At 32.3% G+C, this 57,671-nt stretch carries 46 protein-coding genes (2 of these 46 cut by a window edge); 23 read left to right on the top strand and 23 right to left on the bottom strand.

Features of this window, described 5'->3' with window-relative positions; translation table 11 throughout:
• Together OIU83_RS16180 and OIU83_RS16175 are read left to right on the top strand one after the other, a co-directional pair.
• Positions 1-625: the end of an alpha-glucosidase gene (locus OIU83_RS16180; protein ID WP_264207299.1), read on the top strand. It extends 980 nt beyond the left edge of the window; only the last 625 of its 1,605 coding nucleotides appear in the window; its start codon lies off the left edge, out of view; it ends in the stop codon at positions 623-625.
• A 12-nt stretch (positions 626-637) separates the two neighbouring features.
• On the top strand, positions 638-1,153 hold the full coding sequence (locus tag OIU83_RS16175; RefSeq protein WP_264207298.1) for a cupin domain-containing protein: 516 nt from the start codon (positions 638-640) through the stop codon (positions 1,151-1,153).
• A gap of 113 nt (positions 1,154-1,266) precedes the next feature.
• Here OIU83_RS16175 and OIU83_RS16170 read toward each other — a convergent pair whose 3' ends face one another.
• A complete protein-coding gene (locus tag OIU83_RS16170) occupies positions 1,267-3,138 on the bottom strand; it encodes an alpha-amylase family glycosyl hydrolase (protein WP_264207297.1) in 1,872 nt (623 codons plus the stop codon).
• Positions 3,139-3,750: 612 nt separating this feature from the next.
• On the opposite strand from OIU83_RS16170, the gene OIU83_RS16165 reads away from it, so the two are divergent.
• The 5 genes from OIU83_RS16165 (at position 3,751) to OIU83_RS16145 (ending at position 11,738) form a co-directional block, all read left to right on the top strand.
• Entirely contained in the window at positions 3,751-5,352 is a 1,602-nt protein-coding gene (locus OIU83_RS16165; protein WP_264207322.1) for an OstA-like protein, read from the top strand.
• A 149-nt stretch (positions 5,353-5,501) separates the two neighbouring features.
• Positions 5,502-6,695 carry an aspartate aminotransferase family protein gene (locus OIU83_RS16160; RefSeq protein WP_264207296.1) on the top strand — a complete coding sequence of 398 codons (1,194 nt, stop codon included), beginning with the start codon at positions 5,502-5,504 and terminating at the stop codon, positions 6,693-6,695.
• A gap of 279 nt (positions 6,696-6,974) precedes the next feature.
• Entirely contained in the window at positions 6,975-8,378 is a 1,404-nt protein-coding gene (locus OIU83_RS16155; protein WP_264207295.1) for a tetratricopeptide repeat protein, read from the top strand.
• Positions 8,371-9,120 (top strand): shikimate dehydrogenase family protein, encoded by a 750-nt coding sequence (locus OIU83_RS16150; protein ID WP_264207294.1) that lies wholly within the window; start codon positions 8,371-8,373, stop codon positions 9,118-9,120. The genes OIU83_RS16155 and OIU83_RS16150 overlap by 8 nt, the downstream gene beginning before the upstream one ends.
• Positions 9,121-9,722: 602 nt before the next feature.
• Positions 9,723-11,738, top strand: a complete 2,016-nt coding sequence (locus OIU83_RS16145; protein ID WP_264207293.1) for a DUF349 domain-containing protein — start codon at positions 9,723-9,725, stop codon at positions 11,736-11,738.
• A gap of 253 nt (positions 11,739-11,991) precedes the next feature.
• Here OIU83_RS16145 and OIU83_RS16140 read toward each other — a convergent pair whose 3' ends face one another.
• Both OIU83_RS16140 and OIU83_RS16135 read right to left on the bottom strand, forming a co-directional pair.
• Positions 11,992-14,334 carry a hypothetical protein gene (locus OIU83_RS16140; RefSeq protein WP_264207292.1) on the bottom strand — a complete coding sequence of 781 codons (2,343 nt, stop codon included), beginning with the start codon at positions 14,332-14,334 and terminating at the stop codon, positions 11,992-11,994.
• Complete coding sequence (locus OIU83_RS16135) at positions 14,291-15,400, bottom strand: hypothetical protein (RefSeq protein WP_264207291.1); 1,110 nt, start codon at positions 15,398-15,400, stop codon at positions 14,291-14,293. The genes OIU83_RS16140 and OIU83_RS16135 overlap by 44 nt, the downstream gene beginning before the upstream one ends.
• A gap of 145 nt (positions 15,401-15,545) precedes the next feature.
• Between OIU83_RS16135 and prmA the strand changes: the two genes are divergently transcribed.
• From prmA to creD, 14 genes are all read left to right on the top strand, one after another.
• Positions 15,546-16,379: a 50S ribosomal protein L11 methyltransferase gene (gene prmA, locus OIU83_RS16130; protein ID WP_264207290.1), complete on the top strand. Its 834-nt coding sequence runs from the start codon at positions 15,546-15,548 to the stop codon at positions 16,377-16,379.
• Between the two features lie 135 nt (positions 16,380-16,514).
• A complete protein-coding gene (locus OIU83_RS16125) occupies positions 16,515-16,790 on the top strand; it encodes an ATP-dependent Clp protease adaptor ClpS (RefSeq protein WP_264207289.1) in 276 nt (91 codons plus the stop codon).
• Between the two features lie 69 nt (positions 16,791-16,859).
• Positions 16,860-18,131 carry a sterol desaturase family protein gene (locus OIU83_RS16120; RefSeq protein ID WP_264207288.1) on the top strand — a complete coding sequence of 424 codons (1,272 nt, stop codon included), beginning with the start codon at positions 16,860-16,862 and terminating at the stop codon, positions 18,129-18,131.
• A gap of 9 nt (positions 18,132-18,140) precedes the next feature.
• The gene (locus OIU83_RS16115; RefSeq protein WP_264207287.1) at positions 18,141-18,818 is read left to right on the top strand and encodes a lysoplasmalogenase; all 678 of its coding nucleotides are present in this window, start codon (positions 18,141-18,143) and stop codon (positions 18,816-18,818) included.
• 146 nt (positions 18,819-18,964) lie between these two features.
• A complete protein-coding gene (locus OIU83_RS16110; protein ID WP_264207286.1) occupies positions 18,965-19,414 on the top strand; it encodes a 2-dehydro-3-deoxyphosphooctonate aldolase in 450 nt (149 codons plus the stop codon).
• A 462-nt stretch (positions 19,415-19,876) separates the two neighbouring features.
• Positions 19,877-20,347 carry a hypothetical protein gene (locus OIU83_RS16105; protein ID WP_264207285.1) on the top strand — a complete coding sequence of 157 codons (471 nt, stop codon included), beginning with the start codon at positions 19,877-19,879 and terminating at the stop codon, positions 20,345-20,347.
• Between the two features lie 362 nt (positions 20,348-20,709).
• Entirely contained in the window at positions 20,710-21,528 is an 819-nt protein-coding gene (gene kdsA / locus OIU83_RS16100) for a 3-deoxy-8-phosphooctulonate synthase (protein WP_264207284.1), read from the top strand.
• 17 nt (positions 21,529-21,545) lie between these two features.
• Positions 21,546-22,454 carry a hypothetical protein gene (locus tag OIU83_RS16095; protein WP_264207283.1) on the top strand — a complete coding sequence of 303 codons (909 nt, stop codon included), beginning with the start codon at positions 21,546-21,548 and terminating at the stop codon, positions 22,452-22,454.
• 83 nt (positions 22,455-22,537) lie between these two features.
• Complete coding sequence (locus OIU83_RS16090; protein ID WP_264207282.1) at positions 22,538-23,143, top strand: hypothetical protein; 606 nt, start codon at positions 22,538-22,540, stop codon at positions 23,141-23,143.
• 31 nt (positions 23,144-23,174) lie between these two features.
• Entirely contained in the window at positions 23,175-23,864 is a 690-nt protein-coding gene (locus OIU83_RS16085) for a YiiX family permuted papain-like enzyme (RefSeq protein ID WP_264207281.1), read from the top strand.
• A 3-nt stretch (positions 23,865-23,867) separates the two neighbouring features.
• Positions 23,868-24,164, top strand: a complete 297-nt coding sequence (locus tag OIU83_RS16080; protein WP_264207280.1) for a winged helix-turn-helix domain-containing protein — start codon at positions 23,868-23,870, stop codon at positions 24,162-24,164.
• Positions 24,165-24,227: 63 nt separating this feature from the next.
• Positions 24,228-24,680, top strand: coding sequence for a hypothetical protein (locus tag OIU83_RS16075; protein WP_264207279.1), 453 nt, complete (start codon positions 24,228-24,230; stop codon positions 24,678-24,680).
• A 4-nt stretch (positions 24,681-24,684) separates the two neighbouring features.
• Positions 24,685-25,002 carry a hypothetical protein gene (locus OIU83_RS16070; protein WP_264207278.1) on the top strand — a complete coding sequence of 106 codons (318 nt, stop codon included), beginning with the start codon at positions 24,685-24,687 and terminating at the stop codon, positions 25,000-25,002.
• Positions 25,003-25,023: 21 nt separating this feature from the next.
• Positions 25,024-26,376, top strand: coding sequence for a cell envelope integrity protein CreD (gene creD / locus OIU83_RS16065; protein WP_264207277.1), 1,353 nt, complete (start codon positions 25,024-25,026; stop codon positions 26,374-26,376).
• Between the two features lie 246 nt (positions 26,377-26,622).
• On the opposite strand, the gene OIU83_RS16060 is transcribed toward creD, so the two are convergent.
• The 15 genes from OIU83_RS16060 to glyA all read right to left on the bottom strand — a co-directional run bounded on the left by OIU83_RS16060 (position 26,623) and on the right by glyA (position 50,798).
• Entirely contained in the window at positions 26,623-28,005 is a 1,383-nt protein-coding gene (locus OIU83_RS16060) for a M20/M25/M40 family metallo-hydrolase (RefSeq protein WP_264207276.1), read from the bottom strand.
• Between the two features lie 150 nt (positions 28,006-28,155).
• Positions 28,156-30,090, bottom strand: a complete 1,935-nt coding sequence (locus tag OIU83_RS16055) for a discoidin domain-containing protein (RefSeq protein WP_264207275.1) — start codon at positions 30,088-30,090, stop codon at positions 28,156-28,158.
• 87 nt (positions 30,091-30,177) lie between these two features.
• Positions 30,178-30,963, bottom strand: a complete 786-nt coding sequence (locus OIU83_RS16050) for a glycerophosphodiester phosphodiesterase family protein (protein ID WP_264207274.1) — start codon at positions 30,961-30,963, stop codon at positions 30,178-30,180.
• An 89-nt stretch (positions 30,964-31,052) separates the two neighbouring features.
• A complete protein-coding gene (bglX, locus tag OIU83_RS16045) occupies positions 31,053-33,353 on the bottom strand; it encodes a beta-glucosidase BglX (RefSeq protein ID WP_264207273.1) in 2,301 nt (766 codons plus the stop codon).
• 10 nt (positions 33,354-33,363) lie between these two features.
• The gene (locus OIU83_RS16040) at positions 33,364-34,065 is read right to left on the bottom strand and encodes a carboxylesterase family protein (RefSeq protein WP_264207272.1); all 702 of its coding nucleotides are present in this window, start codon (positions 34,063-34,065) and stop codon (positions 33,364-33,366) included.
• 15 nt (positions 34,066-34,080) lie between these two features.
• Positions 34,081-35,454 carry a glucoamylase family protein gene (locus OIU83_RS16035; protein WP_264207271.1) on the bottom strand — a complete coding sequence of 458 codons (1,374 nt, stop codon included), beginning with the start codon at positions 35,452-35,454 and terminating at the stop codon, positions 34,081-34,083.
• Between the two features lie 72 nt (positions 35,455-35,526).
• On the bottom strand, positions 35,527-37,041 hold the full coding sequence (locus OIU83_RS16030; protein WP_264207270.1) for a RagB/SusD family nutrient uptake outer membrane protein: 1,515 nt from the start codon (positions 37,039-37,041) through the stop codon (positions 35,527-35,529).
• A gap of 4 nt (positions 37,042-37,045) precedes the next feature.
• Positions 37,046-40,069: a SusC/RagA family TonB-linked outer membrane protein gene (locus OIU83_RS16025; RefSeq protein WP_264207269.1), complete on the bottom strand. Its 3,024-nt coding sequence runs from the start codon at positions 40,067-40,069 to the stop codon at positions 37,046-37,048.
• A gap of 242 nt (positions 40,070-40,311) precedes the next feature.
• On the bottom strand, positions 40,312-43,056 hold the full coding sequence (locus tag OIU83_RS16020) for a helix-turn-helix and ligand-binding sensor domain-containing protein (RefSeq protein ID WP_264207268.1): 2,745 nt from the start codon (positions 43,054-43,056) through the stop codon (positions 40,312-40,314).
• Positions 43,057-43,159: 103 nt separating this feature from the next.
• Positions 43,160-44,359, bottom strand: a complete 1,200-nt coding sequence (locus OIU83_RS16015; RefSeq protein WP_264207267.1) for an acetate/propionate family kinase — start codon at positions 44,357-44,359, stop codon at positions 43,160-43,162.
• A 100-nt stretch (positions 44,360-44,459) separates the two neighbouring features.
• Entirely contained in the window at positions 44,460-46,553 is a 2,094-nt protein-coding gene (gene pta / locus OIU83_RS16010) for a phosphate acetyltransferase (RefSeq protein ID WP_264207266.1), read from the bottom strand.
• A 267-nt stretch (positions 46,554-46,820) separates the two neighbouring features.
• A complete protein-coding gene (corA, locus tag OIU83_RS16005; protein WP_264207265.1) occupies positions 46,821-47,891 on the bottom strand; it encodes a magnesium/cobalt transporter CorA in 1,071 nt (356 codons plus the stop codon).
• Positions 47,892-48,011: 120 nt separating this feature from the next.
• The gene (locus OIU83_RS16000) at positions 48,012-48,509 is read right to left on the bottom strand and encodes a GNAT family N-acetyltransferase (protein ID WP_264207264.1); all 498 of its coding nucleotides are present in this window, start codon (positions 48,507-48,509) and stop codon (positions 48,012-48,014) included.
• 265 nt (positions 48,510-48,774) lie between these two features.
• Positions 48,775-49,368 (bottom strand): tRNA-(ms[2]io[6]A)-hydroxylase, encoded by a 594-nt coding sequence (gene miaE, locus OIU83_RS15995; protein WP_264207263.1) that lies wholly within the window; start codon positions 49,366-49,368, stop codon positions 48,775-48,777.
• 155 nt (positions 49,369-49,523) lie between these two features.
• Positions 49,524-50,798, bottom strand: a complete 1,275-nt coding sequence (glyA, locus tag OIU83_RS15990; protein WP_264207262.1) for a serine hydroxymethyltransferase — start codon at positions 50,796-50,798, stop codon at positions 49,524-49,526.
• A 108-nt stretch (positions 50,799-50,906) separates the two neighbouring features.
• Here glyA and fahA point away from each other — a divergent pair, with 108 nt between their 5' ends.
• On the top strand, positions 50,907-52,190 hold the full coding sequence (fahA, locus tag OIU83_RS15985; protein WP_264207261.1) for a fumarylacetoacetase: 1,284 nt from the start codon (positions 50,907-50,909) through the stop codon (positions 52,188-52,190).
• A 226-nt stretch (positions 52,191-52,416) separates the two neighbouring features.
• On the opposite strand, the gene OIU83_RS15980 is transcribed toward fahA, so the two are convergent.
• Positions 52,417-53,457 (bottom strand): agmatine deiminase family protein, encoded by a 1,041-nt coding sequence (locus OIU83_RS15980; RefSeq protein WP_264207260.1) that lies wholly within the window; start codon positions 53,455-53,457, stop codon positions 52,417-52,419.
• A 247-nt stretch (positions 53,458-53,704) separates the two neighbouring features.
• Here OIU83_RS15980 and OIU83_RS15975 point away from each other — a divergent pair, with 247 nt between their 5' ends.
• Complete coding sequence (locus OIU83_RS15975) at positions 53,705-54,970, top strand: OmpA family protein (protein ID WP_264207259.1); 1,266 nt, start codon at positions 53,705-53,707, stop codon at positions 54,968-54,970.
• Between the two features lie 80 nt (positions 54,971-55,050).
• Here the strand turns inward: OIU83_RS15975 and OIU83_RS15970 are convergent, their stop codons facing one another.
• The 4 genes from OIU83_RS15970 to OIU83_RS15955 form a co-directional block, all read right to left on the bottom strand.
• Entirely contained in the window at positions 55,051-55,938 is an 888-nt protein-coding gene (locus OIU83_RS15970) for a carbon-nitrogen hydrolase (protein WP_264207258.1), read from the bottom strand.
• Between the two features lie 174 nt (positions 55,939-56,112).
• Positions 56,113-56,526 carry a hypothetical protein gene (locus tag OIU83_RS15965; RefSeq protein ID WP_264207257.1) on the bottom strand — a complete coding sequence of 138 codons (414 nt, stop codon included), beginning with the start codon at positions 56,524-56,526 and terminating at the stop codon, positions 56,113-56,115.
• Between the two features lie 198 nt (positions 56,527-56,724).
• Positions 56,725-57,141 (bottom strand): hypothetical protein, encoded by a 417-nt coding sequence (locus tag OIU83_RS15960; RefSeq protein WP_264207256.1) that lies wholly within the window; start codon positions 57,139-57,141, stop codon positions 56,725-56,727.
• 327 nt (positions 57,142-57,468) lie between these two features.
• Positions 57,469-57,671 carry the final stretch of a DUF808 domain-containing protein gene (locus tag OIU83_RS15955; protein ID WP_264207255.1) on the bottom strand. Its footprint extends 673 nt past the window's final position, so only the last 203 of its 876 coding nucleotides appear in the window; the start codon falls outside the window, past its right edge; it ends in the stop codon at positions 57,469-57,471.

Raw genomic sequence — 57,671 nt, 5'->3', positions numbered from 1 at the left:
TATGCCCCGAATGATCGATCGTTTAGCCAATGGAAATCCTGACAGAGTCACAGCTTTAACCGCATTAATACTAACTGCAAAAGGAGTTCCGTTTATATACTATGGTGAAGAAATTGGGATGCATAATATTATTGCTCAGAATATAGACGAAATGGTCGATATACAAGGAAGAACACATTATGAACAGGCACTTGCTCAAGGCAAAAGTAAGAATGAAGCGCTTATAGAAGGAAACGAACACAATCGCGATAAATCACGTAGCCCGATGCAATGGAATTCAGATGCTTTTGCTGGATTCTCAAAAGAAAAAACATGGATTAAAACTAATCCTGATTATGAGAAAACAAATGTTGCTGTTTTAGCAGCTCAAAAGAATTCAATCCTTAATACCTATAAAAAATTAATAGCGTTACGAAACAAAGAAAAGACACTTCAATATGGTAATTATGAAAACATTGAAATTCAAGGAGATAAAATTTCATTTACTAGATCTTTTCAAGATGATAAAATCACAGTTATCATTAACTTTGGTTTAAAAACAGAAATTGCATTACCAACAGGCACTACCCTATTAATGGGAAATAAAATCCTAAAACCGAATAGCTTTATTATTTATAAAAACTAAAACAGTATTAAAATGAATCTTAATTTATCTCCAAATACAGAAAAAAAGGCGGTTTTTGAGCAAATAGCAGCAGCTCTAAAAGAAGAAAACTTTACAATTATAAAACAAGATCAAACCCGACCATGGGGAGGTTTCTTTGTAATTGATGAATCACAAGCAGGTGCTTTTGCAAAAAAATTCTTTCCACACCTTGAAATGTCAGAAATTCAGATTACGAATAAGCTGAGTCCAAAAATTTTAATTGTAGCACCACATAAACGTTTGTCATGGCAATTTCACTTTCGCAGAGCCGAAATATGGAAAGTCCTTGAGGGCATTGTCGGTGTAAAAACAAGCTCGACCGACCAAGAAGGAGAAATTCAGGAACTTGCTCCAGGTGCATTTATAAAGTTAGACAAAGGAGAACGTCATCGCTTAATAGGTCTTGAAACATGGGGAATTGTAGCAGAAATTTGGCAACATACCAATCCCGAAAACCCATCCGATGAAGATGATATTGTACGTTTACAAGATGACTTTGGAAGATAAATAAAACTTCTCAATTATATATATTATCCTAACAGGTTTTAAAAACCTGTTAGGTATTCTAGTATTGATTATATACCTACAAGGCTAGAAAAAACCTTGCAGGATTAAATAATCTACTTTACTTCGTAAATAAACGATTCCGATGGTGCTATTTTAATTTTAGCCTTTCCTTCCCCGTTATTTACATTCAGTTTTATTTTATGCTCCAAATACAATTGATCAGTAAGCGAATACTCTCCATCTTTTAAATTCCATTTAGCAATAACATCCGCAGGAATTTTCAATTCAAATTCACTGGTTTTATCAGCAGAAAAATTCGCAACAACAATCAATTTTTGATTATTTGACCAGCGAACATAAGAATAAAGTAACTCATCATAACCCGCATTATTCTGACGGTTTACAGATTGAATTTCCTGAAAGCTTCCCATTAAAGCAGAACTCTTTATGGAGAAATTTAATAATCGTTTATAAAAATCTCTCAAATCTTTCTCCGATTGAGAAAGCATTCCATCATCAAATTTGCCGTTGTTCATCCATCGCTGATGATTTGGCACACCAATATAATCAAAAATAGAAGTTCTGGAAGGTTTTCCGAAACCAGCATTTTCGTTTCCAGGTTCCCCCACTTCTTGTCCAAAATAAACCATCGTTGGCGAAGTACTTATTGTTGTAGAAACCACCATCAAAGGTTTTCCTTTTTCAGGAGTTCCAGCAAATTCAGAACTTGCCAAACGTTGTTCGTCATGATTATCTAGAAAATGCAACATATTATGTTCAATATCCGACATCCCTTTTTGAATATCCGAAAGTTCATCAGGAGATGATTTCCCCTTAATAATATCTTTCAGTTTATCATAAGTTTCTACCTTATCATATAAATAATCCATTTTACCTAAACGAATATAATTGCGATATTCATTTGGGTTATACACTTCTGCCAATAAAAAAGCATTTGGATTCTTAACCTTAATAGCCGAATTCATATAGCTCCAGAATTCATACGGAACCATTTCGGCCATATCATATCGAAAACCATCAATGCCTTTTGCTGTCCAATATAAAGCTATCGATTTGAATTTCTTCCAAGAATCAGGAACATCTTTATCCTTCCAGAAAGCAAAATGCTCTTGATATGATTTCTTGTCAAAACCAGCAGGAAGCTCAGGGAAATCTTTAGAACCATCAGGACGGATTCCGTAATTTACTTTAACCGTTTCGTACCAATCATTTTGATCTGGTTTAGCTTTACGAGAACCATTTCCAGTCCACTTTGCAGGATTTTCATCAAATTTACCATCTACAAGCGGGTTTTTCTCTCCATTTAACGGAACATCATTATCAGGAATTTGAAACGGAGTGTTAGGTATATAATAAAAATTATTATCCCGTTTGTACTCAACCGTAACATCATCATTTGCACCAAAATCTCTTACGCCAACAGGATTATTTTTGCCTTCATATTTTCTGGCAATATGATTAGGAACAATATCGATAATCACTTTTAAACCCGCTTTATGCGTACGTGCAATCAAAGCTTCGAATTCTTGCAAACGATTGGCAGGATTTACAGCCAAATCAGGATTTACATTATAATAATCTTTTACAGCGTATGGAGATCCCGCTCTTCCTTTTATCACCTCTGGATCATCATTAGAAATTCCGAATGCGGTATAATCGCGAACCAACGCATGATGAGGTACGCCAGTATACCAAATATAAGTAACACCTAAATCTTTAATTTCGTGTAGTGCTTTATCGCTAAAATCGTTGAACTTCCCTACTCCATTTTCTTCAATAGTTCCCCAAGGTTTATTTGTCGTATTTATATTCCCGAACAAACGGGTAAAAACCTGATAAACAACAACTTTATTCTCAGAAACTACTTCTTTCTTGTTCGTATTTTGTCTTATGTCATTTGTTTTACATGCAGTAACCAAAACCATTGCAGTAATCCCAGCCACAATAACGCGTGCTTTTATCATATTTTTATAATGTGCTTATATTAATTTTAAGGTTAAAATGCATTAACCAATTTTTAAATTTAATCTATTTTTTAAAACATAAAATCTTAGAATAAAATTTAACTAAAAAAACGCTTTCGCTGCTAACACTACAACGTGTTAGTACATTCATTTGTTGATAACTTAAAAATTAAAATTTTAAACTTTGTAGTTAATTCAAAGAAGGTATAAAGATTCATAGCTACAAAGGTTCAAAGAATGAAAACTTTGAGGTTAATTTTTTTGCCACAGATTAAAACGATTAAAATGATTTTAAAAACTTTGAAAAATCCGTTTTAATCTGCGTTTTCGCCTAAGCGAATTCGTTTAATCCGCGTTCCTTCTTCTAACCAAGTATTTCAAGCAAATGCTTTTGGAACTTTAACTTAAAAATAAACCAAAACAATTAGTGAAAGTTCATGCAATTCGTGGCAAAAAATAATTTAGACTTATCTGATAACATCAATTATAAATAATTCCTAATATCTGTTAAGGTTGTATCCTTTTTCATAAATTTGACAAAAATTTAAACAATTGAAGAAATCACTCTTTTTCATATATAGCTGCTTGCTAATTTTAAGTGTTAATTTAGGAATGGCACAAGCTCCAAAAATAATTAACATCGAGCATTCTGACTTTGTCGACAGAAATGAAATAGAAATGCCAGGTGCTGTTTTACTTACCGGAAACGTAAAAGTAAACCATGATGGCATTGTTTTAACATGTAATAAAGCCTATTTGTTTCAGGGAGAAAACTACCTAAAAGCTTTTGGAAATGTACAGTTAGTTCAAGGAGATACCTTGTTTTTAAATAGTAAATATGCCGAATATAGCGGAAATACAAAAAAAGCATTTGCTACAGGAAATGCCGTTATGAGTTCGCCAGATGCTACATTACAAACCGACACTATCAATTTTGATCGAAATATTCAAGAAGTATTCTATAATTCCAAAGGAACAATCATCAACAAAGAAAATACATTGGAGAGTAAATCTGGAACATATTATGTAGCCGAAAAAAAGTTTAAATTCCTAACCGCAGTTACAGTTACCAATCCTAAATGTGTTATTAAATCAAATCACTTGGATTATTATAGTAATTCTGGGCATTCCTACCTCTTTGGGCCATCAACAATTACAAGTAAAACCAATTATATCTATACCGAAAATGGGTTTTATGACACCAAAAAGAATCTCGCACATTTTCTCCGGAAATCCTATATTCGATATGATGATCGCTTAATAGAAGGCGATAGTTTATATTATGACCGGAATAAAGATTTCGCTTCGGCAACCAGAAATGTAAAAATCACCGACTCTATAAATCGCGGAATTGTAAAAGGACATTATGCCGAAATATACAAACAAAAAGACTCCATGTTTGTTACCAAGAGAGCCGTTGCAGTAAACTTTGTCGATAATGATTCGGTTTACATACACGGAAAAAGACTAATGATTACAGGAAAAGAAGGAGATAGAATACTACGTGCTTTTAACAATGTTCGTTTTTATAAAACAGATATGAGTGGAAAATGCGATTCGATACATTCCAATAGTCGAACTGCCTTGACAAAACTTATAGGAAACCCAATACTCTGGAACGGTGAAAGCCAGATTACAGGAGACATCATGCATCTTATAGGCGATAATAATACTAAGAAACTCGACTCACTCAAAGTACTCAATAATACCTTCCTAATCTCCAAGGACACCTTAGGAACCGGCTATAATCAAGTCAAGGGACTGAACTTATTTGGGAAGTTTAAAGAAGGAAAACTCCATGATGTTGATGTTATAAAAAATACCGAAGTTGTTTACTATATGCGGAATGATGCCAATGAACTCATCGGAATCAATAAAAACGTAAGCAGCAAAATCAATCTTATTTTAGAAAACAATGGTATCGAAACTATTACATTCTATAATCAGGTCGATGGAGATATATTCCCCGAAACCGAGTTACCCGAAAATGCTCGAAAACTTCGAGGTATGGTTTGGCGAGGAGACGAAAGAATAAAATCTAAAGATGATATTTTTACCAAAGAAGAAAATGACGAGAACGATAAATTAGTCGAAGAAGGTAAAGTTGAAAATGCCAAAGAAAATGTCCCTATGAAAGTAAGGCAAGAAACACTTGATTACGGTAAAAAGAAACCAGCAACAAAAGCAGCAAAGACCACTAAAGCTAAGAAGTAGTATATACTCTCAATTTTTAGTATCCAGCTACAGTGACAGTTTTCAATCACAGTTTTTAGTAACTGCAACCACAACAGTTGACAACTTTAAATTAGAAAAAACCTTAGCACCTTTGAACCTTTGCCTCTTTGAACCTTAAAAGAAAAAAAATGAATCCAGACTTTATAAAATACCAAGCACAAACATCACCATATCCTTTAGGAATGGAAGTTTCGCACGCCATAGGATCCTACATATACGACACCAATAATAAAAAATATTTAGACTTCGTAGCAGGCGTTTCAGCCTGTACACTAGGACATCAACACCCAAGAGTAAATCAGGCAATAAAAGACCAGCTAGACAAATATTCGCACGTAATGGTTTACGGAGAATATTCACAAAGTCCAGCCGTAGAGTATTGCAAACTCATGGCTTCTCTCCTTCCCGAATCACTAAATAAAACCTATTTGGTAAACTCAGGAACCGAAGCTATTGAAGGTGCATTAAAACTAGCCCGAAGAACAACAGGTCGCAGCCAGTTAATATCATGTCATAACGCCTACCATGGTAACACAATGGGATCTATGAGTGTTATGGGATTCGAAGAGCGCAAACAAGCCTTTAGACCATTAATTCCCGATGTAGACTTCATTACATTTAACAACGAAGAAGATTTACAAAAAATAACTACCAAAACAGCCGGAATTATATTAGAAACAATTCAAGGAGGAGCAGGATTTATAGAACCACATGATAACTTTCTTCAAAAAGTGCGTAAGCGCTGTGATGAGGTTGGAGCCATGATGATAGTCGACGAAATCCAACCAGGATTTGGACGAACAGGAAAACTTTTTGGTTTCCAGAATTACGATGTCGTACCCGATATCGTAGTTATGGGAAAAGGAATGGGAGGCGGAATGCCAGTAGGAGCATTTACAGCATCGGCAGAAAAAATGGACCTGCTTACCGAAAATCCAAAACTCGGACATATAACCACTTTTGGAGGACACCCTGTCATTGCGTCAGCCTGTTTGGCGACTTTGAAAGAAATTACTGAGACAAACCTAATGTCCGAAACATTAGAAAAAGAAAAACTCTTTCGATCACTTTTGGTACATCCTTTGATTAAGGAAGTTAGAGGAAGAGGATTAATGCTTGCCACCATGACCGAAAGTGCCGAAATAACAAACGAAGTTATTTTAACCTGTCAGGACAAAGGGCTCATTTTATTCTGGTTACTGTTTGAAGGATGTGCCGTAAGAATTACACCTCCATTAACAATTTCTGAAGAAGAAATAAGAGAAGGTTGCGCCATAATCCTAAATGTAATGGATGAAATTTTAAACAAAAAGAATAATTAGGAGCTCCCGAAATGTCGGGACCAGCTATCCGCTTTATCTTTTGTTTTTTTAAAGAAAAAAACAAAAGGATATCGCTTTTATCTGGGCTAAAGCATATCGTTGACAACAGAATATTTAAGAATTAAAAATAACTTCAGTTTAAAAAAAGCTTCACATAAAAACTGATTCTATACGCTGCAAATATTGTTAATTAAATTGTTCACAACAATTCCTTCTCTCCCCACAAAACAAAAACATGTTGCCTAAATTTATAATAGGCTAATATCAAAAAAATAAAGTATGCAATTAAGCAACGAAGAAGAAGATTATAACCTATCCCTATCCAAATTTGAGTCCATGTTAAAAACTAACAAAGTACTCTTTTTTGATTCAGAAGAATTTGAAGAGATTATCCTTCACTATCTGGACATAGGCAAGGCTAATTTAGCAAAAAAAGCCTTAAAACTAGCACTAGATCAACATCCAAAATCTACAGGCTTAAAACTAGTACAAGTAGAGATGTTAGTGTATGACGACAAACTCGAGATAGCCGAAAAGCTTTTAAACGAGTTGTATGCAATCGAACCCAACAACGAGGAAATTTACATCCAGAAAGCAAACATCTATTCCAAAAGAGACCAACACGAGAAAGCAGTCGAACTGCTTAAAATCGCCTTGGAATATACAGATGATTTTGCCGATGTGTATAATTTAATCGGTATGGAATATCTATTCATGGACAATCTTGAAATGGCAAAAGATAACTTCATCAAGTGTCTCGAAGAAGATTTAGAAGACCAATCGGCCTTATACAACGTAGTGTATTGTTTTGAGTTCCTGGACCAAAATCAAGAAGCTATTACCTATTTAAACCAATATATAAACAAAAACCCTTATAGTGAAATCGCCTGGCATCAGCTCGGACGCTTGCATTATGGCATAAAAGAATACGAAAGTGCAATACGTGCTTTTGATTATGCTACCTTAATCGACGATGAGTTTCTTGGTGCTTTCATGGAAAGAGCCAAAGCTTATGAACGTTTAAAACAATATGCCGAGGCAATAGAAAGCTACAACCGTACCATCGAACTTGATGATGCAACATCGTATGCATTACTAAGAATAGGAAAATGTTACGAAAAACTAGGCAATAAAGCTTTAGCATTAAAATATTACAATAAAACCGTTCATGAAGATCCTCTTTTAGACAAAGGATGGATTGCCATAACCGATTTTTATGTACGCCAGAAAAACTTCCAAAAAGCATTGTTCTTTGTCAATAAAGCATTGACAATCGACAATCAAAACCGTTTGTATTGGAAACGTTACGCGACGATAAACAAGCAAATGAACTTTTTTGAAGAAGCGGAGTTTGGTTACCGTAAAGCAGTAGAATTTGGAGATTACGCACTCGATACCTGGTTATTTTGGGTAGATATTCTTCAGTTTTTAGGCGAGTTCGAAAGTGCTATTCAAACATTATTACAAGCATCCGAATATTTCCCTGAAGAAAATGAAGTCGAATACCGTTTGGCTGGATTATATTTTATGATACAAGACAATACCAAAGCCAAATTCCATTTGAGTAATGGACTACGATTAAACTTTGACAACTATATTTTAATCGAAGACTTATTCCCAGTGGTTTGGACAAAAAAAACGGTACAAAATTATATTACAAAACATAAAAACAATAATGATTGATATTTTAAAAAGGCGTTTCGGCTTGTTAGGAAAAAACATTAGTTACTCTTTTTCGAAAGGTTATTTTACTGAAAAATTCAACAACGAGTATTTTAAAGGATGCAGTTATGAAAATTTTGATATTCCGCAGATTAACTTTTTAACAGCATTAATAAAAGACAATCCCGATTTAAAAGGATTGAATGTAACGATTCCTTACAAAGAACAAGTACTACCTTTTTTAGATAAACTATCAAAAAAAGCTACATTAATCGGTGCTGTAAACACTATAAGATTCACAAAAAAAGGAAAATTAAAAGGCTACAACACCGATTATTATGGTTTCAAGAAATCGCTTAAACCTTTATTAAAAGCACACCATAAGAAAGCCTTGATTTTGGGTACTGGTGGGGCTTCCAAAGGAGTTGCTTTTGCCTTAGATGAATTAGGTATACCATATACATTTGTATCTCGTGAAGCCAAAGAAAACATAATTGATTACACTTTAATCAATGCAACGACTTTCGATAATTATCAAATCATAATCAATAGTACACCCGTTGGTACAAGCCCAAATATCGAAGCTTGTCCAGATATTCCGTACGAGTTTTTTACAAAAAAGCATATTGCTTACGATTTAATCTACAATCCAGAAGAAACTACATTTCTTAGAAAGGCTAAAGAAAATGGAGCCGTAATAAAAAACGGATACGATATGCTAATTTTCCAAGCCGAGAAAGCATGGAAAATCTGGAATAAATAAAGAAACACTACCTAAGAATATTAAAGACTACAATTACAAGATTGTGGTCTTTTTTATTTACGATTATTCCGCAAAGTTTTTATTCTTCTTATTGCCGAGTTACTCCTGAAAATTTCTCACTTATTTGAACGCGGATGACGCGGATTTACAAAAGCAAAAATGCAGATTAAAACGGATTCCGCTTGTTGTTTTTAAAAATCCGTTTTTATCTACGTCTTCACCTATGCGAATCTGTTTAATCCATACCCCTTTTTCAGACAATCTCTGTAATTACAACAATTCCCAATGAAGTCTGGGATATTACATTTGGATTATACTCCTGAAACACAATAACGTAAATTAAAAAATAGAACAAAAGTTATCAGGCAATTGTAAAACGATTTTCGGGCATAAAACAGCCTAAAAATAACTTTATGCAAAAAAAACAATTGTAATCTGAATATTTCGCAACATCAAAAACACCTTTTTCACCCTCAATTACAGATGATTAACAAGAATTTTAAACTTATTTACACTATAAATAATGGTTTTATTTTGTATTTTGATACACCTTTACTATCTTTCGCACTAGATTTAAAGTAAAAACCTTATACATTGAAAAAATGTTAGAAGAAAAGAATGATAACCTGCAAGATGCAGATGGAAAATTAGAAAATGGATCTGCGAATTCTATTGAAAACAATGAAACTGTTTCGGTAGAAATTGAAAACAATGAAGCAGAAAACACGGTATTGGAATCTGAAAATACAATAACTCTTTCTGAGGAAGAATTATCGGATACAGAAGCTGTTGTTGAAACTCAAAATCAAACAGCGCTTGATGCAATAACCAATTCTAATGCAGCCGAGAGTGAAGATGAAACGCTAAAAGAGCGCCATGACATTCCGATGCAAGATTATAATACTTTTTCTCTTGACGAACTTGTTGCTGAACTAAAAAAATTAGTTTCATCAGATAAAGTTATGTATGTAAAAGAACACATTGAAGAGATTAAAAAATCGTTTTTACTACAGTACAATCATCTTATCGAAGAAAAAAGAGAAGAATTCAATGCTGAAAATCAAGATCCAAACGAAGAATTTCAATATCATTCTCCATTAAAAACAAAATTTGACGAATATTACAATATATTCAGAGATCACAGAAATACACATTTTAAAAGCCTGCAAACCAATCTAAAAACAAATTTAGAAAACAGATTGGCTATTGTAGAGGAATTAAAAGAGCTTATAAATCCACAAGAAAACATAAAAGATACTCTTAAACATTTTAATGAATTAAGAGAAAGATGGAAAAATGCTGGTCCAATTCCAAAAGATAAATACAATCATGTTTGGAATAATTACCATTTTCATGTAGAGAATTTTTATGATTACTTACACTTGGATCGCGAAGCAAGAGATTTGGATTTTAAATACAATCTTGAGCAAAAACAAAAAATTGTTGCACGTGTAGAAGAATTAGTAAATGAAGCTGATGTAAACAAAGCCTTTAGAGAGTTACAAGATTTACACAGAATCTGGAAAGAAGATATCGGTCCTGTTTCCAAAGAACACCGTGATGAAATATGGAATAAGTTTAGTGAATTGACTAAAAAAATCCATGATAAACGCGAAGTTTTATTTGAAAACATCAGAGGTTCTGAATTAGAAAATCTAGCCGTTAAAAAAGATATTATTGCGCAAATTGAAGTTCTTGCAACCGAAAAGGTAAACACTCATTCTTTATGGTTACTTCAAATAGAAAAAGTGGAAGCTTTGCGTACTGCATTTTTTGCAGCGGGAAAAGTTCCTTCGGATGTAAACGAAGCTACATGGACTGCATTTAAAACTGCCGTTAGAAATTTTAATACTTTTAAAAATTCATTTTATAAAGACATTAAAAAAGATCAAAACGACAATTTAAACAAAAAAATGGCTTTGGTAGCCAAAGCAAAAGAACTACAAGAAAGTACCGATTATGAATCGACTACTCCTGTAATGAAAAAAATTCAGGAAGAATGGAAACAGATTGGTCACGTTCCCAGAAAATATTCAGACAAAATCTGGAAAGAATTCAAAGATGCTTGTAACAGCTATTTTGATAAACTAAAAGAGCACAAAAACGAAGAGAATGGTGATGAAATGGCATCATTTGATCAAAAAAAGGCATACTTAGAAACATTAAGAGAGTTCCAGCTTACGGGCGATCATAAAATAGATCTTGATGCTATAAAATTACACATCGAGACATGGAAAAGCCTAGGAAAAGTTCCTTTCCCTAGACGTCACATCGAAGGTAAATTCAATAAGATTCTAGATGCTCTTTTTGAAAAATTAAGCTTAAGCAAAAAAGAAACAGAAATGATTCGATTCTCAAATAGAATTGATAATTTATCTGAAAGTAACGATACGAGAAAATTAGACAACGAGAAAATTTTCTTAATGCGTAAAATCGAAGAAGTACAAAACGAAATTTTCCAATTAGAAAATAATATTCAGTTTTTTACCAATACGAAAAATGCTAAAAAAGAAAACTCAATAGTTCTTGAAGTTCGCAAAAACATTGCTCTCCATAAAGAAAGCCTTGACGTTTGGAAAGAAAAATTACACCAATTAAGAAATTTAGACAACAACTAAATCTATTAAAAGGCATAAATAGAAAGAGCGATAATTAATTTTATCGCTCTTTTTTTGTTTTATATCTTAAGCTAAATAGTTTAAATGCAAAGTATGCCTCGATTCTGCATTGGATTAAAAGCACGCAAAGATTTACGCCAAGTATATAAAAAATACAAAGCTTTGCGGACTTTGCAATTTCACAAAGTCTTACTTATAAAAACTTTGCGTGCTTTGCGGTTAAATCATAATCTGCGTTCCTTTCTAAGATAATCTAATTTATAAATGCCTTTAAAAGCGGGCAATTATACTGCTTGAATGTTCTTGTTTTACTATACAATGAATAAAAATCGGTTATTTCTTCTCCCGATTTAAACGGCATTCTTTCTGTATCCGAAATAGCAAAAATTCCGTAATAGTCATAATAATTACATTCGAAAATCATCAAACTAGCCAATGCCTTTTCTTCTTTATTTTTGGATAATTCCAATACCTTTTCGTAATACATTTTAGCCAGTGTACATCTGTAATAATTGGAATTCTGATATTTCATTTCGGCATCATGATTATCCTCTCCATATACATAATCCGAATAGTTTTCTCCACCAGAAGAAGACCAATCATAAGCCAGCATCATCCAGGAATTCCCCCAATAGGAAACATTAAAATAAGCATGCGCCAATTGTAAATTACTTGCTGCAGTATTCTCCTTTTTTAACTCGATAAGTTTAGCTATAAATTCGGCTTTATTAAAACGATAATTAAATTTTCTTTCTTTCTCCTTTTGTAAAACTTTAGGAACAAATGGGTTCTCGTTAAGATAATTTCTATACTCATAATTTTTTTGCCAAAAACTAGCTGGCATACTGGCAAAAACCTGATAAGCTATAGCCAGATTGTTTTTTCTAAAAGCAATAGTACCTTTTACATCTTTATAAAAATTTACATCTGGCGCTGTTGTTCCCGCACAAATATATTTTTCAAATGGTGTTTTATCTTCTTTTTGGTACAATGCAATTAAGTTATCCATATCATCTAGAGTTGCATACCTTTCGAAATAGCCGGTATAGCTATAAAATGATGGATTATAATACCAAGAGTCCGAACCTTCTTTTTTAAGATCGGATTTTAAAAACAATAAACCAGCCGTAGCTTTATCTCCTTGTTTAGAAAACTCATTACTAGCAATTCGATACAAACTATATAAATTTTTAAGCAAGCTATTATCGTTTTCAACTAAATCCTCTATGGCATTAAAATAATTAAAAAGTTTATTCTGCGTTTTTTCATCCTGTAAATTATCCTGTTTCAATGCAACCAAAGCCAATTGAATATTCTTTTGCATCTGAATCGAAGCATTTGCCTCATCAGAAATCATTGCAACATATTTTTTCCCCAAATCAATTTCATCATCAATAAAACACAATTGAGCAATAGCCGACGCCATAAAATCTTTTTGCTCTCCCGAAACCTTAGCATGAATAGAAATCAGAAAATCCCTCAATTGCCTTAAATAGTAGGTATCTTTATTGAAATTTTCTTCCTTTGCCTTTTCATAATTATCATACCAGCTCATTTCATCGAAGTTTACTGCCGGAACTTTATTAACTGAATATTTTGGGGTAAAAATCCAATCTTCGAGTTTGTTTATCTCTCTTTGGATCAGGAAGCTAAAATAAACACTGTTTGAATTTAATTTATAAACTTCTTTAATCGTTTTTAAATCAGGCGCAGGATTTCGCAAACTTTCGAGAATCAAAATCATATTTCGCTCCTCATCATTTTTTGCCAAATTTAGTGTCGCAGCAGTTTGTTTGAAATTATAATGCAGCATTACCGCGTATGATTTATCATCGCAAGAAGCAAAAACTTTGCTCAGTAAATAATTTTGAAGAGGGAAATCATCAATACACAACGCTTTATAATACAAAGCCCAAGGTTCCAGAATTGTATTCTTATTGTCGGCAAAATAAGTATCATATAAACGTATAACTTCGGCTTTATCTGAGTTATAAAAACGATCTCTTAAAATAAGAAAAGCATAACGTTGCTTTAAGAAAGAATCTTTTGCTTTTAAAATCTTCTGATTATAACTTCCTAACGCTACTGTATTACCATTTTCCTGATAACTTTTTATACTATTCCAAGATTCCCATTTTGAGTTTGGAACATTATTATATTCTAATTGTTTAGCAAATACTAGATAATCAAAAAATGATTTATTTTTAGGAAGCAGTAAAGTTGCAATAAAAGTATTTTTAGCAAATACTTTCTTAAGCGTATTAGTGTGATAAGCAGCCTGAAATTGATCAGAATCTGTTTCGTACAAAATTGTATGAATATCATCTGTTGTTACTTTACTACCTATTTTTTTTTGCCATTCTAAGCAATTTAATTCCTGATCTTTATTAGAAACCATATTAACTTCATGGAAACTATTTGCCGAATAACAAAAATAACGCAGTTTTAAAAATCCTTCTCTTTCTGACTTAAATAAAGCCAATCGACTTGTTTCTGCCGATTCATACCAACCACAAGCAAATGAAACCTGAAAAAAAAATAATAAAATAAAACTACTGAAAATGCGCATAATACTCGGATATATTTTGAACACCATAATCATGAATGTATTTTTTATCAAACGAAAAGAAAGTAACTTTCGTGTGATTATCCATAGGTATTCTATTTTTTACAATCGAAATCATTTTGTTTATCTCCTCATCTGAGATTTTTTCGATTCTTACTTCATCTCCATTTCGTAAGTAAGTCTGCCCTATTAAAACATCATCTTGAAGTAGATACTTATTAGGTGCTACCTTTTTATATCGTGTAGTATCTTTTACAAACTCATCATAATCTGATATAATCCCTTTAAACTGATTCCCTCGAAAAACTACCGACCAACTATATAAAGGCAATGCAATATCTAGATCTAATTCATAATCACTATGGGTTATATATTTTGCCAATTCATCACTTGTTCCAATAGAATTCTTGGTTTTATAATCATTGGGACTTGATAAATTATAACACATCAATAATCCTCTATCCACAGGTGGAATTCCAGCTTTTTCAGAATATTTATATTGCCATAACCTTATGGTTGCCGCTAATTTGGAATTTTTAAATTCTGATTTAATTTGTTTTAGTAAATAAAAATAATTGTCTTTGGATTTTTCTGTCCAATCACAATCTACTAAAATCTCATTAAAATAAGGTTTTAGCTTTGCTAATTCGATTGCTCTTATGGAGTCGAAATTCAATCTTTTTTTGGATTCTCCTTTTTGTTTATCGTAATCCGAATATACAATTTTACCCGCCTTTGCCTCTGCTTTACGGATAATATAACTCTCCCCAATTTCCTTTATCCTTTTTTGGATACGTATAGCCAAACTATCCAATTGTGCTTTATTAGATTGCAAAACGACATCATTGGTAATAAAAACACTTGGCGTAATATCAAGATCATTTTCATTAAAATCTATTTGTCTTATCGTTGCTACCGGAAGCGGTTCTTTAGTATATGGATTCCAGTCAACATCAAAAAAACGAACATACATATGTTTTAAATTCAAATTCTTACAAATTGTATCTTCTTCATTATCAAAATAAGCATTTGTTTTCCAATAACAAAAAGAACGAATTACTTCTTGTTTATCGTCACATCCTGAACTATTGATCATTAGAAATAATATAATAACAATTAGACCCTTCATATTCGAATAATACTTACAAATTTTAAGCTAAAGTAATGCTTAAAACAATAACGTTATTCATTTTTTTAAACAATTTCAAGTTTCGATTGCTACCTTTGCAAAAAAAATAAATATGTCAAACATTTATATCGGGTATCACTTTACAATTGAACCTAAAGAACTAGGGTCTGAAATACTAATTGCCGAATTGGGAGAGAAAGCTTTTGAGAGTTTTACCGAAACCGAAACTGGAATTTCTGCCTTTGTGCAAAAGGATTTATGGGATGAAGCTATTTTGGAAGATATTCATATTTTACAATCAGATGAATTCAAGATTGATTACACATTCGAAGAAATCGAACAAGTAAACTGGAATGAAGAATGGGAGAAAAACTTTGAACCTATTGATGTAGATGGAAATTGTCATGTACGTGCTCCATTTCACCCAAAAACCGATGCAGAATATGATATTGTAATCGAGCCGAAAATGAGTTTTGGAACTGGTCATCACGAAACAACACACATGATGATTCAGCATTTATTAGAAATGGACGTTAACGGAATGAAAACTCTGGATATGGGTTGCGGAACTGCTATTCTAGCTATTCTTGCCGAAATGAAAGGAGCTCAGCCAATTGATGCTATCGATATTGATAACTGGTGTTATTTAAACTCTATAGAAAATGCAGAACGCAATAATTGTAAACATATTACCGTTTACGAAGGAGATGCAGCATTATTATCAGGCAAAAAATATGATTTAATTATTGCCAATATCAACCGTAATATTTTGCTGAACGACATGCAAAGTTATGTTGATTGTCTGAATCCAAAAGGAACCTTATTATTAAGTGGTTTCTATGAAGAAGATATTCCTTACATCGATGCATCTTGCACTGAAAAAGGATTAAAATATGTTAAAAAATTTCAAAGAAACAACTGGGTTTCATTAAAATACGTAAATTAGATAGTCAATTATCTGACTATTTAATGGCTCAATAAATTGCGAGCCAAACAGATTTGTACCGATTTTAGCTTTTTAAAATGTGCAAAACTGTGACAAAAAAATTAGTAATTACAACAGTACAAAAAACTAAAAAAGATGAGTACTAAAGAGAAAGTAAGAGAAAAAGTTCGGGAAAAAGAGACAATATCTTTTAACAACGAAATCATTGTATATAATGATGATGTGAATACTTTTGATCATGTAATAGAGACTTTGATCCGCGTATGTAATCACACACCTGAACAAGCAGAACAATGCTCGCTGATTGTACATTATAACGGAAAATGTACTGTAAAAACAGGTCCTATGGATAAATTAAAACCCCAATGTACCCAACTTTTAGAAGCTGGTTTAAGTGCAGAAATCGTTTAATTTAATTATCAATAATTTAAAAAATTGTGTAATTTATTCTATATTTGAATAAATTACACAATTTTTTTTATGGAAGAATACGGTAAAATACTAATTATTGCAATGCCAGTTTTTTTATTATTAATCATAATCGAAAAATCTTATGGCATATATAAAAAACAAGATCACGTTCCTCTTATTGATAGTGTATCTAGTATAAGTTCGGGAATTACGAATTCGGTAAAAGATGTCCTTGGACTTACCATTACTTTTATTTCCTACGAATGGCTTGTTTCCAAAATTGCTATTTATCACATAGAAACTACCTTCCTTACCTATCTTGTTGGCTTTTTTGTAATCGACTTTTATGGTTATTGGAGTCATCGCTTAACGCATCAAATTAATTTTCTTTGGAATAAACATGCTATTCATCATAGTAGTGAAGAATTTAATCTTGCATGCGCACTGAGGCAACCTATAGCAAGTTTTGTGAATTTGTTTACTTTTTTACTTATTCCAGCTGCTTTGTTTGGTATTCCCGCAACAGTTATTGCTATTACATTACCCATTCATTTATTTTTGCAATTTTGGTATCATACCAAGTATATAAAAAAAATGGGCGTTCTGGAATATATTCTCGTAACACCTTCTCATCACAGGGTTCATCATGCTATAAATCCTGAATATTTAGACAAAAATCATTCACAGATTTTTATATTTTGGGACAAACTTTTCGGTACTTTCCAAGAAGAACTAGAATCTGTTCCCCCTGTTTTTGGAATAACAAGGCCGGCAAATACATGGAATCCTATCCGAATCAATTTCCAGCATTTAGCGCTATTGATTAGCGATGCGTGGAGGGCCGAAAACTGGAAAGACAAATTTACAATATGGTTTAAACCAACAGGTTGGCGTCCCGAAAATTTTGAAGAAAAATATCCTGTAAATAAAATTACCGATGTATATAATTATACTAAATATGGAACCGATAATTCTAACAAACTTGTTTATTGGTCGATAACCCAAGTTATGATAACACTATTATTTGTAAGCTACTTGTTTAGTAATATTGCCAAAATTGGTTTTCCTAATATTTTTTATTATGGCTTTTTTATTTTCATAACCATTTACAGTTATACCGAATTAATGGATAAAAACCGTTTTGCTATTTTGTGGGAAAGCTTACGTTTAGCAACCGTTCTGGCAATTATTCTTTATTTTGGAGATTGGTTTGGGCTCAATTCTATTTTTCCTTTTGGTAATATTGTTATTATCGGATATCATATTATTTCTTTACTAGTCGCGATTTACTTCATAAAAGTCGATTTTAAAACCATAAAACCAGTTCTGGTAAACTCCTAAAAGTAAATTATGAAAAGTCCTTTATTCTTAAAAATATATGTTGGTTTTAGTATTATCTATCTTTTAATTCTTCTTTTTAATCTTGAAAATATAGCTTGGTATTTAAAAGGTTTTCTTATTCCGATTTTATGGCTTGCTGTTTATTTTTCAGAGAATTTTCCATCAAAAAAAATACTTCTTGGTGCTTTGTTATTTTCATGGATTGGTGATGTAATTTTATTATTTGCCGATAAGGCCGAAATCTATTTTATATTAGGCTTAGTGGCATTTTTAATATCTCATGTTATTTATATCATTCTATTTAACAAACAAGATAAGCCTAAAGTCAAAAAAAATAAAAACCTTTATAATGTTGGTTTTGTAGTTATCCTGATTTATTTAGCCCTGATGCTAAACATCTTATTACCAAAATTAGGCGATTTACAAATACCTGTGATTGTTTATGCATTAACTATCTCAACAATGCTTCTGTCTGCTTTTAGTGGCTATTTAATTTGGGCGAAACCCGCTAATTCATTTATCCTCATTGGTGCAATTATTTTTGTCCTTTCGGATAGTATTCTGGCAATGGATAAATTTTATGAACCAATATATAAAAGTTCGTTTTTTATTATGCTCACTTATCTTGTGGCACAATATCTGATTGTAGTTGGTATATTAAAATTGAATTCAGTAAAAACAAAATAAAACACGGATTAAACAGATTTACATTAATTTTTCACTTACCAATCTTGCTAATTGGGCAGATTTTTTTTTAATCATTTTAATTCATTAAATCTGTGGCTTATTTTATTAAAACCTTTTACATTTGTACCATTAAACCGCCAAAAACCATGAAAAAAATAGCTCTTTTTATCGTTTTACTCATTACTGCTACGTCGTGCGTGAGTACAAAATCTACCTTGAAAAATGTGGATGATAATGCACCAAACCTAACCTTAACAAAAGACAATACCTTTGTAATTACTGCACATAGTAAAGACAAAAAATATGGTTATGACAAAGATTATCCTATAAATATATTCTACAGAACATCCAAAGATGAAGTTATTAATCAACAACGATTTTTAAACGCACTGGCAGGACCAAACGGCGAAAAGATAACTTATACAAAACTAGAAAGCTGCTGCCCTTTCCCAACCAAAAGAAGCGATATGGGAGCTGGATTTCTAGATGTTTACGAATTGAAATGGGAAGGTCAGAAAAAACCAATCAATTTATATCTTAACATCTACGAAAAAGGAATTTTAATGGTACCACTTGGGTTGACTTTGAAGAAATAGTTCAGTCTAGAAAATAGAAGAAAGACTTGGAGATTAAAGATTCTCACTATAGAGATATGTTTACAAAGACTCAAAAAAATAATTTAAACTAATAATAATAATGTACGGAATATCGTGTTTCATTTTAATTATTTCTCCACTACTCTTTCAAATTATATTTGGCGTAAAAGCTATCGGAGAAATAATTAAACTAAAATTATGGGCAATATCTTTAATTAGTGTTTTTTTACAAATAGTACTCACTGGACTATCACTTTCTATTGCTTCATACGATCTTGACCAAAATCACAATCAAAACGAATATAACTGTGAAATCCAAGCTACAACAATTGTTGCACTCTCATTATTTTTTTTTATTTTACTTATAATAACAATTATTATACAGTATCTTATTAAAAAAATTTACGAGAAGAAACTTAGACAACTTAAATAGTTTCTAATCATAAAACACAATTAATCAATATGTTAAAAACAGAAACTGCCTTTGTCATTTTCTTTGTTTTAGCTATAATTGTATTTCCGTATTATATCTTTTATTCAAATTCTGATTTTTTGTCATCCCTGCTTTCAGGTTTAATCGCTGTCGATTTTGCTAGAGTTGTTGCGGCATTGATTAAATTTATTGTTTTGTCTGTGGTAACCTTTTTTTATTGGAAACTTTCGAGAATAACCGCTGAAATAAATTTCAAAAAATTCACAATCCAACTTTTACTGACTATTCCTGGGGTTCTGATTTCAAAAATTAATCTTTATCCCTACCTTGATTTCAGTACTCTTTATCCTGATTTTTTTATTTCTCGAATTCAAATCGTAGTAAGTATTAATATTTTCACAAATACGCTATTTTTCCTTGGACAAGTTTTGTTTGGAATCTTTTATATAAAACTTCGAAAGACCATCATTGTTGCTACAAATAATAGCAAAAATTCTTAGTTTCATTAAGATACCAAAGAAAAAAAACTACAAACCACACAAACAATCAGATACGCTATAACATGATAAATATCATTTATTAGCTTCTTACAATGACTTAATATTGTCCACGATTACCTCACTTAACTTTATTTTTATGGTGTTTTGTGAACTTTATTTAAAGTGGAAATCATTTTTTGAGAAAGCCAATTTTTCTGGGATTTACAGAGCAACCCGCGGAAGTTTCTGTAAAGACCAAGAAAAAAAGGTTTTAGAGAAAAACATTACAACGGATAGCGGGAGAAGCTTCTTAAAAAAATCTTAAATCTTAATCTGTAAATCGCAAATCATAACTACATTTGCACTTTCAAAAATTTCAAACTATGAACATACAACATATTCCACAAATTAAGCATACAGATAGCGGTAATTTCTTCTTACTAGCAGGCCCTTGCGCTATTGAAGGTGAAGAAATGGCGATGCGTATTGCTGAAAAATTAATTGGTATTACCGAAAAACTTCAAATTCCTTATGTATTTAAGGGGTCATTTAAAAAAGCAAACCGCTCCAGAATCGATAGTTTCTCTGGAATTGGTGATGAAAAAGCATTAAAAATATTAAGAAAAGTTTCTGAAACTTTTCATGTTCCAACCGTTACAGATATCCATACTAATGAAGATGCTGATTTGGCTGCTCAATATGTTGATGTTTTACAAATCCCTGCATTCTTAGTACGTCAGACCGATCTTGTTGTGGCTGCTGCCAATACTGGAAAAGTAGTAAACCTAAAGAAAGGACAATTTATGAGTCCGGAAAGCATGAAACATGCCGTACAAAAGGTATTGGATTGTAATAATCAAAACGTAATGGTTACAGATCGTGGTACTATGTTTGGTTACCAAGACATGATTGTAGATTACAGAGGAATCCCAACTATGCAACAATACGCAACGACTGTTCTAGACGTAACGCATTCATTGCAACAACCTAATCAAACTGTGGGTGTAACTGGTGGAAGACCTGATATGATCGAAACCGTTGCCAAAGCTGGTATCGCTGTAGGTGTTGATGGAATTTTTATCGAAACTCATTTTGACCCGGCAAATGCCAAAAGTGATGGTGCAAACATGTTGCATTTAGACTATTTTGAGGATTTAATGACCAAACTAGTTGCCATTAGAAAAACTATAAATCAATTTTAATTTTTAAACTTACTTCATTGAAAACTAATTTTTTATTATTTTTCTTGTTGTGTTTTTCAATAAACACTTTCGCACAAGAACAAATAGCAGTACAAGACAAATACACGGCGCATAATAAAGGAAAATTTTTCATTTCCTGGGGTGGTAACAGAGATAGTTACACTAAATCTGATGTGAACTTTAGAGGGAAAGATTACAACTTTACAGTTGATAATATGGCTGCTCACGATAAGCCAAAAGGATGGCATCTTGATTATGTAAATCCGGCAAACATGACTATTCCTCAGACTAACTTTAGAATGGGATATTTTATTAGCGACCATTACAGTGTTTCTATTGGTTGGGATCACATGAAGTATGTAATGAGCCAAAATCAAACAGCTAATGTTACTGGATATATTGATTTACCTGCTGATCAAGCTGGATCTTATTACAACGGAGTTTATAATAATACACCTGTAGACATGTCTCTACATGGTGCTCAGGAAGGTGGTTATGATAAAGGTACTATCCAGGGAAATCCTCCTGCTTTTTTAATGTATGAGCATACAGATGGTTTGAACTATATTAACACGGAGGTTTCAAGACATGATGATATTTCGAAATGGTTTGGTTTACCAAATACTGACAAAGTACAAATTAACTTAACTGAAGGTTTAGGTATCGGAGTTTTATATCCTAAAACAAACACAACTCTTTTAGGAAAAGAACGTCATGACGATTTTCACATTTCTGGATATGGATTATCTGCAAAAGCGGGAATTAACTTTACCTTCTTCAAATATTTCTATATTCAAGGTGAGCTAAAAGGTGGATATATCAATATGCAGGATATTAGAACCACTACAAGCAACGATGACAAAGCATCTCAGAACTTTTTCTTTTTACAAAGAATTATTGCTGTAGGAGGTATTTTCAGAATATAATTTACAAGCTTATTAAAAATAGTTATCATTTTATTTGGTAACTATTTTTTTAATTATTTACTTTGTAATTCAAAGTACTTTATATGAAAGATAAATATTTACAGGATATTAGTGAGATAAAAAACATGATGAATAAATCTTCTCAGTTTATTTCATTAAGTGGTTTATCGGGTGTTATGGCAGGAATATATGCTCTTATTGGTGCACATATCGCCAATGGACTCATAGAAAGTCACCAAGGTTATTATATAACACTGGAGAGTAAAACTTTCAAGTTAATTGTTTTAACTGCTTTTTTGGTACTATTCTTTTCTATTGCAACAGCAGCAATATTAACTGTAAACAAAGCAAAGAAAGAAGGAGAAAAGATATGGAATACAACTTCCAAAAGAATGTTGATCAATTTTTTGATTCCACTTATTACGGGTGGGATTTTCGGCTTACTTTTGTTACGACATGCTTATTATGGCTTAATTGCTCCTGTCACTCTCCTATTCTACGGATTGGCTTGTGTAAATGCAAGTAAATATACTTTGAGAGATGTACGTTATCTGGGAATTACAATAATTATTCTGGGATTAATCGCTACTGAATTTTCGGGTTATGCATTGGAATTTTGGGCATTAGGTTTTGGAGTTTGCCATATTTTATACGGAAGTATTATGTATTTTAAATACGATAGAAAATAATTTTTAATCACTACCATTAAAAAATAAAAACATGAAAAAATTAAAATATATTTTTGCCGGTGTTACCTTAATAATCAGCTTTTGTTGTGCATTATATATAACAAAACAATTTTTTCCTGTCGACCCATTTTCGAAAACAACCACTGAAGATCCAAAATTAAAAAACCTACAATTAGATAAAATTCAGGCAGGTGATTTAGTTTTCCAAACCTCTCTTTCCAGTCAGGCCGAAGCAATACAAATTGCTACCAACTCCAAATTTTCTCATTGTGGAATAGTTTATATTATAGATGGTAAACAGTTGGTTTTTGAAGCTGTAGAACCAGTAAAACTAACTCCTCTTATAGAATGGATTAAGCAAGGAAAAGACGAAAAGTTTATTGTAAAGAGATTAAAAGATTCAACAGCTCTAACCCCTACAACTATTGAAAAAATGGAGATTTACAGTCGAAATTTTCTCAATAAAGATTACGATTCTTATTTTGCCTGGTCTGATGATAAAATTTATTGCTCCGAATTAATTTGGAAGATATATAAAAATGGTGCTGGTATCGAATTGTGTCCGTTACAAAAACTGAAAGATTTTAATCTAAAAGACGAAAGAGTTAAAGCTAAATTAAAAGAACGATACGGAAATAATATTCCGCTTGAAGAAAATGTAATATCTCCTTCGAACATCGCAGATTCAAAATTATTAAAAACCGTAATTGATACCTATTAAAAATTGAAAAGCATCATTCAAAATATAAATAAGGCCTTTGACCATCGAATTCGACTTGGAATCATGTCTGTATTGATGGTCAATGATTCGGCTGATTTTAGCACTCTGAAAGAGCTTCTAGGCGTTACAGATGGTAATCTTGCAAGCCATGCTAAGGCATTGGAACTTGAAAACTATATCGAAATACAAAAACAATTTATCGGCAAAAAACCCAACACAAGTTATAGGGTTACCAAAGAAGGTAAAAAAGCGTTTGTATCTCATATAGATGCACTTGAAAAATTAATACAGAAGAAGTGAGCCTTTTTTTTACTCCGTTACTTTGAAATACAAAGTACTTTTAAAAAACTAAACGCATTAAATATGAGAGATATAGTAATAGAAAAAATGTATGAATGGTCCCGAAAACCGTATCAGAAATACATAAAAAAAAATGTCCCATGGGAGATTAACAAAACCGAATTACTCACATTTCCCAAAGAAAGTTTGGGATATAGATTAGGCGATTTTCTACGTAGAAACAATTTTGATATCCAAGCCAAATTAGAAGATCATGATATCATTCATGTTTTAACAAACACAGGGACTACTGTTATAGAAGAAATTGGAATGCAATATTATCTTTTGGGTAATCGTAAAAAGAGCTTGTATTTGTTTATGGTGATTCTATCGGGAACTATCTTCTATCCTACTCGACTGGGTTATTTTTTTAAACAATATAAAAAAGGAAGAAATGCGATGCCTTTTTATTATCTGGATTTCTCCAAAATGTTATTAACACCTATTTCATCAATCCAAAAAACTTTTAAAATTTAAAACCATGAAAAATACCATTACCGAAGAAGCATTTGAGGGCAGACCTGCAATTGAGTTAACAGTTGGGAGTTTTATAATCTGCTCTATTTTATTTACACTATATGTGCTTGTAAAAGACAACTCTTACATACTAATTGTCGGGTTTCTTTTTACTGTTGCAGCTTTATTTCTTAATGTTATAATGTTGTTTCATTTACTGGGAAGCTTCATTAAGTTACCAAATCAAAGAGAATATATAGGCTGCAAAATTTTAATTCTATTATCTAATATCCCGATTGCACTTTTATACTATACAATCATAATGAAGCTTAATTTATTATAAAAATCTTTAAATAATTTTACAATGGAAACACAAGAAACACCAAAATCAAATTCAATTTTTCAGTCAAACACAGCCAAAATGATTATGGTTGGTTTACTTACATTATTCTTACTTATCCCACTAGAATATGTAAAAAGTTTAATCTCGGAACGTTCCTCAAGACAAAATGGGGTCATTGCCGAAATTAATGATAAATGGGGTCAAGATGTATATATCTATGGGCCAATATTAAAAATTCCATATACATCTTATGAAGAAACGGTGACTGTAAATGAAAAAACTAAAGAAACTGTGAAGCAAAAAGTAGCATCAACAAAATATGCCTATTTTTTTCCTGAAGAATTAGATATTAATTCGGATACAAATACTAAAATTCTTAATCGAAATAATTATGAAGCGGCAGTTTTTACCACCAATATGAAATTTAAAGGTAATTATGTGCAACCTAATTTCGGTATTAAGAATATTGCCAACGAAAATATACAATGGGATAAAGCAACAATTTTAATTAAGACCACTAATCTAAAAAGTATAAAAGATGAGGTTAAAATTAAACTCGGAGGTACAAACTATACTTTTGAACCTGTATATAACTCTACTAAACTTGATAACACCGAAGCACTTGAAACGAGGTATGTTGATTTGACAAAAATATTTTTTGGATCTAATTCAAATTTTAATTTTGATATTACTTATAACGGTAGCGAACAAATAAAAATAGTTCCAATCGGGAAAACTACCAAGGTAAGCATGAAATCAAATTGGACTTCACCAAGTTTTACAGGGAATTTCCTCCCAGATGATAAAACTAAAAAGATAACTAAAACTGGCTTTACAGCAAATTGGAAAATTTTGCATATCAACAGAGCCTTTTCACAACAAGCCTTTGATATTTTACCTGACTTAAACACCTATAGCTTTGGAGTAGACTTTGTGATTCCGATAGATCAGTACCAACAAAATGAACGTGCATCTAAATATGGTTTTCTGGTTATAGGACTTACGTTTTTGATATTCTTTTTAATCCAGAATATGAGTAAAATAAGCATCCATATTTTCCAATATTCCATGATTGGTTTGGCGTTAATTATGTTTTACACTCTTTTAATCTCAATAACTGAGCACAGTAATTTCACAAAAGCTTATGTTTTATCTGGAATAGCCGTTGTATCGCTTATTACTGCTTATTCATTTTCGATTTTAAAGAATAGAAAGTTCCCAATGTTTATTGGCTTTTCACTCACAGGACTGTACACTTTTATCTATGTTATAATCCAATTAGAGAATTATGCGCTATTGGTAGGCAGCGTAGGGTTATTTTTAATTCTTGCAGCCGTAATGTATTTTTCCCGAAAGATAGACTGGGGTAAATAATTAAGATTAGACAACATCTATTAAAACCTCTCAAACCTATAGAAATTTTCTTTAGCTTAAAACAACTATGTAACTGATATAAGTTCATTTAAGAGAAGTGTTTAAAAACTTATATTTCCTTAAATCGCTTACGTGGTTTTAAATGGTTTTATTAACTTTTAAAGTTAAAACTATGTCTGAAGTCTATAAAAAGCAAAAACCACTTATATAATTAAGTGGCTTTGCTTTTATCTATAAATAATGAGACTATTTTGTCAAGATTCCGTTTTGATCAATAAGATATACTAATGAAGCCATTGTTGCTGCTCCAAGTTCTAATTCTCTTTTGTTTATTGCATCAAATTTATCGTTTGCAGCATGGTGATAATCAAAATAGCGTTGTGAATCTGGTTTTAAACCAGCTTTAACAAGCGGCTTAGTCGACGTTAAATGTCCAATATCCGAACCACTGTGCCCTTTTACAAAACTATGAATTAAATAAGGCTCAAATAAGCCTTTATAGCTTTCTATTTTCTTGAAGTTATCATCATCAGTTTCAAAAGAGAATCCTCTTGGACTAAATCCTCCTGAATCGCTCTCTAAAGCAAAAATATGATTTTCTTTATTTTTTTGTGCCATTTCTTCGTACATGGCTCCACCTTTACCTCCGTTTTCCTCATTCATGAATAAGACAACACGAATTGTATTTTTAGGTTTGTAACCTAGATTTTTAAGGATACGAACCACTTCCATACTTTGTACTACACCAGCTCCATCATCATGAGAACCATCTGCCAAATCCCAAGAATCAAGGTGTCCACCAACAATCATAATATTTTCTGGATGCTCAGTTCCTTTCATTTCTCCAATTACGTTATGAGATAATACGTCTGGTAATTGCTCACAAGATTGTTTAAAATAAAATTTTAAAGTTGGATTTTGTTTTAATGATTTACTCAATAATTCGGCTCCATTAGTACTAATTGCAGCTGTTGGTATATACTCAGATTTTGGTAAATCACCATAACTTTGAACTCCTGTATGAGGGAAATCATCTAATCTTAAATTCATCGAACGAACGATTGTTCCTACTGCACCAAATTTAGCTGCTTCTTTTGCACCAGCATATCTTTGGTCAACACAACCTCCGTATGATTTAAAAGTTTCAACATTTTCAGGATCCATAGGTCTGTTAAAGAACACTATTTTACCTTTTACTTTAGCTCCCAGATCATTTAATTCTTTAATCCCTTGTACCTCTATTACTTCGGCAGTAATTCCTGTTTTTGGTGTAGCAATCGAACCTCCCAAAGCAGTAATTGGCACAACAGTTTTTGTTTTATTATCTAAAATATAAGCTGTTTCTTTTTCTCCACGAACCCAATGTGGTACCATTACTTCTTGAAGATATACTCTGTCCAGCCCAATACTTTCTAATTGATTTTTTGTGTATTGTACTGCTTCAGCAGCATTTGTAGAGCCTGATAATCGGCTTCCAATATCATTTGATAAATACTCTAACCAAGTATAACATTTTGAATTGGTTAAAGCTGATTTGTAAATTGATTTAATATTTTTCTCATCTGGAGTTTGTCCAAATGACACTAATCCTGTTAAAAATAAAACAGTTAATAAAGATGTTTTTTTCATTGGTTATATAGCATTTTTTTTGAGGTTACTTATTCTCTTTTTTTGCCAAAAAAACAGGTTTTCGGCATTTTTTTGGTCTTTAAGCAAAGGAACAAAATTCTTTACAACTCAGCTGGATTTTCCAAACCTTTTCGCTAGATTAAATAAAAATTATTTCACTTCGATAATCTCATTTTTCACACTAATACCATTTTCATTAAAAGCTTCAATTGTAAAATAATACTTAGTTCCTTTATCTAAACCTCTAAAGTCATATGAACTTTCATCATAAACCATTATACTGTTGTACAATTTATCAGGTTCAATTCCGTAATAAATAGTATAACCAATTGCATCTGATTGTTTCTTCCAATGAATCATTGCATTACGAGAATCTGAGAAATTTCTTTCTACTTTAAATTCAGAAACTGACTTTGGTTTTTCTAATAATCCATTTCCAAAGACTCTGAAATCCGACACTGCAAATAATCCTGATGCGTTATGAATATTTTCCATTTTTATGTAGCGAGCCTTAATTGCTTTTGTTAGTTCTACATAATCGTGAGGAGCGTCTTTATCATTCTTGGATTTATCTACAACCAAAGTCCAGTTTATGGCATCATCAGACATATAGATTCTATATTGATAATAAATATCCATTGCCTTATTGTATTGCGTTGCTTTATGATCGGCATAATTTATTTGCAAAGCATTTATTTGCATTTTTCTGCCTAAATCTAGTTGCAACCATTCGTCCGAATTACTTGTTTTTGCAGACCAATACGTCTGAATATCTTCATCGGTTAAATTCTTAGCATCATAGCAAATTTTTTCAAATACTTTTTTTCCACCAGTATCAACTCTATGTGTTTGAACTTCCATACATTCCTCTGAAGAAGAAACAGTCACTGGTTTTTTATACGAAAGTAACATCCAGCCTGCAGAAGCTCCTTTAGTCTGATCTCTTTGTTTTGTTGGCAATACGATTGGAAAATCTCCGTAAGATGTAATAGAATACATTACATCATCTTTATCAAATCCTGCCGGAAACATATCGATACGACGCTCAAAACGGTCTTTTATCGAAATTTTGCACGTTCCGGTATTCCAGTAATTCCCATAATTATCGGCAAAAGTATTTCCGTGTCCTGCTCCTATTACAAAACCTCCTGGTTTGTACGACATCGGGTTGTGTTTTTGATACACAAATGGTCCTAGCGGATTATCGCCTACATGAACACCATTGGCATAGCCTTTAAACTCTGTTGCCGGAGCTCCATATTGCATATAATATTTTCCATTGTGTTTGGTCATCCAGGCTCCTTCAATAAAATTACCCCAAGGTGCAGGTTCCATATCGTTATTAGGTCCAAAACGTTCCCATCCATGTGCTGTAGGATCTAGATTCACAACTGCTTTCATTTCGCCATATGGATATTGAATATCCTCTACCTCGGTTGCTTCATATAGTTTTTTATAATCTTCCTGATTCCCTTTTGGCAACCATGTTTTATAATCTACTTCGGCTCCTACTAGAGGTAATTTCCCGCTTGAACCGTAATACATATACACTTTTTTATCATCATCCTGAAAAATTGCAGGATCCCAAGTTGGTAACATTGCAGTGTCAACATGTCGCAACCATCGTCCAGATTTCGGATCGGCTGTTTTCCAAACCGGATGGTCTTTTTTCCAGGTTGAACCTACATAAAACAAAGTGTCATTTACAACCCAAGCAGCAGGTGCACATTGATCATCATCGGCTGGACGCCTTTGAAAACTACCATAAACAAATTTCCAGTCGGACATATCTTTACTCCAGAAGAATCCTGCTTGATTTGTTGCAAATAAATAATATTCGCCTTTATAATTAATTATAACCGGATCTGCACTAGAACGACGAGATTCGGGAATGCCGTTGTGGTTTTCGGTCGTGTAATTGTACCCAATATTTACTGGATTACAGTAAGTTGATGCTGGTTTATTAGGATCAAACCATTCCGTTTTTCCAAGAAGATTTGTTTTAGGTTCAGATGTATTAATTTTACATCCAACCAAAAGCAATAAAAATGCTATTAAACACAGTTTGTATATGTTTTTCATCATGTTATTTTATATATAAGTTTAGTAGAATCTTATACGTTGGGAATAATCAATAAAATTTTATTCAACGGATTATAATCTTATAAAAATCTATTTTTTAATTTTTATCCTTTCAGTTAATAACTCTGGCTCATTGGTCGTTATATAGTTAAAATTATTCTTAACAATCCAGTCCATATCACCGACCTCATTGACTGTCCAAACATTTAAAGTGATATTATTATCCTTTGCTTCTTTTATCCAATCAGGATTTTTTTTAAAAACAGAATAATGATAATCAACTCCCGAAATATTATCTAATTTAACTTCTTTTGGAGATTTATTACCCTCCAGATATTGCAACGAAGTTTTACTATCTACTTCCCGTATTTGTTTTAGTATTTCATAATCAAAACTAATATAAGAAGTTATTTTTTCGGCTTTAAGTTTCTTAACGGTTTCAACGGTTTTCAAAGCAATTTTTCTTCCTCTCTCTTTACTTATTCCCGAAGGTTTTATTTCGCATACCAAAGTTGTACGCTTATTATCCTTTTTCCCTTCTAGAATATACTCTCTTAAAGTTGGTAACTTCTCTCCATTAGAAAGTGTAAACTTAATTAAATCGGCGTATTTTGTTTCCTCGATAATTAACTTGTTGTAATGTGGATCATGATTTACTACAAGTGAATCATCGGCTGTCATGACAACATCAAATTCAGACCCTGCAAGTTTTAAATCGATAGCATGCCTAAGAGATGCTATAGAATTTTCGGGTAAATTGTTTTTTTTCCATGCTCCACGATGTGCAACAATACCATTTTTTGTGACATTGCAAGAAGCAAAAACAAATAGTATCAATATAAAAGAAAATGCTTTAAATCTTTTTATAATATTCATTGTGTGAAATTTAAATCTTAAACTAAAAAAATGGCCCTTCGTAACCAATAACGAAGGGCCAAAACATGAATCAATCTAACCAACCAATTTTAATTGATTAACTCAAAACTAACTTTCTTCTCTGCATTTGAGTCAGTTCCAACGAAAACATCGAATTGACCTGGCTCAGCAATAAATTTTAAGTCTGAATTATAAAATTTCAAATCTTCAACAGAAATTTCAAAATTCACAGTTCGTTTTTCTCCTTTTTTAAGGTCTATTTTTTGAAAACCTTTCAATTCTCTTACTGGTCTAGTAACAGATCCTACTAAATCTCTTATGTATAATTGGACTACTTCTTTACCGTCATAATTTCCTGTGTTTGTAACATCAACAGTAACATTTAATTTTCCCGTGAAATTCATTTTATCAGATGAAATTTTCAAGTTTGAATAGTCAAAAGCTGTATAACTTAATCCGTAACCGAAAGCGAATAAAGGCTCATTTCTTTCATCGATAAAGTTAGATCTGAATTTCTCAAATTTACCTTCTTTGTTTACAAGTGGTCTTCCTGTATTTTTTTGGTTATAATAAATAGGCACTTGTCCTACGCTTCTTGGGAAGGTTGCCGTTAATTTTCCTGAAGGATTTTCATCTCCAAACAAAATATCTGCAATAGCGTGTCCTGCTTCACTTCCTGCAAACCAAACATTAAGAATAGCTGGAACTGTTTCATTTTCTTCTTTTATTACTAATGGACGACCATCAAATAAAACTACAACAACTGGTTTTCCTGTTTTTAATAAGGCTTGCAATAAATCTTTTTGCGCTTGAGGAATTTCTAAGTTAGTTCTACTACTACTTTCTCCACTCATCTCTGCAGATTCTCCAATTGCTGCAACAATTACATCCGATTGGTTTGCAACTTTTAAAGCCTCGGCAAGCAATTCTTCTTTGGTTCTGTTATCACGGTGTAAAGTTTTACCAAACATTGTTGCTTTCTCTTCAAATGTAGCATCATAATCAAGGTTACTTCCTTTAGCATAAAGCACATTTGTCGATTTACCCGCAACATCTTTGATTCCTGCCAATAATGAAATAGCAGTTTTCATATTCGTAGCAACACTCCAAGTTCCCGGCATATTTTCTTTTGCATCTGCCAATGGTCCAATAACTGCAATAGTTCCTGATTTTTTTAAAGGTAATAACTGATTCTCATTTTTTAATAAAACCAATGATTGAGAAGCAATCTTTCTAGCTTCGGCTCTATGACTTGCTGTAAAAACTTCCGTTTTTGCTCTTTTTTCATCACAGTATTTATATGGATCTTCAAACAATCCTAGATCATATTTAGCTTCGAGAATAAGACGTACAGCATTGTCCAATTGTTCCATGCTTACTTTATTCTCCGTCAATGATTTTTTTAATGTAGTAAGAAATCCTTCTCCTACCATATCCATCTCAACACCCGCATTTAGTGCCAATGCCGATACGGTTTGTAAATCCCCCATTCCGTGTTCAATCATTTCTGGAATACCTGTAAAGTCTGTTACTACAAATCCTTTAAAGCCCCATTCTTTTCTTAAAACATCGGTCATTAACCATTTATTTCCAGTTGCTGGAATTCCGTCAATTTCATTGAAAGATGCCATAACCGAACCTACCCCTGCATCCACAGCTGCTTTATACGGAGGAAAATAATCATTATACATTCTTATTCTACTCATGTCTACCGTATTATAATCACGTCCTGCTTCTGGCGCACCATATAAAGCAAAATGTTTTACACATGATAAAATCGTATTGTTTTTAGAAAGATCATGTTGTTGGTATCCATTTACCATTGCTTTTGCAATTTGACTTCCTAAAAATGGATCTTCTCCTGAACCTTCAGAAACCCTACCCCAACGTGGATCACGAGAGATATCTACCATCGGAGAGAAAGTCCAGTTAATTCCATCGGCACTAGCTTCCTGAGCAGCGATTTGAGCACTTCTTTCTATCGCTTTCATATCCCAAATACAAGATAATCCAAGCGGAATAGGAAATGTAGTTTCATAACCATGAATAACGTCCATTCCAAAAAGCAATGGGATTTTCAATCGGCTTTTTTCAACTGCAATCTTTTGTACTTCTTTTATTTTTTGAACTGATTTAATATTGAAAAGCCCACCTACTTTACCTTCTTCAATATTTTTAGCAACATTAGAACTATTAGCCTGACCTGTTGTTATGTCTCCTGAAGTTGGTAAATTTAACTGTCCGATTTTTTCATCTACTGTCATTTTTGACATCAACTCGGAAACGAACTCTGATCTTGGCTTAATTTTTACCGTTTTTTTGGCTTCTTTTTTTTGAGCGTAACTCAAAAAAGCACATCCTAAAAAGAGTATTACTAATTTGTTTTTCATTCTATGGGTTTTATTTATTTCTTACTTGTTTAAACATCCAGTCGTAAATTTCCTGGTTGTCATATACTCTTGACCAACTATCATGACCTGCGTCATCAAAAATGGTCAACTCAACATTGCTATTACATTTTTTTAGTTCTTTATAAACTACAATCGCATAGTCTATACTCACAACATCATCCATTAATCCATGGAAAATTCGTGTTGGAATCTTTGCTATTTTACAGGTTTGCTCCAATTGAATTAAATCAACAAATCCCGAAATAGGAACAATTGCTGCAAACATATCCGGGTGTGCAAAAGCCAAGTTCCATGTTCCCCAACCTCCCAGACTTAATCCAGTGATATAAATTCGATCTGAATCAATATTATTTTCTTTCTGGATTTTTAAAATCAATCGATACAAAACTTCTGCATCCCATTCTTCATTCTCCGGGCATTGTGGAGCAAGAACATAAGCATCGAGTTTATGGTCTTTTAAATACTTAAATGGACCGTGAATTTTTACTTTCTCTATATCGGTTCCTTTTTCGCCAGAACCATGAAGAAAAATTAGCAACGGTTTTTTCTCTTTTATATCCGCTGGAATATGCAATGCGTACCCTAGTTCATGTTTTTGGATGATTTCGGTTTTGATTTTCCCATTTACAGTTGTTTGAGCAAAAGAAATGAACGAAAATAATAGAACGACTACTGCTAATTTATACTTCATATTAAAGCTGTTTTTCTAGAATCCATATTTACCTGAGTGGAATCCTAAGTTTATTAATCCTTCTTTTACTTCTGGAGCATTCATAAATAATTTCCATAATAAACCTGAACGATAATTTTCTAACATAACCACTTCCGGTCCTTGATCTATTGCCAAATAGCGTGGTGCAGTCCATCCATATTGCAAGCTAGTTGCATCATAAAATCCTGCTACTCCCCAAGTATCTTTTTTATGATTTTCGTATAAATTACGCATCACGGCAATAGATTCTTTCGGGGTATAAACGATTGAACCAATTGCTGCTGTTGGTGCAATAACACCTACATCGTTACTTGGCATGTGTGCATTGTAACCTATAGATCCATCTGGATTTCTAGAATAAGATGCTGTTAATCCCCAATAATCAGGACCATATCCTTTAAATTTATTAGGATTCTCAATGCAATACTCATAATCGATTTTAACCTGATTGACATTAAGATCCCAATAGTTAGCGTATTTGTCACTTAACTTATTTGGATCAAGTCCTGCATACGAATAATGTGCCCAAAATAAAGGACCTCCATATTCTTCGGCTCCATTATGTTTTAGAACCAGAGGAATATTGTATTTCGTTTTATCCGAAACTATTCCTCCGTTTCTAGCCCAACCTTCGTGGTATTCTCTCGGTGTAATTGGGTGTGTTGGCGAAGCTGCCGCCATTATATAAGTAATCAAACATTCATTATATCCTTCAAGCGGAAAGTTCATTTGCCAATCGTAATTTGGAGACCAATGCCAGTACAATACATTCTTGTTATTGGTATACCATTTCCAATCGACACCTTTCCAAAGTGCGTCATATTTTTTGGCTACTGCTTTTTCTGCATCTGAACCATTTTTTAAATATTCGCGTACAGTAATCATTCCGCTAACTAAAAATGAAGTTTCGACTAAATCTCCACCATTATCTTTAGTTCCAAATGGTTTTACTTTTCCTGTATTCCCATCAATCCAGTGTGACCAAGCTCCGTGAAAACGGTCGGCTTTGCCTAAGAAATCAGCAATTTTATTAAGTCTATCAGTACCTTCTTTTTTCGTAATGTAACCTCTTGACATTCCCGATACTATCGCCATTAACCCAAAACCAGAACCTCCGGTCGTAACAACATTAGCATCATTATCGGGATAAACCCCATCTGGATGATAACGTTCTCTCGCCAATCCTGAGTTTGGTTCGGCATAGTCCCAAAAATAAGCAAAGGTTTGTTTTTGCACTACATCTATAAGCTCTTCATCCGATAGTCTTACAACTGTTGGAGTTTCTGCTTTACTATCTTTAGATTTGTCTGAGGCAGAACCACAACCTAAAAAAGTAAAAGACATCAATAAAACTGAAATTCTAATCATTTTGAGATTTTTATACAATTTGTAAATAATCACTTCCTCCAAAATAAGGAGGAAGTGATTTAGGTATTTTAATTAGTTATAATTAGGGTTTTGTTGTGACATCCCTTGTGATAATCTAATAAATGAATCTGGTATAGGAAATAATTCATTTTTCCCTACTGTAAATACTCTTCCGTTAGGGAAAACATCATTTTTATCTGCAGCAAAAGCATCCTTAGCTTGTCCTGTTCTAACTAGATCAAAAAATCTATCAAACTCAAAAGCCAATTCAACTCTTCTTTCTTTCCAGATTGCTTTTCTAACATCATTTTGACCTACTGCAGGTGTATCACCTAATCCAGCTCTATGTCTGATTTGGTTCAATAAAGGAATAGCTTCAGAAGTTTGCCCTAATTCATTTAATGCTTCTGCTTTCATTAGTAATACTTCGGCATATCTCAAATACTTAATATTAGCATTTGTTTCCCAAGCATCTGTATAAGCAGAAGAATATGCTTTAAAGTTGTATCTTGGGTTAACAGTAGTATCTACCACTTTATTACCTTTATCATCCTCTGTATATATCTGCGGAATTTCTCTACCATCATATAAAGTTGTACCTCTAAAAATGATAGTTGCGTCTTTTCTTACATCATCTGGTTCATAAGCATTTAATAAACTTTTAGAAGGCTGATTAAAACCCCAACCAAATGAATCACGTACTCCCTGAGTATTAGAATATCCTTGTATTCCTCTAACAGGTACTGAACCAACACCATTTATTTCAAAAATAGATTCGGCATCATTCTCTCCTTCTAATCTGAACATTTTAGCATAATCCGAAACAATAATATAACCTGTAACCAGATTACAGTTGTCTACTACTTTTTGCCAATTTTTTTGGTACAAATTTACTTTTGCCAATAAAGCATAAGCAGCACCTTTTGACGCTCTAGCTTTTTCATCTGAAGAATATGCTGATTTGTTTGGCAATATTGCTATTGCATCATTCAAATCTTTTTCAATAAAAGCATAAACCTCTGCAGCAGTTTTACGAGTTAACTGCATTGCTTTATCTTCTGCAGATAATGGAATACTGGACAAATGATCTACAATAGGCACTCCTCCATAACATTTAACCAAAGTAAAGTACATGAAGGCTCTTAAAAATTTTGCTTCTCCCATTAATCTCTCTCTCAAAGCAGGATCTGCTTTACTTAGTTTAGGAAGAATAGCCAAAGCTTGATTACATCTGTTTATTCCATCATAATTAGCATTGAATGTACTTTCAGCAGAAGGATTTGATGAATTATAAGTTAATGCATCCAAAACATCTTTATCTGTACCTACATCACTTGGTGTAGAACCTTTATCGGCATCATCGGATGTTATACTAGCCAATCCGATCCAACCAAATGAGCTCATATCCCAATCTAAAAACTTGCTATAAATTGCAGTTACAAATGTTTTTGCTCCATTATCATTGTTAAACAATTCGATATCATCTGTAGAAACAGTTTCAGTTTGCTTAACATCTAAGTAATCATCTGCACATCCGGAAAAGAAAAATGCTGACAACACAAACATGGATATATATATCTTTTTCATAATATTAAAATTTTAAATTAGCACCTACAACAAATGATCGCAACGCTGGATAAGCATCAAGCTCAACTCCTTGATTTCCGTAAGGATTACCATCGCCATTTAATTCTGGAGAAAAACCAGAGAATTTTTGAGTGATGAATGGATTGATTGCATTTATATATAATCTACAAGAGCTAATAAACTGATCTTCTTTAAGAGGAAGTTTGTAACCTAAAGTAATATTATTGATTCTAAAGAAATCCCCAGACTCCATATAATAAGTAGAAGCTACAGGAGTTGTACTAAATGGTTTAGGATTTAAAGACGTTGTATTAGTTGGGCTCCAATAATCATTTGTAGCTGAAGCTTCTATATTTTCACCTCCAAAATGTTGTGCTTTTTTACCGTTGTACACTTTTGCACCTCCAGTACCATATCCATCAACTGATAAATCGAAGTTATTGTAATTTACACCAACAGAAACACCATAATTAGAAGTTGGTAAAATTGAACCTGAATATTTTTTATCATTTGTTGCAGATAAAAGATCCTGAGTCACTTTTTGACCAGAAGCAGTATAATACAACATATTTCCATTTGATTGGTCTATACCTGCATATTCATAAAGGTAAAAACTTCCTAATGGCTGACCAACAGAATTATTATACAATAATTTAGTATCTATACCATTACCTAAATTACCTCCAATTACTTGTGATAACGATACGTCTTTTAAACCTGTAAGTTTATTTTGATTATGAGAGTAATTACCTCCAACCCAATAGCTTAATTTATCAGTAATTTTATCATCCCAACGTAAAGAAATTTCATATCCTTTATTTGAAACTTCACCAACATGAGAAGGTGATGCTACAACAATACCAGAAGTAGGAAATGGTTTTACATTTAAAATAACATTGTTAGTCGTTTTGTCATAAACATCAAACGTTCCTTTCAATCTGTTTCCTAATAATTCAAAATCAATACCTGCAGAAAGTTCTTCTGTAATTTCCCATGTTAAACTAGGGTCTATTTGAGAAGTAATGCTTGTACCTTCATTTAATATTGAGCCTCCTAAATAACTATTAAGTCCAGAAGCATAAGCTTGGTTATTTAATGGCACGTTTTGGTTACCTAATTTACCCCAACTACCTCTTAATTTTATCAAATCCACACCTTTTATATCTTTCAAAAAGCTTTCTTTGGTCATGATCCAACCTAAACCAAGTGATGGGAAAGTTCCCCAACGATAATCTTTAGCAAAATTTGAAGATCCGTCACGTCTAATTGTTCCAGTTAACAAATATCTATCCATCAATTTATATTGAAATCTACCAAAATAAGAAGCTAGTTTACTTTCATTAAATGTTACATCGTATAAACTAGTTACAGTTCCAACATACTCAACCCCACGCCCTTCTTTTGAGTCATATAAAGACCAATAATTAGAATCTGGACTTACATTTTTTCTAGCAATAGTTAATTTTTCTCTAGGTCCTTTTACAGATGTTTCAATACCCGCAGTAAGTTCTATATCATGAATATTTCCAAAAACTTTATTATATGTTAAGTAGTTAGATAAATTCCAATTAAAATATTGTTCTCTACCTCTTGTCAATAAATTGACATTTGATGTAGATAAATAATCTTGTTCACGACGAGTTGGATTTGCAGCTAACCAGATGTTTTTAGTATCATCATAGTTATATTGTTTCCAAGAATAATATTCTCCGTTAAATTGTGATGTGAATTTTAATCCTTTAATAATATCATAATCTAATTTTAAACCTCCTTGTAAAGTAATACTTCTTTGTTGCTCATCATAAAAATCTAATTGAGCTACGGGATTTCCAACATTATTTATCGAATTACCATTTGGGCTTGCCACACCAGCACCATCTACAAAAGGAACTCCATATTTACCATTAGAAAAATAAACTGGAATAATTGGCGCTTGCTTATATGCGTTAGTAAAAGCACTTAATGGTTTTGGTGAAGAATTAGCCGAAGTGAAACTAAAATTTTGGTTTAATGTTACTTTCTTAGAAATTTTATATTCATTATTATTTCTAAAGTTAGTACGACTATAATCTAAACCATTTAAAATTGCTTTTTCCTGATAGTTACCTGCACTAAAAAAGTACTTAACATTCTCTGAAGCACCAGAAATAGAAATATTATTCTGAGTATAAGATCCTGTTCTTGTAATTTCATCAAACCAATCTGTATTTACAGGTTGATTTGTTGCAAATTTATTAGTTCCTAAAGCAACATTTGAATAAGCAGCGTATTGAGCACTGTTAGCCATTTTTACTTTTTTAAGAGGTGATCTCGTTCCTGTAAAACTTTCAATTTCTACAGAAACTTTATCTCCTTTTCCCTTTTTAGTAGTAATGATTATTACCCCATTTGCTGCTCTTGTACCATAAATAGCCAAAGAAGATGCATCCTTTAATATTTCATATGAAGTAATATCGTTCGTATTAATATTATTGATATTATCAGTAGGCATACCATCAACAATATATAATGGAGATCTTCCTCCCAATGCAGTACCTAAACCTCTAATAACAACAGAAGGTGTACTTCCTGGTAAATCTGACGAAATAACCTGGACCCCAGCAGCTTTACCTTGTATAGCTTGTGAAGCATTTAATACTTTCGTTTTTGTAATCTCTTCTGCTTTTATAGAAGTAATTGCCGAAGTATTATCAATTTTCTTTCTTGTTCCATATCCAATAACTACAACTTCTTTTAAAGCTGTGTCTTGAGATTCTTTTAAAACAATACTCATTGGAGTTGAAGTTGCTTTTATTGTAACAGCTTCAAAACCAACCATGCTAATTTTTAATGTTTCACCTACTTTGGCGTTAATTTGAAAATTACCATCAAAATCTGTGTCAGTTGAAGTTCTAGATTCAGTGGCAGAAACAATTGTCCCTGGAATTGCCATACCCTGTGAATCCAAAACCTTACCTTTAATTACTTGTCCAGACATATAGGCTGGAAGCAAAATGAGCGCTAATAAGCTAAAAATAAGATTTCTCATATATTAATAATTTGTTAAAGTTAGTTCGCCAAACTTAGATAATTACAACGTTATAGTACGTTAAATAGAAATACTACATGAATACATCAAACCATTAGTACAAGGTGTTAAATCAATGATTTTAAGTAAATAAGAGACTAATTGTAGTACTTGATTACATCAGGATGATGTAGTAATGATGTGTTGTGATATGATAAAAAAACTTATTAAATAATATATTATCCTTAAAAATTTAGAATATTTTATATGTTTAATAAAAAATTGGAAAGGTTTTCATCCTGTACAAGATTCAATTTCTTTCTTAATCTATAACGATGTAGCTCTACTCCTCTAAATGAAATATTCATTAAAGGTGCAATCTCTTTTGAGGAAAGATTCATTTTTAGATAAATACAAAGCTTAATATCCTTTGGAGTCAGATTAGGAAACTTTTGAGAAAGATTTGTAATAAACTCATTGTGTATCTGGCTCAGGTTAGTTTCAAAAGTCTGCCATTCATGCTTGTTTACAGCATTAATTTTTATAGCTTTCTTTATTTCACTCTTAAGCTTATTGAAATCCGTTTCTGAATCTAAAATAGATTGAATATTCTCTATCATTTCACTTTGTTTGGCAATCGAAAGTGATTTGCCTGCAACCTCAGAAGATTTTGTCTGCAATTCAAGTTCAAGAATATGTTTTTCATACTCTTGGCTATTCAAATCGTTTTCGGCTTTCAATTCCATTTCCAGAATTTCCTTCTGATGTCTTAATTCTTCTTCACGTAATTCCAGTTTTTGTAGATAACGTATATTATTCCACTTATAATAGATATATAAAACTACAGCGATAAAGCATAGATACAATAAAAGCATCCAAGAAGAAAGATACCATGGTTTTGCCACAACGAATTCAAAATTTGCAATTTTGCTATAATTCAAACCATCATGATTGTATATTTCTACATCATGGGAACCGCTGTTTAAATTATTTAAAACAATCAAACCATCTTTTATAGATTTAAAACCGTTCTCATTATTTATTTTATAAAATAAATTAGGTTTTGTTGCTCCAAATAATCCAGAGATTGCATTTATTTTTAATTCAGAATTATAATTTATTTTAGCATTATTCTGAATTAAATTTTCATTATTAAAAGCTTCTACCTTTATATCTATCTTTTGTTTATTAATGTCTTTTATCTGAAAAGAGACAAAACCATCATCCAGGTTTAATAAATAATTATTTTTATTTTTAAATATATTCAGATTATCATTAATGATTTTACCTTTATAATATTTCTCCTGAATACTATTCCAGATAAATTTATTACCATTTGCATAAATATGATATAAAAGTCCGTCTTGTAATAATATAAAATGACTTTCGTCGATAGCAGCTACATCAGAAATATTCTTAAAATTAGTATTAAACAATTCGTTCTTTTCCAATTGATTGGCAATCGAATTATAGGTATACCATGTTTTATTAATCAAAAAGAGAATTTCATTTCTAAATTCAAATATTTTCACACCAAAATCATTCTCGATTTTACTATGCTGTGCAACATTTTCTACTTGCTTAGTCTCATAATTATCGTTGTATAAAATCCTATACAAACCTCTATAATTATCTGCAGCCCAAACTTCATTCTTCTTGTTCTGAGCAACATATTTTATAGGCTTCTTCAATCCCTTCAAAATTACCTTTTGCTCAAGATTATTAATATCCTTATATACCACAACTCCACTATATGTAGCCTGAAAATAGGTATTGCTAATACTACTTTTGGTTAAATTCCAGCCACCGTTTGTGTTATTTAGTTTAGAGAACTGTCCGTTTTCATAAATAAAAGTTCCTTCATTATGACCTATAAAATATCTATTGTCAACCTTACATATGCTCCAGGCTTGTCCCTGACTTTTAGGAATAAGTGAAAGTTTTTTATCCTCATATTTAAAAACTCCATGATTAGACGCCATTAAATATCCTTTATCAATATTTACAACTGAATAAACGGATCCTAAAACTCCCGAATTATCATAAAAAATAGAAACTGGTGAAGTAACTTCTATATGTGCAATTCCGTTATCCAAGCCCAACCATAAATCATCTTCTTTATCCAGACCAATACTCAGAATAGAGTTATTCATTAATACATTTTTTCTATTGATATTCTTAAAAGAATCATCGTTAAAGTCAAACATATAAACACCCTCTCCCGCAGTTCCAATTATGAGCTTATTGTCTTTTAAAAAACGGGCAACATTTATATTTGCATTTTTTAAAATGCCATTCAGTGGATTATTCCAAGCAGTAACAATACCTTTTTCCTCAACAAAAATCCCATTCTTATGTGTGAAAAAATAAATTTTACCTTGGTGTTTTTCGATGGCATGAATAACATTATTCTTTAAGGCACCCCAACCTTTTACGCTACTTAACCTATCTCCTTTTATAACAAAAACACCATTCTCAACAGAAGCTACAAGCAATTGGTTATTAACAATAAAACAATAAGATATTAAAAATGGGAGTTTTGTCTTCTTGATTTTTTTTCCATCATAAACAAAAATTTGATTAAATGATTGAAAGTAGATTAACCCATTGAATTTAAAAATCTTCCATACTTCCTCATTTTCATTTTCATCAAATACCCTTCTATTTTTAGAAATAGAAATGTATTTCATCTTTCCATCTTCTCTATACCAATATCCAAACTCTTTATATGAACCAGAATAAATCTTATCGCCATCGACCATAATCGAGCGAATAATAGTTTTGTTTGGTAATGTATATTTCTCCCAAACAACACCATCGTAACGTACTAAATAATGATTATTTGCAAAATACATTGCATTATCATTTCCCTGAGCAATGCTCCAGATTTGATTATCTCCTTCGTAATTGGATTTATTATAGTTTTCTACAAAAGGAAGTAACTCTTGTGAATGAACATGTAACGCTATAAAAAAGAGAAAAATAGTTTTAAGAAGACTTGATTTCAAAGTGTTGGTATTTGTCTCCAAATATAATCACATTTATTCAATTTTGCGTATAAAAAAAGCTTCTCATCGAGAAGCTTTTTTTATACAAAATAACTGATTATCTTTAGTTTTTAAGCAAGTGATGTACCTGATTAGCAATTTCAAATTCTTCATCGGTGGGAATTACTAAAATTTTAGTTTTAGATGTTTCAGTATTAATTTCACGGTTAGATTTAGAACGAATCTGATTTTTTTCATCATCTAATTCAATTCCAAAATATTCCATATCTGTACAAACTAATTTTCGCATGTAAGATGAGTTTTCACCGATTCCAGCAGTAAAAACAATAGCATCCAAACCGTTTAAAACAGCAGTGTAAGAACCTATATATTTTTTTATTCTGTAAGCGTTCATTGCCAATGCCAATTGGCATTCTTTATTACCATTTTCGGCGTGAGCTTCAATATCTCTTAAATCACTAAAACCAGTAAGACCAAGCATTCCGCTTTGTTTCTGGAGAATTATATTAATTTCATCTAATGAATAATTTAAGGTGTTTTTCATATAGAAAATTATCGATTGGTCGATATCTCCACATCTTGTACCCATGATTAACCCATTAGCAGGTGCAAATCCCATTGTGTGGTCAATACTCTTACCATCTTTAACCGCTGTCATACTACAACCATTACCCAAATGTATTGTAATGATGTTTTTGCCCTTTGTATCGGTATGTTTCTTTAAATATTTAATTGCGTTTTCCGAAACATATTTATGACTTGTTCCATGAAAACCATACATGCGTATTTTATTTTCAGTCAAAAGTTTGTCCGGAATAGCATATTTATGTGCTACTACCGGTATGGTTTGATGAAAAGCAGTATCAAAAACAGCAATCTGTTCTGCGGTATCAAAAATTTCTTCAGCAACATTTATTCCTTCAAGATTTGCGGGATTATGCAATGGGGCAAGTTCAAAAAGTTGTTTAATTTTGGCTTTTACTTTTTCATCAATCTTAACTGTTTTGGTAAACTCACTTCCACCGTGTACTACACGATGTCCTACCGCATTAATCTCGGAAGTGCTTTTTATAACCCCTGTTTCTTCGTTTAAAAGTAAGCTGGCAACTTTTTGTAATCCAATTTTATGAGTCGCTATTGGCAAAATCTCTTCAAAAGAAATATCTTTCGTTTTATAAGTCACATTAGAACTTTCTAAACCAATTCTGTCGATCATACCAGAACAAATTACTTCGTTGGCTGGCATTTTCATTAACTGATATTTTATAGAAGAACTTCCTGAATTTAAAATTAATATTTTCATGTGTATATTTTATTTGTATAATCTAACAGAACGCGGATTTTTTCAAGGTTATAATTACAATGTAAAACTTATAATTTATAACTAACAATTAATAATTGTTTTACAATCCTTGCGCCTGAATGGCTGTAATAACTACTGTGTTTATAATATCATCTACGGTACAACCTCTGCTTAAATCATTTACAGGTTTATTTAATCCTTGTAACATTGGTCCAATTGCCAATGCTCCTGTTTCTCTTTGTACTGCTTTATATGTATTATTTCCTGTATTTAAATCAGGGAAAATAAGTACGCTTGCTTGTCCTGCCACCTCTGAATCCGGCATTTTACTTTTCCCAACACTTCTATCTACAGCAGCATCATATTGAATAGGTCCTTCTATTTTTAGATCAGGACGTTTACGTTTAACAATTTCGGTTGCTGTTCTTACTTTCTCCACCTCATCTCCTTTTCCTGATGTTCCCGAAGAATAAGAAAGCATTGCTATTTTTGGTTCTATTCCAAAAGCTGCACTTGAATCTGCCGATGAAATAGCAATTTCAGCCAATTGTTCGGCAGTTGGGTTCGGATTTATGGCACAATCACCAAAAACCGAAACACGGTCTTCTAAACACATAAAAAACACAGATGAAACTACCGATGAATTTGGTTTTGTTTTAATAAACTGTAATGCTGGTAATATAGTATGTTGCGTTGTGTGGGCTGCCCCAGAAACCATTCCGTCGGCATGGCCTTTATAAACCATCATGGTTCCAAAATATGAAACGTCTTCCATTAAATCTTTTGCCATAGCAATAGTCACATTCTTAGCTTTTCTTAGCTCATAATAAGTATTCGCATAATCCTCATAAAATGGTGACTCTATCGGATTAATTATCTTTATTTTCGAAAAATCAAAAGTAATTCCTAATTCGGTCACTTTACTTTCAATTTGTTTTTTATCTCCAATAATAGAAATATCAACAACATCCATAGCCAATAATCTCGATGCTGCAATGAGAATACGTTCATCATTTCCTTCTGGCAAAACAATGTGCTTGCGGTGTTTTTTGGCTCTTGTTACCAAGTTATACTGAAACATTTTTGGTGTCATTCCTTCTGCCACAAAAGTGATTAGCTTTTCAGATAAACTATCTAAATCAACATATTTTTCGAATGTATTAATCGAAGTTTCTATTTTATGCTCATTGTTTGCATAAATTTTCGATTTAACAGCGCCAATCTGGTTCGTAATACTATACGTTCCGCCTTCTACCGAGATTATGGGAACAATAGGCGAAAGTCCTTCGATTAACTTCAATATACTCTCCTCTGGGATGATATTCCCTGTAAGTACGATACCTGATATCGTAGGATAATTAGCTGATTCATTAGCCTGCAAAGCACCCAAAATAATATCGGCACGATCCCCAGGAGTAATAACCAAACTATTTTCTTTTAAATGCACCAGATAATTATGCAATTGCATCGCTCCTACACTAAAATGTCCTGTTTGATTATTTAAATGCGCAGCTCCAAATAAAACTTTGGCATCAAGTTCATTTACGATTTCCTGAACAGTTGGGCTGTTCAGGCTTGAAATAACCGGAATAGCATTAACTAAAACATTAGCAGGAAGGCTTTTTTTCAGTCCCAAAGTTACCAAATCAATATTCTCAACCTGGACTTTATTGGCGATTACGGCCAGAACCTCAACCTCTTTTATTTTAAAGGAATTATATACTAGGGAAAGGTTATCAACTAACTCATCTAATGTTTTACCAACTCCAGAACCAATAATGATTGTTGGAATCCCTAAGTTCTTAGCAATCAATACATTTGTATCTAACTCTATTACCGTTCCTTCTCCCGTAAAACTGGTTCCCTCGACTAATACAAAATCAAAACGCTCTTCAAGGCGTTTGTATTTTTCGATTATTAAATCAAGTACCTCTCCTATTTTACCTTTATTCTTTTTCTTGATTAACTTGCTTTTTGTGATAGCAAATGCATCTTCAAACTTTATATCCAAGTTAAAATGTGTAATCACAGTTTCAATATGATTATCCAGTTCTCCATCGATAAAATCCTCCACAATGGGTCTAAAATAACCTACTTTGGCTGTTTTCCCCATTAACATGCTCATTAACCCTAAAGTAACAATCGATTTACCACTATTCTGTTCGCTTGTTGCTATATATACCGCTTTACTCATAATTTCATTGTTTAAAAAACATTAAAAAAGCAATCCAAATCTTATGTTTAAATTATTTTAAAAAAGGCTAAAACCTCTATTAGAAAATCAATCTTAACAAAATGGCATTCTAGTCCGAAATCCCTTTAATTAAAGGCACAAAATTAGGAGAATCCTCCCTTACTATAACTGACTTTTGTCATATAAGAGCAGTATTATCTGCTATTATTTCCCCATACTTATATATATTCAGAAGCTACAGTCAATATGCGTTATAGACCTTAAACTCTAAAACCAACGTCTTTTTTTGAAATAAATAATCAATCCAATTACCAATAAAAACATTGCAGTCATAACCGAATAATAACCATATTGGTACTTAAGTTCTGGTATGTTTTCAAAATTCATTCCATACACTCCAACTATAAAAGTTAATGGAATAAATATTGCTGAAATTATGGTTAGCGTTTTCATAATTTCGTTCATTTTATGGCTTTGTGCCGAAAAATAAAAATTAGAAGCACTTTCCAACGAACTCATATCTGATTCTATTTGTTCTAAAAGTTCCAAACTTTTTTGATGCAAACGAGAAAAGAAACTAAAATTCTCTTTTTCGATTCCATTAAATGTGTTGTCGTCTTTTATACTTTTAATATCATACAAAGAGTCACGGAGTGGTATAATAGAACGTTTTAAGAAATTAAAATTATCTCTATGTCTTTCTATTTTTTCAAGTATAATTGGATTGGTATCCCCCTTGGTAATATTAATCAAGTCTTCTACTTTATTCTCTTCGTCTTCGAGCGTGATATAAAAGTTTTCCATCACTGCATCTAACAATAAATAAAGCAAATAATCGACTTTTTTCGTTCGCACAATTCCAGCATGCAGCCTAATACGTTCGCGAATATGAGTAAAGAAATCACTTCGCTTTTCCTGAAAAGATATTAAAACACCGTCTTTGATTATAAAACTTATTTGCTCAACACTAATACTATCAGAATGTTCAGATGGCAAAAGAGATTTTATATTAAAAAATAAAATTTCCTGCTGTTCTTGTAACTTTGTTCTTTTGGTAGTATTAAGTATATCGGCAAGCATGAATCCATCTACTTTAAAATACTCTCCAATGGTTTTAATCAAGTCAATATTGTTTAAACCATGTATATTGAGCCAATTATTTTTAGAATAATCAATACAAGTATTTATTGCTGCTATATTAAATTTTTCATATTCGGTAACTTCTAAATCATCATAGACAAAAAGTTGCATTTCGGACTGAGTGTCTTTATGCTGACCTGTGTATTCTAAGTAATAGGGTTGTAATTTTCTGCCTTTTTTGTATTTTATCTTTCTCATCCAAAAATGATTTATATAGTAATATTACAAAAAAGTTTTTTAAAACCCTCTTACATTCCCAATTTTGGCAGTAGTATACCAAAATTCTAACTTATTTAAGATTTTAACAAAGTAGGTCGATTACTTTACTTTCTTTTCCATAATAAAATCTTCCATCAAGTACCCGTGATCTAGCTCAATATCTGCTTCGGCTACAATTTCGAATCCCATTTTTTTATAAAAAGAAGCCGCTTTATTAAATCTATTTACGTTCAAAGTAACGATATCTGATTTTTTTTCTTTGGCTGCAGCCTCAACTGCATCAATTAGTATTTTCCCCATTCCCTTACCTTGTGCTTCTGGAAGTAAATACAGTTTGTTTAAGCGTGTCGCATTTTTATCCAAATAATTATGTTGGTATCCAGCATAACCAAGACAAAAATCATCCTCATAAGCCATTGTAAAGACATGTCCATTACGGATGCTTTCTTCTAATAGAGCTGGCTCATAAAATTTATCAAGCATATAATCAAGTTGTTCCTGAGATAGGATTTCACCATAAGTGTTTGGCCAAGTTTTAAATGCAATTTCTCTTATTGTAGATACATCGGTTGCTGATGCTATTTTAAGTGTAATCATAATTTAGACTTCTTAGATTTTTAGATTAGTTAGACTGGCTTAGAATTTTAAACTTTATGGATAATTGGGATTCTCCTTCGACTCCGCTCAGCATGACACTAAACACTGTTACTGACTTAGATTTATTAGACTGGCTTAGAATTTTAGACTTTATGGATAATTAGGATTATCCTTCAACTACGCTCAGGATGACACTAATCACTGAAACTAAGGACTGAAACTAAGGACTGAAACTGAGACTGAGACTGAAAACTGAACACTAACTCTACCCGTGAATAGTTTCTCCTTTTCCGTAATTGGTGATTATGGATTCTTCGTAGGATAGCCATTCTCTCCAGCGTTTCTCTACATCAATTCCTACTCCGTATTTTCTGGCATAAGTAATAAAAGTGGTATAATGTCCTGCTTCGCTTTCCATTAAATCTCTGTAAAAAACAGATAATTCTTCGTCGTTAATATTTTCCGATAGTACTTTAAAACGTTCGCAACTTCTGGCTTCAATCATTGCCGAGAATAACAAACGCTCAACTAAGCTTGAAACACGACTTCCGTCTCCGCTTTTCTTCATATACAAATACAATTCATTTACATAGTCGTCTTTGCGTTCCCTACCAAGCTTTAACCCTCTTTTGATGATGATATTATGTACTTGCTCAAAATGGTCAATTTCTTCTTTGGCAAGAGCCAATAAATCTTTAACCAAATCTTGATGCTCTGAGTTATTTGTAATTATTGTAATAGCATTTGTTGCTGCTTTTTGTTCACACCAAGCGTGATCCGTTAATATTTCTTCAATATTTTTCTCTACAATATTTACCCATCTTGGGTCGGTTGGCAACTGTAATCTTAATACACCCATTTTTTTTTTAGTCTTTAAAGTTTAGTCTTAAAGTTAGAAAGTCATAAAGTTGTAAAGTCGAAAAAAATAAAAGTCGAAGATCAAAACTAAAATAGAAATTTATATTCCATTCCAAGACTTTTGACCTTCGACTTTAAGACTTTATGACTTTTTTTTTAATAAACGAAGATTGCTCTTTCGCTCATCATTTCATTTACTTCATTGGCAACTTCTTCGATAACTTCTTCACTAGTGTGATTTGTTAATACTCTATCAATTAAAGCAACAATAGTTTCCATGTCGTCTTCAACCAAACCACGTGTTGTGATAGCAGCTGTTCCTACACGAATACCCGAAGTTATAAATGGTGATTTATCATCAAATGGAACCATATTTTTGTTTACAGTAATTTCAGCTTTTACCAATGCATTTTCTGCTTCTTTACCTGAAATTCCTTTATTTCTAAGGTCAATTAACATCATGTGATTGTCTGTACCTCCAGAAATAATATTGTATCCTCTTTTTACAAAAGCATCTGCCATTGCACTTGCATTCTTTTTTAATTGCATAGCATAAGTAAAGAATTCATCTTGTAATGCTTCTCCAAAAGCAACCGCTTTTGCAGCAATAATATGCATTAAAGGACCTCCTTGGTTTCCAGGAAATACAGCTAAGTCTAATAATGCAGACATCATTCTGATTTCTCCTTTTGGATTTGTTAATCCTTGTGGGTTTTCAAAATCTTTACCCATTAATATTAAACCTCCACGTGGTCCACGTAATGTTTTGTGTGTTGTTGTAGAAACGATATGACAATGAGGAATTGGGTCATTCATTAATCCTTTGGCGATAAGCCCTGCAGGATGTGAAATATCTGCAAATAATATTGCTCCTACACTATCTGCAATTACTCTAAAACGCTCAAAATCCATATCACGAGAATAAGCTGAAGCTCCTGCAATGATTAATTTTGGTTGCTCTTTAGTAGCAATTTCTTGAATTTTATCATAGTCCAAACGTCCTGTTTCTTTATCTACACCATAAAAAACCGGAGTATATAAACGTCCCGAGAAGTTTACTGGAGAACCATGTGTTAAGTGTCCACCGTGAGATAAATCAAATCCTAAGATTTTATCTCCTGGCTTTAAACATGCATGATAAACAGCAGTATTTGCTTGTGAACCAGAGTGTGGTTGCACGTTTGCGTATGTAGCTCCAAATAACTCCTTGGCTCTATCGATAGCAATTTGCTCAATAACGTCAACTACTTCACAACCTCCGTAGTATCTTTTGCCTGGATAGCCTTCTGCATATTTATTTGTTAAAACAGAACCAGCTGCTTCCATTACCTCATCACTTACAAAATTTTCTGAAGCGATTAGTTCTAATCCGTGAATTTGTCTGTCTTGTTCTTCAAGAATAAGATCAAAAATTTGTTCGTCGCGTTGCATTTTTTAGTTTTTCGTTAATTTGATGCAAAAATACAAAAAAACGTTTGTCAAACTGTTAGATTATGATATATTTGACATAGAATTTTTCAACAAATAATTAACATTCACATGCCGATAACAGCCAACGATACTAAACGAAAATCATGGTTAGATGTACCAGAGAATAGTGATTTCCCTATTCAAAACATTCCCTTCGGTGTTTTTCTTACCAAGGAAAATATAGTAACGGTTGGAACAAGAATTGGCGACTACGCCATAGATTTAGGAGCTTTGCAACAATTAAGCTATTTCTCAGGAATTGATTTAACTGATGATATGTTTATGCAAGATACTCTAAATGATTTCATTTCAGATGGTAAAAAAACATGGCGTTTAGTTCGAAACCGTATTGCCGATATATTTGATATTAACAATCCTCAACTAAGAGATTCAACAAAAGATAGAGATATTGTCATTTTTAAAATTAACGATGTCGAAATGCAATTGCCTGTTTTAATTGGAGATTACACCGATTTTTATTCAAGTAGAGAACACGCAACCAATGTAGGAAAAATGTTCCGTGATCCGGAAAATGCATTATTACCAAACTGGTTACACATTCCTGTAGGATATCACGGAAGAAGTTCGACAATCATACCTTCTGGGATTCCAGTACACAGACCAATGGGACAAACGCTTCCTAATGGAGAAAATTCACCCGTTTTTGGACCTTCAAGATCTATTGATTTTGAATTGGAAACAGCATTTATTACAACAGATGCTAATATAATGGGAGAACCCATTCCTGCCTATGAAGCCGAAGATTATATTTTCGGAATGGTTTTATTAAATGATTGGAGTGCTCGCGATATCCAAAAATGGGAATATGTGCCCTTAGGACCATTCTTAGCAAAGAACTTTGCCTCTTCTATCTCTCCTTGGATTGTTACGATGGATGCATTAGAACCATTTAGAACCAAAGGCCCTAAGCAAGATCCATCACCACTTCCTTATTTACAAACTAAAGGAAAAAAAGGTTTTGATATTCATTTAGAAGTTTCTCTTAAACCATTGGACAAAGAAGAAACTGTAATCTCCAGATCGAATTTTAAACACATGTATTGGTCAATGAGCCAACAACTAGCACATCATACCTCTAATGGCTGTCGTGTTAATTCTGGCGATATGATGGGTTCTGGAACAATATCAGGACCTACTCCAGATAGTTATGGCTCTATGCTGGAACTAACTTGGGGAGGGAAAAATCCATTAAAATTAAATGATGGTAGCGAACGTAAGTTTATCGAAGATAATGACACAGTAATTATGAGAGGATATTGTGAAAGCAATGAAGTTCGTATTGGTTTTGGAGAAGTTTCAAGCCAATTACTTGCTCCTTTCGTGAGACAATGAAGAGATCTTGATTCTGAATAACAAAAAACGCATTGAAAATTTTCAATGCGTTTTTTTTATGCTCTTAAAATTTGTGGTCTTTACGTAAATCTATTTTTATTCTTTCTGACTAATTCTCTTGCCATCAATTGCACAAATTTTCACAAATTCAAAACTTTGCAATCTTCGCAAAACCTCTGAGCCTTTGCTCCTTAGAACCTTTCTTTAACCACAACTTCAGTAGAATTTATACTGGTATTTGCTGACTTAAACAATGTAATGTTCCAAATCCCCAGATAAAATCAACACAACTAATTCCGATAACTTCTCTATCAGGGAAACACTCCGAAAGAATATTAAGCGCAACACGATCATTACTATCATTAAAAGTAGGAACCAAAACACAGTTATTAAGAATTAAGAAATTAGCATAACTCGCCGGCAATCTTAAATCTTCAAAATCTATTCGTTTAGGCATTGGTAAAGCAACAACTATTGGAGACTTTCCGTTTTCCAACTTCGCATTTTGCAAACGCTTCAAATTATCTTGTAATGGCTCATAATTTGCATCATTTTTATCTGTTTCTACAATCGTTACAATCGTATCTTCATTTACAAAACGACACAAATCATCAATATGACCATGTGTATCATCTCCTTCTATACCATTTCCTAACCATATAACATTGGTTACACCTAAATATTCTTTAAAAACGGCTTCGTAATCTTCTTTGGTAAAATTAGGATTTCGAACCTGAATACTAGGATGCATCAAGCATTCCTCTGATGTTAATAAAGTTCCTCTTCCGTTACTATCAATTGCACCACCTTCTACAATAACAGGTTTACCTTTATATATTACTTGTGTAAGCGGAATATCCAGAACTTCGGCAATTTTCGCTGGCACAAATTTATCTAATTGATAGTTTTTGTATTTTGCCCAACCATTAAAATTAAAGTTTAATGCTTCTCTTTTATCTCCATTTTTAACAACAATTGGTCCTGAATCACGCATCCAGCTTCTGTTTGTTTTATGAATAATATAAGTAACATTCTTTAAATTCACGTGTGCTCTTTCAAGCATTTCGTTCACTTTTGCCTTCAAATCTTCATCAGCAACCACCAGGAAAACAATTTCATATGTAGCTACTTTTTTGATAAATTCTACAAAAGCCCATTGAACTGCTTCATATTTTCCTGGCCAATCTTTACCATTATGTGGAAAACACAATACAATACCTTGTTGCTTTTCCCACTCAGCAGGAAATCTTCTATTATTCGTCGTCATAAAAAGGTTCTAATTTAAAAGAGCACAAAGATACTCATTCGTAAGTTTTATTATTACGCAATGAACATTTTTTCCTGCAGAATGGAAATAATTGTTTTTCAAACAATTAAAAACATTAACACAACTAAAACTCCAAAAGGTGGGAATTATATAACCCCGATAGAACACTGTTCCCAGACTATTACCATAATTTTATACTAAGTTTAAAATAAAAGACTTACAAAAATCAAATTAAATATTAGATATCATGAAAAAGAAATTAGCTTCCGTATCACTTTTATTATTATCATTTGCAGCAGGCGCACAAAACATGGCGCCACCTTCTGCACAGACATCTGTTGAAAAAAATCCTTATGATAAATGGTCTATTGAATTGAATGGTGGTTTAAACAAGCCAACCAGAACAATGACAGATGGTTATTCGACTGCTACAGTTAGTCCTTTTCACGCAGATTTAGGTGTAAGATACATGTTCAATCCTAAATTTGGTTTGAAAATGGATTTTGGGTATGATCAATTTCAGGAACGTGATGACACTCCTCAATTTAAAAGCACCTATTTAAGAACAAGCCTTCAAGGTGTTGTGAATGTTGGTAGAGCTTTAAACTTTGAAACCTGGACAAATACTATAGGATTATTAGCACATGGTGGATTTGGTGTTTCTCAATTAAGTTCCGATAATGGTTTTAGTGGTAAAGACTATATGGCCAATGGAATTATTGGTTTAACTGGGCAAATAAGATTAAGTAATAGTTTTGCCTTAACTGGAGATCTTACTGGTATTGTTAATGGAAGACAAAATTACAACTTCGATGGAATGGGTCCAACAACTAGTGGTTCATTCGATGGAGTATTATTAAATGCATCTGTTGGTCTAACATTCTACTTAGGTAAACATGAAAAACATGCCGATTGGTATTCTGAGGACAACGACAAATACAATAAATTAGAACAAAGAGTTGGACTAATCGAAACAGGTCTTATTGATAGCGATAAAGATGGTGTAGCCGATCTGTATGATTTAGAACCTAACACTATTGCCGGAGTTGCAGTGAATACTAAAGGACAAACTATTGATGCCAATCAAAATGGTGTTCCGGATGAATTAGAAAGTTATTTAGATAAAACCTATTCTAAAAAAGGTAGTGAAACTGCAACAAACAATACTGTTGAAGAGTTAATTAACGGAGGATATGTAAATGTTTATTTCGACTTCAATTCTTCTAAACCAACAAATGCTTCTTTATCCGGTGTTGACTTCTTAGTTAAATACTTGAAAAACAACCCTGGTAAATCTGCAGACATCATTGGTTATGCAGACGAAATTGGAAGTTCAAGCTATAACACTGAATTATCTAAAAAAAGAGCTGAAGCTGTAAAAAAAGTTGCTATAAATGCAGGAATTGACGGTTCTAGATTGAATGTAATCGCTAATGGTGAAGATACATCTGTGAATAAAAAATCTAAAGAAGCACGTCAAATCGTAAGAAGAGTTACTTTCCAAGTGAAATAAATTTATCTTTATTCTTAAGAAACAAAAAAGGACAAAATTTACATTTTGTCCTTTTTGCTTTTATATATAATCTAACTGAATTAGTCGATTGCTCTTTTAATAATATCTCCAAAAGCATCAATTCTTCTGTCTCTGAAAAATGGCCAGTTCTGACGTACATTTTCTTGCAGATCCAAATCAACTTCGGCAATAAGAATTTCTTCTTTATCGTGTGACGCTTGCGCTAAAATTTCACCTTGAGGTCCTGCAATAAATGAAGCTCCCCAAAACTGAATTCCATCAGTACCATCGATATATTGCTCTAAGCCAATTCTATTAGCAGCAGCTACAAATACACCATTTGCAACAGCATGACCTTTCATTACGTTCATCCACGCTCCATACTGGTTTTCACCATATTGCTCTTTTTCTTTTGGATGCCATCCAATTGCTGTTGGGTAAAACAATACTTCGGCACCTTTAAGGGCTGTAATACGAGCAGCTTCTGGATACCATTGATCCCAACAAATTAATGTTCCTATTTTTCCTTTTTTAGTTTCGATTGCCTGAAATCCTAAATCACCAGGTGTAAAATAGAATTTTTCGTAAAAATGAGGATCATCCGGAATATGCATTTTACGGTATAATCCTGCTTCAGATCCATCTGTATCGATAATATAAGCACTGTTGTGGTATATTCCTGCCATTCTTTTTTCGAAGAAAGGAACGATTATAACCACTCCTAATTCTTTGGCTAAAGCACTAAAGGCAATAAATGAAGTACTATATAATGGTTCTGCTAAAGCAAAATTATCAACATCTTCACTTTGGCAAAAATAATGGCTACTATACAATTCTGGTAATAATATAACTTCAGCACCTTTATTTGCCGCATCTCGAACCCAACTTATACATTTTTTTAAGTTGTTTTCGGCAACATCATTAAGGTTCAACTGAATAACAGCAATTTTATATTTCTTATTCGGCATGACTTAAAATTTTTAGACTGCAAAAATAGTTAATTTTCCAGATAGTAACAGAAAACCGTTTTATAAATATTCCTCTTCAACAGTTTTTGATGAAAAGAGATAAGAATAAAACGGTTTTTAAATAGCTATGAAATTTATATTCTTTTCATAGCAAGTACATATATTGCTTATAAACTATTCTATGACAACTTTTATTGTTATAAACTCAGTCTCCGATTTTGCAAATCGCATATAATAAGTTCCTTTATTTGAATAGATAGCTTTGTGTATTGTTCTTTTAAATTGTGGTTTAGTATCCTCACAAGTAGCCGAGGAGTATTTAGCTTCAACTTGTACCCCAATCTCTTTATTAATCTGTATTTCTGTAAATTTATTAAATTCTCCACAGCCATTCTCCACCATAAACATGACATTATAGCTCAATTCTTCATTTACTTTTCCAGTTGCAGGACCTGTTACCTCAGTAACAAAAGCACTTTTGGCAATAAGTGCAGGAGTAGTTGTTTTATCGCTATCACTACTACATGAAGATAATGCAGTTACTAAGAACAATACAAATAGAACTGATTGCAATTTAATTTTTTTCATAAAACATTATTTATTGTTAATTATAATTATAGATGACAATATAGTAATAAGGTTGCTTTATCAAATGTTAAATTTTCAAAATAAACCACAATAAACTATAAATCAAATATTTAATTTCCAAAAATAAAAATAACATACCTATAAAAAAACCAGTCTATCAACTGTTTTTTTTCTCATACTTCACATCTTATAGACAAACTATTCAATAACAACTTCTAGAGATACAAATTCAGTCTCCGATTTCTTGAATTTTATATCAAAAGTTCCTTTAGTAGTCGATTTAAATTTATAAACAGTTTTCTTTTCTGTTATTTGTTGTGTACAAACTTCCCCTGAATATTTCGCTTCAACTTGCAATCCTTTTTCTGTTCCAATCGTTACATCTGAAAATTTATTGAATTCTCCACAGCCATTATCCACCAAAAAAGTTACATCATAACTAAGTTCTTCATTTACTTTTCCAGTTACAGGACCTTTTACTTCTGTTACCAAAGCATTTTTCACAGTAGGTACGGGAGTTGTTCCTTTATCTTCATCTTTATCATTACTGCATGAAATTAATGCTGTTGCCAAGAATAATACAACCAAAACCGATTTTAATTTGAAATTTTTCATAAAATAATTATTTGTTATTAATTACTATGAAGATGTAGATGTGTAGCTTTGGTTGCTTTTAAAAACTGTTAAATAATTCACTAAAACCTTAATCAATTGTAAATCAGAAGATTATTTTTATAAAAAAATAGCACAACAACTGTTATTTCTTACAAAAAAAACTTTTATAATAGCCCCGAAAGAAACGATATCCTTTTCTTGGCTTCTTTAGCCAGGAAAAGATATAGTGGATAGCGGGAAAAGTGGTGTTTTAAAAATGATTATTCTGCTTCAAAAAACACCAGCCTTTCGACTAGTGTTTTGATATATGAAGCACTAAACTTTATGCTACTTTTTCTTTGAAAATATTTTTTTGAATAGATTTACTACTGCCAATACTATAAATCCTAATACAAGCCCAACGACAAATTCTTTTATAATAGAAGGTAATTGTGGGACTAAATGATGGAAAAAATCAATATTGTGTACAAATATTCCCCCAGCTACTAAAATTAAAGCTATTGTACCGATAACTGTTAAACCTTTGATCA

Source organism: Flavobacterium shii (genome assembly GCF_025847235.1).
In the GTDB taxonomy this organism is placed as follows: Bacteria; Bacteroidota; Bacteroidia; order Flavobacteriales; family Flavobacteriaceae; genus Flavobacterium; species Flavobacterium shii.
Note: the sequence above shows the minus strand (reverse complement) of the source record. Positions and strands in the feature narration are given on the sequence as shown.

Excerpts from the sequence above, each read along its gene's own strand:
- OIU83_RS16075 (WP_264207279.1), top strand. The coding sequence starts at position 24,228 with ATGAGAGATATAGTAATAGAAAAAATGTATGAATGGTCCCGAAAACCG.
- OIU83_RS16090 (WP_264207282.1), top strand. The coding sequence starts at position 22,538 with ATGAAAGATAAATATTTACAGGATATTAGTGAGATAAAAAACATGATG.
- OIU83_RS16165 (WP_264207322.1), top strand. The coding sequence starts at position 3,751 with ATGGCACAAGCTCCAAAAATAATTAACATCGAGCATTCTGACTTTGTC.
- OIU83_RS16170 (WP_264207297.1), bottom strand. The coding sequence starts at position 3,138 with ATGATAAAAGCACGCGTTATTGTGGCTGGGATTACTGCAATGGTTTTG.
- OIU83_RS16030 (WP_264207270.1), bottom strand. The coding sequence starts at position 37,041 with ATGAAAAAGATATATATATCCATGTTTGTGTTGTCAGCATTTTTCTTT.
- OIU83_RS16040 (WP_264207272.1), bottom strand. The coding sequence starts at position 34,065 with ATGAAGTATAAATTAGCAGTAGTCGTTCTATTATTTTCGTTCATTTCT.
- OIU83_RS15980 (WP_264207260.1), bottom strand. The coding sequence starts at position 53,457 with ATGACGACGAATAATAGAAGATTTCCTGCTGAGTGGGAAAAGCAACAA.
- OIU83_RS16105 (WP_264207285.1), top strand. The coding sequence starts at position 19,877 with ATGTTAAAAACAGAAACTGCCTTTGTCATTTTCTTTGTTTTAGCTATA.
- OIU83_RS16175 (WP_264207298.1), top strand. The coding sequence starts at position 638 with ATGAATCTTAATTTATCTCCAAATACAGAAAAAAAGGCGGTTTTTGAG.
- OIU83_RS16000 (WP_264207264.1), bottom strand. The coding sequence starts at position 48,509 with ATGATTACACTTAAAATAGCATCAGCAACCGATGTATCTACAATAAGA.
- miaE (WP_264207263.1), bottom strand. The coding sequence starts at position 49,368 with ATGGGTGTATTAAGATTACAGTTGCCAACCGACCCAAGATGGGTAAAT.
- OIU83_RS16085 (WP_264207281.1), top strand. The coding sequence starts at position 23,175 with ATGAAAAAATTAAAATATATTTTTGCCGGTGTTACCTTAATAATCAGC.
- OIU83_RS16115 (WP_264207287.1), top strand. The coding sequence starts at position 18,141 with ATGAAAAGTCCTTTATTCTTAAAAATATATGTTGGTTTTAGTATTATC.
- OIU83_RS16125 (WP_264207289.1), top strand. The coding sequence starts at position 16,515 with ATGAGTACTAAAGAGAAAGTAAGAGAAAAAGTTCGGGAAAAAGAGACA.
- bglX (WP_264207273.1), bottom strand. The coding sequence starts at position 33,353 with ATGAAAAACAAATTAGTAATACTCTTTTTAGGATGTGCTTTTTTGAGT.
- OIU83_RS16025 (WP_264207269.1), bottom strand. The coding sequence starts at position 40,069 with ATGAGAAATCTTATTTTTAGCTTATTAGCGCTCATTTTGCTTCCAGCC.
- OIU83_RS16160 (WP_264207296.1), top strand. The coding sequence starts at position 5,502 with ATGAATCCAGACTTTATAAAATACCAAGCACAAACATCACCATATCCT.
- prmA (WP_264207290.1), top strand. The coding sequence starts at position 15,546 with ATGTCAAACATTTATATCGGGTATCACTTTACAATTGAACCTAAAGAA.
- OIU83_RS15965 (WP_264207257.1), bottom strand. The coding sequence starts at position 56,526 with ATGAAAAAAATTAAATTGCAATCAGTTCTATTTGTATTGTTCTTAGTA.
- OIU83_RS16050 (WP_264207274.1), bottom strand. The coding sequence starts at position 30,963 with ATGAATATTATAAAAAGATTTAAAGCATTTTCTTTTATATTGATACTA.
- OIU83_RS16140 (WP_264207292.1), bottom strand. The coding sequence starts at position 14,334 with ATGGTGTTCAAAATATATCCGAGTATTATGCGCATTTTCAGTAGTTTT.
- OIU83_RS16120 (WP_264207288.1), top strand. The coding sequence starts at position 16,860 with ATGGAAGAATACGGTAAAATACTAATTATTGCAATGCCAGTTTTTTTA.
- OIU83_RS16060 (WP_264207276.1), bottom strand. The coding sequence starts at position 28,005 with ATGAAAAAAACATCTTTATTAACTGTTTTATTTTTAACAGGATTAGTG.
- fahA (WP_264207261.1), top strand. The coding sequence starts at position 50,907 with ATGCCGATAACAGCCAACGATACTAAACGAAAATCATGGTTAGATGTA.
- OIU83_RS16015 (WP_264207267.1), bottom strand. The coding sequence starts at position 44,359 with ATGAAAATATTAATTTTAAATTCAGGAAGTTCTTCTATAAAATATCAG.
- OIU83_RS16155 (WP_264207295.1), top strand. The coding sequence starts at position 6,975 with ATGCAATTAAGCAACGAAGAAGAAGATTATAACCTATCCCTATCCAAA.
- OIU83_RS16055 (WP_264207275.1), bottom strand. The coding sequence starts at position 30,090 with ATGATGAAAAACATATACAAACTGTGTTTAATAGCATTTTTATTGCTT.
- OIU83_RS16135 (WP_264207291.1), bottom strand. The coding sequence starts at position 15,400 with ATGATCAATAGTTCAGGATGTGACGATAAACAAGAAGTAATTCGTTCT.
- creD (WP_264207277.1), top strand. The coding sequence starts at position 25,024 with ATGGAAACACAAGAAACACCAAAATCAAATTCAATTTTTCAGTCAAAC.
- OIU83_RS16150 (WP_264207294.1), top strand. The coding sequence starts at position 8,371 with ATGATTGATATTTTAAAAAGGCGTTTCGGCTTGTTAGGAAAAAACATT.
- pta (WP_264207266.1), bottom strand. The coding sequence starts at position 46,553 with ATGAGTAAAGCGGTATATATAGCAACAAGCGAACAGAATAGTGGTAAA.
- OIU83_RS16035 (WP_264207271.1), bottom strand. The coding sequence starts at position 35,454 with ATGATTAGAATTTCAGTTTTATTGATGTCTTTTACTTTTTTAGGTTGT.
- kdsA (WP_264207284.1), top strand. The coding sequence starts at position 20,710 with ATGAACATACAACATATTCCACAAATTAAGCATACAGATAGCGGTAAT.
- OIU83_RS15970 (WP_264207258.1), bottom strand. The coding sequence starts at position 55,938 with ATGCCGAATAAGAAATATAAAATTGCTGTTATTCAGTTGAACCTTAAT.
- OIU83_RS16070 (WP_264207278.1), top strand. The coding sequence starts at position 24,685 with ATGAAAAATACCATTACCGAAGAAGCATTTGAGGGCAGACCTGCAATT.
- OIU83_RS15960 (WP_264207256.1), bottom strand. The coding sequence starts at position 57,141 with ATGAAAAATTTCAAATTAAAATCGGTTTTGGTTGTATTATTCTTGGCA.
- OIU83_RS16145 (WP_264207293.1), top strand. The coding sequence starts at position 9,723 with ATGTTAGAAGAAAAGAATGATAACCTGCAAGATGCAGATGGAAAATTA.
- OIU83_RS16110 (WP_264207286.1), top strand. The coding sequence starts at position 18,965 with ATGAAAAAAATAGCTCTTTTTATCGTTTTACTCATTACTGCTACGTCG.
- glyA (WP_264207262.1), bottom strand. The coding sequence starts at position 50,798 with ATGCAACGCGACGAACAAATTTTTGATCTTATTCTTGAAGAACAAGAC.
- corA (WP_264207265.1), bottom strand. The coding sequence starts at position 47,891 with ATGAGAAAGATAAAATACAAAAAAGGCAGAAAATTACAACCCTATTAC.
- OIU83_RS15975 (WP_264207259.1), top strand. The coding sequence starts at position 53,705 with ATGAAAAAGAAATTAGCTTCCGTATCACTTTTATTATTATCATTTGCA.